The 57,671-nt window shown below is 54.8% G+C and carries 39 protein-coding genes, 4 tRNA genes, 3 rRNA genes, 3 pseudogenes and 1 riboswitch (2 of these 50 cut by a window edge); of the genes and pseudogenes, 15 read left to right on the forward strand and 34 right to left on the reverse strand.

The features are described 5' to 3' along the window. Positions 1–929 carry the 3' portion of a restriction endonuclease gene (locus tag EXW94_RS12535; protein WP_174340249.1) on the forward strand. It extends 253 nt beyond the left edge of the window, so 929 of the gene's 1,182 nt are visible here — the last part of the coding sequence; its start codon lies off the left edge, out of view; it ends in the stop codon at positions 927–929. A 36-nt stretch (positions 930–965) separates the two neighbouring features. Here the strand turns inward: EXW94_RS12535 and EXW94_RS28235 are convergent. The 7 genes and pseudogenes from EXW94_RS28235 to EXW94_RS12570 all read right to left on the reverse strand — a co-directional run. Continuing rightward, positions 966–1,415 (reverse strand): annotated as a pseudogene (locus EXW94_RS28235) (transposase); the annotation flags it as partial. A gap of 81 nt (positions 1,416–1,496) precedes the next feature. After that, positions 1,497–1,808: pseudogene (locus tag EXW94_RS28505) on the reverse strand (transposase); the annotation flags it as partial. 22 nt (positions 1,809–1,830) lie between these two features. Further along, complete coding sequence (locus EXW94_RS12550) at positions 1,831–3,093, reverse strand: GIY-YIG nuclease family protein (protein WP_174340250.1); 1,263 nt, start codon at positions 3,091–3,093, stop codon at positions 1,831–1,833. 3 nt (positions 3,094–3,096) lie between these two features. Next, positions 3,097–5,112 carry a DEAD/DEAH box helicase gene (locus EXW94_RS28510; protein ID WP_309232511.1) on the reverse strand — a complete coding sequence of 672 codons (2,016 nt, stop codon included), beginning with the start codon at positions 5,110–5,112 and terminating at the stop codon, positions 3,097–3,099. 40 nt (positions 5,113–5,152) lie between these two features. Beyond that, the gene (locus EXW94_RS12560) at positions 5,153–7,825 is read right to left on the reverse strand and encodes a DNA methyltransferase (protein ID WP_174340251.1); all 2,673 of its coding nucleotides are present in this window, start codon (positions 7,823–7,825) and stop codon (positions 5,153–5,155) included. 200 nt (positions 7,826–8,025) lie between these two features. Further along, positions 8,026–8,485: pseudogene (locus tag EXW94_RS28060) on the reverse strand (tyrosine-type recombinase/integrase); the annotation flags it as partial. 111 nt (positions 8,486–8,596) lie between these two features. Further along, a complete protein-coding gene (locus EXW94_RS12570; protein WP_174340252.1) occupies positions 8,597–9,787 on the reverse strand; it encodes an integrase arm-type DNA-binding domain-containing protein in 1,191 nt (396 codons plus the stop codon). Between the two features lie 443 nt (positions 9,788–10,230). On the opposite strand from EXW94_RS12570, the gene lldP reads away from it, so the two are divergent. The 4 genes from lldP to trmL all read left to right on the forward strand — a co-directional run bounded on the left by lldP (position 10,231) and on the right by trmL (position 14,392). After that, positions 10,231–11,886 (forward strand): L-lactate permease, encoded by a 1,656-nt coding sequence (lldP, locus tag EXW94_RS12575; RefSeq protein ID WP_174340253.1) that lies wholly within the window; start codon positions 10,231–10,233, stop codon positions 11,884–11,886. Then, positions 11,883–12,656 carry a transcriptional regulator LldR gene (lldR, locus tag EXW94_RS12580; protein WP_174340254.1) on the forward strand — a complete coding sequence of 258 codons (774 nt, stop codon included), beginning with the start codon at positions 11,883–11,885 and terminating at the stop codon, positions 12,654–12,656. The genes lldP and lldR overlap by 4 nt, the downstream gene beginning before the upstream one ends. Beyond that, positions 12,653–13,840: an FMN-dependent L-lactate dehydrogenase LldD gene (lldD, locus tag EXW94_RS12585; protein WP_120159840.1), complete on the forward strand. Its 1,188-nt coding sequence runs from the start codon at positions 12,653–12,655 to the stop codon at positions 13,838–13,840. The genes lldR and lldD overlap by 4 nt, the downstream gene beginning before the upstream one ends. Before the next feature lie 78 nt (positions 13,841–13,918). Next, positions 13,919–14,392, forward strand: a complete 474-nt coding sequence (gene trmL / locus EXW94_RS12590; RefSeq protein WP_120159839.1) for a tRNA (uridine(34)/cytosine(34)/5-carboxymethylaminomethyluridine(34)-2'-O)-methyltransferase TrmL — start codon at positions 13,919–13,921, stop codon at positions 14,390–14,392. Between the two features lie 37 nt (positions 14,393–14,429). Here the strand turns inward: trmL and ilvC are convergent, their stop codons facing one another. Beyond that, positions 14,430–15,905 (reverse strand): ketol-acid reductoisomerase, encoded by a 1,476-nt coding sequence (gene ilvC, locus EXW94_RS12595; protein WP_174340255.1) that lies wholly within the window; start codon positions 15,903–15,905, stop codon positions 14,430–14,432. A gap of 152 nt (positions 15,906–16,057) precedes the next feature. Here ilvC and ilvY point away from each other — a divergent pair, with 152 nt between their 5' ends. After that, positions 16,058–16,948 carry an HTH-type transcriptional activator IlvY gene (gene ilvY, locus EXW94_RS12600; protein WP_010436673.1) on the forward strand — a complete coding sequence of 297 codons (891 nt, stop codon included), beginning with the start codon at positions 16,058–16,060 and terminating at the stop codon, positions 16,946–16,948. A 45-nt stretch (positions 16,949–16,993) separates the two neighbouring features. Here the strand turns inward: ilvY and ilvA are convergent, their stop codons facing one another. The 6 genes from ilvA to ilvL all read right to left on the reverse strand — a co-directional run bounded on the left by ilvA (position 16,994) and on the right by ilvL (position 23,545). Continuing rightward, complete coding sequence (ilvA, locus tag EXW94_RS12605; protein WP_134348982.1) at positions 16,994–18,538, reverse strand: threonine ammonia-lyase, biosynthetic; 1,545 nt, start codon at positions 18,536–18,538, stop codon at positions 16,994–16,996. A 2-nt stretch (positions 18,539–18,540) separates the two neighbouring features. Next, the gene (gene ilvD, locus EXW94_RS12610) at positions 18,541–20,391 is read right to left on the reverse strand and encodes a dihydroxy-acid dehydratase (protein WP_174340256.1); all 1,851 of its coding nucleotides are present in this window, start codon (positions 20,389–20,391) and stop codon (positions 18,541–18,543) included. Between the two features lie 60 nt (positions 20,392–20,451). Beyond that, on the reverse strand, positions 20,452–21,381 hold the full coding sequence (ilvE, locus tag EXW94_RS12615) for a branched-chain-amino-acid transaminase (protein ID WP_014885677.1): 930 nt from the start codon (positions 21,379–21,381) through the stop codon (positions 20,452–20,454). A gap of 19 nt (positions 21,382–21,400) precedes the next feature. Continuing rightward, a complete protein-coding gene (gene ilvM / locus EXW94_RS12620; RefSeq protein ID WP_006179206.1) occupies positions 21,401–21,664 on the reverse strand; it encodes an acetolactate synthase 2 small subunit in 264 nt (87 codons plus the stop codon). Further along, positions 21,661–23,307, reverse strand: a complete 1,647-nt coding sequence (gene ilvG, locus EXW94_RS12625; RefSeq protein WP_174340257.1) for an acetolactate synthase 2 catalytic subunit — start codon at positions 23,305–23,307, stop codon at positions 21,661–21,663. The genes ilvM and ilvG overlap by 4 nt, the downstream gene beginning before the upstream one ends. Before the next feature lie 139 nt (positions 23,308–23,446). Further along, entirely contained in the window at positions 23,447–23,545 is a 99-nt protein-coding gene (gene ilvL, locus EXW94_RS12630; RefSeq protein ID WP_001311244.1) for an ilv operon leader peptide, read from the reverse strand. A gap of 342 nt (positions 23,546–23,887) precedes the next feature. Here ilvL and EXW94_RS12635 point away from each other — a divergent pair, with 342 nt between their 5' ends. After that, positions 23,888–25,408, forward strand: a complete 1,521-nt coding sequence (locus tag EXW94_RS12635; protein ID WP_010436661.1) for a YifB family Mg chelatase-like AAA ATPase — start codon at positions 23,888–23,890, stop codon at positions 25,406–25,408. A 29-nt stretch (positions 25,409–25,437) separates the two neighbouring features. Here EXW94_RS12635 and EXW94_RS12640 read toward each other — a convergent pair whose 3' ends face one another. Then, positions 25,438–25,776, reverse strand: a complete 339-nt coding sequence (locus tag EXW94_RS12640; protein WP_008501577.1) for a DUF413 domain-containing protein — start codon at positions 25,774–25,776, stop codon at positions 25,438–25,440. 118 nt (positions 25,777–25,894) lie between these two features. Here EXW94_RS12640 and hdfR point away from each other — a divergent pair, with 118 nt between their 5' ends. Then, positions 25,895–26,716, forward strand: coding sequence for an HTH-type transcriptional regulator HdfR (hdfR, locus tag EXW94_RS12645; protein ID WP_089599716.1), 822 nt, complete (start codon positions 25,895–25,897; stop codon positions 26,714–26,716). Positions 26,717–26,813: 97 nt separating this feature from the next. Here hdfR and EXW94_RS12650 read toward each other — a convergent pair. The 9 genes from EXW94_RS12650 to btuB form a co-directional block, all read right to left on the reverse strand. Continuing rightward, positions 26,814–26,889: transfer RNA gene (locus EXW94_RS12650), tRNA-Trp, on the reverse strand. Between the two features lie 53 nt (positions 26,890–26,942). Continuing rightward, positions 26,943–27,019: transfer RNA gene (locus EXW94_RS12655), tRNA-Asp, on the reverse strand. A 56-nt stretch (positions 27,020–27,075) separates the two neighbouring features. Further along, positions 27,076–27,191: ribosomal RNA gene (rrf, locus tag EXW94_RS12660) — 5S ribosomal RNA — on the reverse strand. A 73-nt stretch (positions 27,192–27,264) separates the two neighbouring features. Further along, positions 27,265–30,169: ribosomal RNA gene (locus tag EXW94_RS12665) — 23S ribosomal RNA — on the reverse strand. A gap of 181 nt (positions 30,170–30,350) precedes the next feature. Then, positions 30,351–30,426: transfer RNA gene (locus EXW94_RS12670), tRNA-Ala, on the reverse strand. Between the two features lie 42 nt (positions 30,427–30,468). Continuing rightward, positions 30,469–30,545: transfer RNA gene (locus tag EXW94_RS12675), tRNA-Ile, on the reverse strand. A 68-nt stretch (positions 30,546–30,613) separates the two neighbouring features. Further along, a 16S ribosomal RNA gene (locus EXW94_RS12680) occupies positions 30,614–32,153 on the reverse strand. Together the 16S, 23S and 5S rRNA genes with 4 tRNA genes alongside form the textbook arrangement of a ribosomal RNA operon. Before the next feature lie 381 nt (positions 32,154–32,534). Next, complete coding sequence (gene murI / locus EXW94_RS12685) at positions 32,535–33,386, reverse strand: glutamate racemase (RefSeq protein ID WP_089601530.1); 852 nt, start codon at positions 33,384–33,386, stop codon at positions 32,535–32,537. Further along, positions 33,331–35,178 carry a TonB-dependent vitamin B12 receptor BtuB gene (gene btuB / locus EXW94_RS12690; RefSeq protein ID WP_089601528.1) on the reverse strand — a complete coding sequence of 616 codons (1,848 nt, stop codon included), beginning with the start codon at positions 35,176–35,178 and terminating at the stop codon, positions 33,331–33,333. Before btuB ends, murI begins: the two co-directional genes overlap by 56 nt. Before the next feature lie 65 nt (positions 35,179–35,243). After that, positions 35,244–35,420: riboswitch (cobalamin riboswitch) on the reverse strand. Positions 35,421–35,524: 104 nt separating this feature from the next. Between btuB and trmA the strand changes: the two genes are divergently transcribed. Next, positions 35,525–36,625, forward strand: coding sequence for a tRNA (uridine(54)-C5)-methyltransferase TrmA (trmA, locus tag EXW94_RS12695; RefSeq protein ID WP_108417926.1), 1,101 nt, complete (start codon positions 35,525–35,527; stop codon positions 36,623–36,625). A 90-nt stretch (positions 36,626–36,715) separates the two neighbouring features. Here the strand turns inward: trmA and EXW94_RS12700 are convergent, their stop codons facing one another. Further along, positions 36,716–37,075, reverse strand: a complete 360-nt coding sequence (locus EXW94_RS12700) for a YijD family membrane protein (RefSeq protein ID WP_042713638.1) — start codon at positions 37,073–37,075, stop codon at positions 36,716–36,718. A gap of 9 nt (positions 37,076–37,084) precedes the next feature. Further along, positions 37,085–37,723, reverse strand: coding sequence for an HTH-type transcriptional repressor FabR (gene fabR, locus EXW94_RS12705; protein WP_008501784.1), 639 nt, complete (start codon positions 37,721–37,723; stop codon positions 37,085–37,087). Between the two features lie 196 nt (positions 37,724–37,919). Between fabR and sthA the strand changes: the two genes are divergently transcribed. After that, a complete protein-coding gene (sthA, locus tag EXW94_RS12710; protein WP_126817877.1) occupies positions 37,920–39,320 on the forward strand; it encodes a Si-specific NAD(P)(+) transhydrogenase in 1,401 nt (466 codons plus the stop codon). Here the strand turns inward: sthA and oxyR are convergent. From oxyR to argC, 4 genes are all read right to left on the reverse strand, one after another. Then, the gene (gene oxyR, locus EXW94_RS12715; protein WP_014172176.1) at positions 39,303–40,220 is read right to left on the reverse strand and encodes a DNA-binding transcriptional regulator OxyR; all 918 of its coding nucleotides are present in this window, start codon (positions 40,218–40,220) and stop codon (positions 39,303–39,305) included. The two genes, sthA and oxyR, sit on opposite strands and share 18 nt — an antisense overlap. Before the next feature lie 313 nt (positions 40,221–40,533). Next, the gene (argH, locus tag EXW94_RS12720) at positions 40,534–41,907 is read right to left on the reverse strand and encodes an argininosuccinate lyase (protein ID WP_174340258.1); all 1,374 of its coding nucleotides are present in this window, start codon (positions 41,905–41,907) and stop codon (positions 40,534–40,536) included. Between the two features lie 105 nt (positions 41,908–42,012). After that, positions 42,013–42,789, reverse strand: a complete 777-nt coding sequence (argB, locus tag EXW94_RS12725) for an acetylglutamate kinase (RefSeq protein ID WP_174340259.1) — start codon at positions 42,787–42,789, stop codon at positions 42,013–42,015. A 6-nt stretch (positions 42,790–42,795) separates the two neighbouring features. After that, entirely contained in the window at positions 42,796–43,800 is a 1,005-nt protein-coding gene (argC, locus tag EXW94_RS12730; protein WP_174340260.1) for an N-acetyl-gamma-glutamyl-phosphate reductase, read from the reverse strand. A gap of 88 nt (positions 43,801–43,888) precedes the next feature. Between argC and argE the strand changes: the two genes are divergently transcribed. The 5 genes from argE (at position 43,889) to EXW94_RS12755 (ending at position 50,728) form a co-directional block, all read left to right on the forward strand. After that, complete coding sequence (gene argE / locus EXW94_RS12735) at positions 43,889–45,040, forward strand: acetylornithine deacetylase (RefSeq protein ID WP_028014830.1); 1,152 nt, start codon at positions 43,889–43,891, stop codon at positions 45,038–45,040. A gap of 271 nt (positions 45,041–45,311) precedes the next feature. Beyond that, positions 45,312–47,963 (forward strand): phosphoenolpyruvate carboxylase, encoded by a 2,652-nt coding sequence (gene ppc, locus EXW94_RS12740; protein WP_108417931.1) that lies wholly within the window; start codon positions 45,312–45,314, stop codon positions 47,961–47,963. A gap of 93 nt (positions 47,964–48,056) precedes the next feature. Then, a complete protein-coding gene (locus tag EXW94_RS12745; protein ID WP_174340261.1) occupies positions 48,057–48,821 on the forward strand; it encodes a helix-turn-helix transcriptional regulator in 765 nt (254 codons plus the stop codon). Between the two features lie 128 nt (positions 48,822–48,949). After that, a complete protein-coding gene (fsa, locus tag EXW94_RS12750) occupies positions 48,950–49,612 on the forward strand; it encodes a fructose-6-phosphate aldolase (RefSeq protein ID WP_174340262.1) in 663 nt (220 codons plus the stop codon). A gap of 12 nt (positions 49,613–49,624) precedes the next feature. Continuing rightward, on the forward strand, positions 49,625–50,728 hold the full coding sequence (locus tag EXW94_RS12755) for a glycerol dehydrogenase (RefSeq protein WP_174340263.1): 1,104 nt from the start codon (positions 49,625–49,627) through the stop codon (positions 50,726–50,728). Between the two features lie 83 nt (positions 50,729–50,811). On the opposite strand, the gene katG is transcribed toward EXW94_RS12755, so the two are convergent. From katG to metB, 4 genes are all read right to left on the reverse strand, one after another. Next, positions 50,812–52,992, reverse strand: a complete 2,181-nt coding sequence (katG, locus tag EXW94_RS12760; protein ID WP_174340264.1) for a catalase/peroxidase HPI — start codon at positions 52,990–52,992, stop codon at positions 50,812–50,814. 209 nt (positions 52,993–53,201) lie between these two features. Then, a complete protein-coding gene (gene metF, locus EXW94_RS12765) occupies positions 53,202–54,092 on the reverse strand; it encodes a methylenetetrahydrofolate reductase (protein WP_010436968.1) in 891 nt (296 codons plus the stop codon). Positions 54,093–54,318: 226 nt separating this feature from the next. Beyond that, complete coding sequence (locus tag EXW94_RS12770) at positions 54,319–56,751, reverse strand: bifunctional aspartate kinase/homoserine dehydrogenase II (protein WP_174340265.1); 2,433 nt, start codon at positions 56,749–56,751, stop codon at positions 54,319–54,321. Positions 56,752–56,753: 2 nt separating this feature from the next. Then, positions 56,754–57,671, reverse strand: partial view of a cystathionine gamma-synthase gene (metB, locus tag EXW94_RS12775; protein WP_089599282.1) — the 3' portion only. 243 nt of this gene lie beyond the right edge of the window; the window shows 918 of its 1,161 coding nt (coding positions 244–1,161); its start codon lies off the right edge, out of view — the gene reads right to left on this strand; its stop codon occupies positions 56,754–56,756.

Here is a 57,671-nt window from a genome sequence, read left to right on the forward strand (position 1 = left end):
TTCTCGAAAAATACACCAGTTTAAAAGATCCATATTTTACTAACTTCATTCACACTTCCAGATTTTCACATAAAAATAAATCGGAAGCAGATTTCTCAACAGATAATGGTATATACTCCGAATTACAACTTTTCCGTGAGGTATTGGTCAGGAAAGGGTTCAATGAGCTTGAGGAATTACCTGAGCTATTAGATAAATTGCTCCTTACCACGTCATTTAGCGCTCTTTATTATGGTTTCGCTAAGGAAGTTAAACGGCATATTAAATCTACACTTACTGAATCCCTTAAGTCATGGATTGAGGAAGCTGGTACCACTTTTCGGGCAGATCTTTCATTATTTCTATTCTATATATGGAGCAATAAGATAGAGTTCTCATCAGTAGAATTCAATGAAAAATCGGATGCCACACCTGGTATCCCTTTGGTTTTATTTGATGAAGTTAAAAAATACTTGGCTGTGTGCGAACGTATTTATTTTGATATTCTGGTTGATAGATTAGCTACACGGCTTGAGCATTTTAACCCTAATAAATTCGTCACCATGTATTTAGTCGATGCAATGGACGGTTTCCAGTTCGAAGATTTCCTTGTAGAAATATTCCAGATTATGGGTTATGACGTCAAAGAAACCAAGAGAACGCAAGATCAGGGGGCTGATCTTTTCGTCACTCGATTTGGTAAGGATATGGTTATTCAGGCGAAAAATTATTCTGGTTCTGTAGGTAACTCGGCGGTGCAGCAGGTGATCTCTGCTAAAATGTTCTATGGTTGTGATGAAGCGATGGTTGTGACTAATTCCTACTTCACACGTTCTGCCAAACAGTTAGCTGAATCAGCCTTGGTACGTCTGATCGACAGGGATGAACTGCAAAAGTATCTGGATGATTACAATCAGAAGATAATCGAAGATTTCCAGTCAAACTCGTAAATTTGCAGCCCGGCGTTTTTCAAGACAGTTGTCGTTTTTTATGCTGCCCGGCTCCTGTACCGGCACAGGGATATTGTCGGTATGCACTTTCCCCGGCATCAGCACATACTGGCGCAGCAGCTCCCAGAGCGGCTCCAACAGTTCGCTTACCGCACCGCACCAACGCCCCAGCGTTGCACGACTCAGCTCCACACCCTGACGGAGGTATATCTCCGACTGGCGATAGTGAGGCGTATGTTCTGCGAACTTCGCCGTGACGATGCGTGCCAGCAGACTGGGGCCAGCGCAGCTGCGTTCGATGGGTTTTGACGGCATGGAAGCTTGAACGATGTGGTCACACCGGCAGCAGACCAGTTTTGGCCGCTGTGTTTCGATAACCTTAAAAGCGCTGATGATAAGCTCCAACTGTTCGGAGACATCACAGCCGAGCGGACTAAGGTGCGTATTCCGCTCTGATCGATCCCCCAGTGGCAGGAGAGCTGGCAGCACGGGTTGAGAGTATTCGGCGGTCACAACAGGAACAATATCGTCACGGATAATGTTCGGTGCCTGAGGCTCATCAGATGGCGCATCAACCAGATGACGATAGCGCTGACGCCAGGTGAAAAGCAGGTTGTCATAAATCCCGTTCTGGCGGGCAAGTTGTGCCACACAGGCACCGGGTTGAAGTGATCGCTGAACCAGGTCGAGTTTGAACTGTATGGAGTAGGTTGCCCGCTGGCGTGGGGCTGTCGGTTCTGTCATCGCCGTATTAAAGGTTCGTCGACAGACGTCGCTGACGGGGCGCTTACGATCCTGATGAGATTTTTGCAAGTATCCCCCGCGTCTGCGGGAATGAACCGATGTGGCGGATATTCTCGGGTAGAATGCTCGAATCATAGCCAAATGATTTCCACTCGCTTCATGAATGACCAGTACCTTTCTTCTCCACAATCTTCCCTGTCGTATTGTCCATCCGGTATTTCGAAATTGTACCGTCAAGAATGTACTTGATCACACAGAGCACAGTCTCTAAAGGCGCATGAAACCATTCGCGGGGATGATAAGTTTGTCCATCTAAACCCCGTAATGTGATATTGAGCCGTTGCTTACCTAAAAAACCGTGAATAAGCGTTTCAAATTTGTGAGTGTTGATATTGAAACATTGCGTTGTCATGACTATACGAACGGGTGCTTCGAGGAATGTTTTATCTTTTTCAGCGTGTTTGATGCGCTCTTCGATAGTTCCTTCGGTAAAGCCAATTTTATACAAATCAGGTTTAAAACGTTGAAGAGCTGGCTTGTCGCTACGCGTGGCAAGGACATAGATATATCCTGTCGGAACCGGAGCTTCATCAGGACGAATTGCCTGTCCATTTAAAACAACTTTACGACCTTCTGTATCTCGTACCAGACCATGCGTAAGTGAGAGGAAAAGCATATTCATCTCAGTTCCGTTTTCAAACACCAAATGTAAACGTGCATTCCAGGGAGCATATTCCTCCAGTCGCTCACCAACTTTATCTACATAGCCCATAACCCCATTGAGGATAAAAAAATCACCTTCATGAATTTTTAACTCATGGCGGAAGCGAACAAATGAAAACGCTCCCGTTTTCAGACCATTTTGGACTGTCTCAAACAGTGGGGAAAATCGATAAAAATCTGGGCACGGCTGTCGTTTGGCAATTTCGTCAGGTTGTATTTTCTTTTCAACCGGAACATGTTTTAACGTGAAAATATCGGGCTCAGCAAATGAGAGCAATCCATCATCGTCATCAGCAAAGATATCGTCCAGAGAGGTGACCAACTCCGACCTATCAACCTCGACGAGAGGAAGTGAGAATGATACAGATGATTCAAGGGTATTCTCGTTATTTTCACCTGCGAGTAAGCCATGAATATCAAATGGCTGCAGCATCTTGCGATATTGCTTGTTATCCTTGAGAGCCCTCAAACGCTGTGCTAGCAACGTTTCCTTAAATTCCTCCGAATCGGATAGAGGTGGACGCCCATGAACCACATAAAATGCATTAATCTCTTCTAATCTGCTTACAGGCAGATTACCCGTAGGAGAATATATTTTTAGTGGTTCAACTACGAGTAAACCAAGATCGTCCGGTTCAGAAAAAATATCATCTATTGTCACTTTTTGACGAGCTTGAAGAGGTGAAAGTCTGAGCATAAGTTACGGTTCCTGTCGCACAGTACGCTGTTGTTTCATTTTTCGGATGTAAGCTAACGCTTCTGCATAACGAACCTCTATTGCGTCACTGGCATTCAGCGATGGCTCCCTTTTATGCTCACTTGCAAACGCTTTAATTCTTGGCCAGAGCATCACAGCTTCTTCCTCAGATACCTGCGCCTGATTCGCTCTGACTGCTTCCTGAATAGTTTTTAACATCGTCGCGGTGACTGATTTTGATAGAATCTCATAAGCACCGTGGAAAGGATTTACCGCATCAATTAAGTCAATATTCAAGTTTTCAATATTGATGAATTTATCACCCATTTTTATAAACTGATTGTTTACGTTTAATGAATCATTCGAATTGCCGGAACGCTGACCTTGGCCGTTATCAATGATGGCATCCGACGGCAAATCGGCTTCATCAACTAGCCCACCACATTGGCCTACAAAAAGACTCTGCAAAATACCGCTGCGAACCTGTTCTAGTTCGTATTGAGTCAGGTCAGGGTGAAGCGTTTGTATAACCGATGGTAACACTACCTGAGTAATTACCTCAGGCGGTGTTGACTCGGAAATAGCCTCTTTAACCACCTGCTCATTTGCCATTAGCGCAGCCAGGATCTCGTTTTTACCGCCGTTAAGGATTGTTAGAACCTTGTCTGATACTGGTAGTGCATAATCATCAACCAGAACCGTATTGGCAGGTAACGGCTCGCCAGTCCATTGAGATCGTGGTTTAAATTGAATACTTGGAGCCATGATCTGCTCCATCAACAACGAAGTGGTGATGGCTTTAAGCATGTTGTTTACTGATACTTTAACGTCATCATCTTGAGCATCAGGCTGAGCAATAAGGTTAGTAAACTGTGCGTGAGTTTTGCCTTCACAATCCCGTGTTGCACGCCCAATTATTTGCACAATTTCTGTCATTGAGCTGCGATAACCAATGGTCAGCACATGTTCACAGAATGGCCAGTCAAACCCCTCTTTCGCCATACCTAACGCAATAATGATATCCATATCGTCAACAGAGTGGATATTACGCAGATACGCCTGTACTTTCGGTCTTTCCGCCGGGTTATCATCTACCAGATTCGCTACGCGCAACAATTTGCCATCGCTTTTGCGTTTCACTCGATAAATACCGGTATCTGGCTCTTGCAGTTGCACCTCTCCCAACGCATCCAGGATGGCATCAACCTCGGCATGTTTATCTTTCGTTGATTCGCCGGAATTAATATTGGGAATATGGATGATGGTTTTCTTGCTGGCATCCAGCACCGAAGGTAGTGCCTTGATGTACGGCCCCTGATAAAAATGGTAGCCAATGCCCAAAGATTTTAAATACTGATATCCATTGAGCTGTTCGTAGTAGGTATAGGTCACTTTCGTGAACTGAGCCTCATCTTCGGGTTGCAGAATGGGTACGGTATCCCCTCGGAAGTAAGAACCCGTCATTGCAACAATATGTGCGTTGGAACCTTTCATCAGGGCATCAATCAGATTGCCCAAACGGTTATTTTCATCCGCTGAGACATGATGGAACTCATCAATTGCAACCAGACAGTCATTAAACGATTCAACGTTCAGCTTATCGAAAGCAAAACGCAGAGTAGCATGAGTACAGACCAGAATGTCGTCAGGACTCGCCATAAATCGTTTAAAGGCTTCAACCTTCCCAGCCTCTCCACCGCCAATGCACAGATTATTTTCAGGTTTTACTTTCCAGTCAGCAAAGAAACCGTGCTTAGTAAGTTTAGTATCTTTAAACGATCCTCCGATAGACATTTCAGGAACCGCGACAATGGCTTTGCGTAACCTCTGATTAACAAGCTTATCCAGGGCAAGAAACATCAATGCTCTTGATTTACCCGACGCTGGTGGGGCTTTGATAATCAGATAAGGGCTGTTACGCTGCTCAAAGGCTCGTGCCTGCATTTCCCGCATACCAAGCTCATCAATACACGCACTTTGTCCGGTCTGCCCGTACGTAACCTGTAAAATATTTTCCACAATTCAATCCTCTTTAGGCCTTAGCTGGCAGATCGGAACCTTATGCCTTAGTCATAGCTTCGTAGCGTTCCAACAGGAAGCTCAAACGCTCAGTGGCGTCCTTAAATGGCTTGTCACGATAAAGTCGATCAACGGCCCGATCCAGCGTCTGGTGGGCTTCCAAAAGATCCGCAGGCATTTTCAGCGGATCATACAACTCAGCTAGAGTATTTTCTGGGTAATTTTCCCGCATCAGTAATACTGTTTTTGCCAATGCAATAAGCGAATTACGCTGTTCATCAGTCACGCTAGGCCAAGGGAAGGAGTTATAAACGACTGTTGCTGAATAGCGGTAGCGACTTTCAAGACGACCTGCCACTAGCCGCATCCAGTCGTTGTGCATTATGGAGGTCAGGATAGCAAACTCGTACAAAGTGCCATTCGGGAGAATGTAATTCAGATTAGTTGAAATTACACTGGCATCATAAAAGCCAATAGGAACATAGGCTCGTCGCTCTGATGAAACACTAGGTATCAGAATATAATCATTTGGATTATTTAAATCTCTAAATTGATGAGGGCGCTCAGCCATTTTCTGAGCGCCTTTGTCTGGGCTTTTACGCCTTGCTTCTGCTACTTTTTGTACTCGGTCTAAGACGAGCGGCATCGACTGAAGCTCTTTATTGGTAATATCTGCCAACCATAAACACCAGCGCTCTTTACCATTCAGAAATTCATCCGCTCCCATAACTCTTTTAATCCAGGGGGCAGCTTGAGGCTCCAGTCTTAGCAACATATCACGTTCACGACGATCCATTAGCAAATGACCACCATCGGTAGGCTTATTTCCAAACAATAGCTGGGGAACATTCTTTACCATCGGTTTTTTTTTTGCCGACACGGCTATGTTACTGCCTTCAATCAGATAAGGGCTAATGTTGTTCACCAGCTTACTGTGCCAATGCCCGTCTACCTGCTGGTAGAGTTGACGCGTTTTGCTTCGTCCTGATAAACCAACAATAACCACATGCACCGCTGCTTTATCACGAGCATTATTTGCCCATGCAAAGGTAGGGTAAGCGAAATGAATACTCAGTCCCAACTCGAATATAGAAGGCCATAACGTTGCTACCTGCTCTCCCTGACATAAAGAGTTTGTAGCCACCAGTGCCAGCTCAGCACGGCTATTCTGAATATATTGCGCTCCCTTCCAAAACCAGCAGGCAACAAAATCTAGGCCACCTAATGATTTGAAGCCGCTAAATACAGCCTGCATATCAGCACGCTGTTGATCAGACCGACCTAGCGTCCCTAAAAAAGGTGGGTTGCCTATCACATAAACCTCATCATCAACCCCTTTTGGACATACTTCCTGCCAATCTTTTTGCAGGCTGTTACCGCTCCAAATTTTACCGGATGATCGCAACGGCAACGCTGGTGGTGCTGAACCAATATGTTCTTCCCACTGTTTATTTAACTGATGCTCTGCAAGCCATAAGGAAAGACGGGCTATCTCACAGGCAAAGTCATCGATCTCAATACCATAGAACTGGTCGAGATGAATCCTGCTCATAAGAAACGATTGCGGATCACTCTGCAATAGAGCCCTAATAACATCCATTTCCAATAGACGCAGTTCTTTATAAGCAACAATCAGAAAATTACCGGAACCACATGCTGGATCGAAAACCTTAATTTCGCCCAAGCGAACCAGTAATCGTTTAAGACCATTAGTATTTGTACGCTGCTTTTCCAATTCGTTACGCAGTGGTTCAAGAAACAGAGGTTGTATAACCTTCATTATGTTGCTGTAGGAGGTGTAATGCTGGCCTAATCGGCTACGCTGCTCTACATCAATCACAGCCTGAAACATGCTGCCGAAAATGTCGGGGTTAATCTCACTCCAGTCCATTGCACTGCATTCAAGTAAGATACGTCTGCCCTTCAACCCCAGCTCAGGAACAGGTTCATCGCTGGCAAATAAACCACCATTAACATAGGGGAACGTAGTGAAATGAATAGGAAGTGACTGCCGTAATGGACTATCCAGCTTGCTATTCATCACAGTAAATAGGCCCATTAGGAACTGATCTAAATCGCTTCCATCCTCAGCTGTGTAACTCTTAACTGCGGAAGTAAACTGACCTTTTTCAAAGATGCCAGTGTCTTCGGCAAAAAAGCAAAACAACAAACGAGTGAGGAAAACATTAAGCGCGTGGATGTCTTCTGCTTTGCTTAAATCATTACGCTCCTTGATAAGATCAAACAGCTTGCCCATTTTTTCAGCGGCTTTCACATCAGCCGGATTTTCACTATTGAGAATAGCCTTCTCCAGCCCGACCAGCGGTAAGAAAAAACCATAGTTACGTGGTAACTCTTCAAACTCAATATCGAGACGTTCCTGTGTCAGAGTGTCCCAGGCTAAAAAGCGAACAAAATTTGTTATTAGAACAAAGCGGATCTTATTTTTTGCAACCGCCGCATCGGCAATACGTTGGTCAAAAGCAGATTCAAGATCATCATTATCCGCTACTGGCTGGTAGTAGAGTTTATTTTTTAATGCAACGTGTCCTGGCTCTTTCGCAACATTACGCGCCCCGCCTTGCCGAATGAGACTTAGGGTAGCTTTAGGGAACTCAAAAGCAGTTAAAAAGCCGTAGATAAATTCGTCTTGCTCAGGATTTTCAACCAGTAGTTCGAGATGTTCAAAAATTTTCGCCTGATTAACAGCCATTATTTTTCCTAAAAAATACAATACCCGTAGAGGATGATGCACTCATTCTAACCGAAGAAAATTTTATCAAGTAGTTCCAATGCGTTACCTCGATTGTATCAAAAAAAAAAAACTTAAGCCCTATGCCTGCCACCGTAGGGTGGCAGGCTTTGCTCATAGTACTTAACCCTCAGCGGAAATTAATCCCAAGACAGCCAGTACTACCGCTTAGCCTCTAGTTTGCCAAAATCAAACGGGCTTACCCCCTTTCCCCGATTAGCATCAAGAAAATCAGCCCACCATTGCAGCATCAGCCTGCGTTCATCCAGAAATTCCGCTTTATGGATATAAGCCGCTCGTACGCCGTTGCGTTCCTGATGGCTCATCTGGCGTTCTACAGCATCCTTCGACATAGCCCTGACTCAATTAACGAACTACAAGCCATTCTACGGAAGCCGTGGCCGCAAACCTCAACCTTAGTATCATACCCCACAACCCGTAGCGCACTGTTTACGGTGTTCTCGCTCATGGGTTTGAAGGGTAAATGATCGCCAGTAAATATCAGTTTATGCCCTCCGTTGATCACCTGTATTTCTTTGAGAAGTTCGACAGGCTATCGGTAAGAGGGATAATATACGGTGTGTGAATTTTTGAGCTCTTCAGTGAAATGTTTCCCCCTGGATCGCTTCACGCTAAAGTCCATGCAGCGCGGTAAATATGCCAGAAGGCTATAGAACAAACAAAAAATTAAAGAATGGCGTTCTCCACACCTTCAGGTGCGGAGAACAACCACTAACTGTTTGTCGATGAACTGAGGAGCTTGTCAATATAATCAGCGTACCACTGCATCATTTCCCGTCTGCCCTCAAGGTACTGCGCATGGTTGTAGGTACCCCGCACCGCGTTCTTGTCCACATGTGCGAGCTGAAGCTCAATCCATGCCGAACTGAAATCATGGTCGTGGGTGAGGGTGCTGAACGCATGGCGAAATCCGTGGGCGGTAGTGAAGGTATGCCAGCCAGCCTGCTGAAGAAACTCGTTGATGCACTTCCGGCTGCGCGGCTGGTCACTGCGGCGCGCGCCCGGCAGAACGAAGTGGGACTGACGTGCAGCGGTACGTAATTTTATCTCTGCCAGCAATGCCAGCGCCTGGCGTGAAAGGGGCACGATATGCGGCCGGCGCATTTTCATTCTCTCCTTCGGAATTTCCCACAGGGCACGGGTGAAATCAAATTCATCCCAGGTGGCCAGGCGAAGCTCCCCGGTGCGCACGGCCGTCAGTGCCAGAAGCCGCGTTGCCAGCGCCATCAGGTTTTCTGAGGCTTCCATCTCGCGCATGCATTCTCCCAGCTGTTCCCCGGTCAGCGTCCGGTGGTGCTGGCGTTCAGGCGGAAGCAGCACGCTGCTGAGTGCCGAGGCCGGATTGACGGTGGCCCGGCCTGTTGCGATGGCGTAATCAAATACCTGAACACAGGTCTGACGGGTTTTGCGCAGTGCTTCCAGCTTGCCCTGCGTTTCAATAACCCGCAGGGCATTCAGTATCTCCAGGGGACGGATGTCCGTCACCGGGCGCTCACCTATTGCAGGAAAAAGGTGATTTTCGACTCTTGCCCGCTGGTCTTCCAGATAGCGTGGCGTCCATCGGCGTGCCATATGCGTGAACCATTCTTCAGCAAGCGTGCGAAAGGTGCTGGCGATGCTTTCCCGGAACGCCTGCTTACGGGCCTGTTTTTCATATGAAGGGTCTTTCCCTCCGGCCAGGAGTCTGCGGGCCTCATCTCGCTGCTGACGGGCCTGAGCCAGGGTAACGGTCGGGTAGACGCCAATCGTCAGTTTCTTTTCCTTGCCCGCAAAGCGATACTTCAGATTCCAGTAACGGGCCCCGGATGTTTTGACAAGCAGGTAGAGTCCCTGACCGTCGGTAAGCTTGTAGTCCCTGTCGGCAGGTCTGGCCGACTCAATTTGTCGTACGGTAAGTGGCATGAAGATAACCTGAAAATAGCCCCTGAAATGGCCCCCAAACGCAGCATGATGCCGGTAGAGCCCGGTTGACGTTCAGGGAAGGTAAACGGGTGATGAGGCCTTATAATAAGGCGATACTGAAAAGAAAGAGAGAGGTCTGTTGATTTGTGTTGAATTCAACAGACCGGATTGGATCCTCCCTGTGGGAGAGGGCCGGGGTGAGGGCATCAGACCCCACCCCGCTTCAAATTGGCCCAACCAATTCCCCTTTTCTTCCTCCCTTGGTTCACAATTCCATTATTTTCGCTCACAAACTCATTGCCTGACCATAACATTTGGTTAACCATTTGTTGTCATTAACCCTACAACACAACATTGGCAGGACCACTTTTACACAGACTGTGACGCAGAGATGAGCGGAGACTCACCCGCAACGCTAACTGTGTGGTCCCCAGGAGACCTGCATGAGCCTCTGGCAACAAAACTACGATCCGGCCGGGAATATCTGGCTGTCGAGCCTGATCGCATCGCTTCCGATCCTGTTCTTCTTCTTTGCGCTGATTAAGCTCAAGCTGAAGGGCTACCTCGCCGCGACCTATACCGTTGCCATCGCCCTGATGGTGGCGTTGTTCTTCTACAAAATGCCGGTCGATCGCGCGCTGGCCTCCGTCGTCTATGGCTTCTTCTACGGACTGTGGCCGATTGCGTGGATCATCATCGCCGCCGTCTTTGTCTACAAAATCTCGGTAAAAACCGGGCAGTTCGACATCATTCGCTCGTCGATTCTCTCCATCACGCCGGACCAGCGTTTGCAGATGCTGATCGTCGGCTTCTCCTTCGGAGCATTTCTGGAAGGGGCGGCAGGATTTGGCGCACCGGTGGCGATCACCGCGGCGCTGCTGGTGGGTCTGGGCTTTAACCCGCTGTATGCCGCGGGCCTGTGCCTGATTGTGAATACCGCGCCGGTGGCCTTCGGCGCGATGGGGATCCCCATTCTGGTAGCCGGACAGGTGACCGGGCTGGACAGCTTTGAGATCGGCCAGATGGTGGGCCGCCAGTTACCGTTCCTGACCATTATCGTCCTGTTCTGGATCATGGCGATTATGGACGGCTGGCGCGGCGTGAAGGAGACCTGGCCCGCGGTGATGGTGGCGGGCGGTTCGTTCGCCATTGCCCAGTACCTCAGCTCCAACTTCCTCGGGCCGGAACTGCCGGACATTATCTCGTCGCTGGTGTCGCTGGTCTGTCTGACCCTGTTCCTGAAACGCTGGCAGCCGGTGCGCATCTTCCGCTTTGCCGATATGGGCGCGTCGCACGTGGATCAGACTCTGGCCCGCACGGGCTATACGGCCGGGCAGATCGTCCGCGCCTGGTCACCGTTCCTGTTCCTGACCGCCACCGTGACGCTGTGGAGCATTCCGCCGTTTAAAGTGCTGTTCGCTCCGGGCGGCGCGCTTTACAACATGGTGGTTAACATCTCCGTGCCGTTCCTCGACAAGATGGTCGCGCGTATGCCGCCGGTGGTGCACGACGCCACGCCGTACGCGGCGGTATTCAAATTTGACTGGTTCTCCGCTACCGGCACGGCCATTCTGTTTGCCGCACTCCTTTCCGTGGTGTGGCTGCGCATGAAGCCTGCCGCCGCAGTGCAGACCTTTGCGGCGACGATTAAAGAGCTGATGCTGCCGATCTACTCCATCGGCATGGTGCTGGCGTTCGCGTTTATCTCGAACTACTCCGGCCTGTCGTCGACGCTGGCGTTGGCGCTGGCGCATACCGGCCACGCGTTTACCTTCTTCTCGCCGTTCCTCGGCTGGCTGGGGGTGTTCCTGACCGGTTCCGATACCTCGTCAAACGCCCTGTTTGCCGCCCTGCAGGCGACGGCTGCGCAGCAGATTGGCGTGTCGGACGTGCTGTTGGTCGCCGCTAACACCACCGGCGGCGTGACCGGGAAGATGATTTCCCCGCAGTCCATTGCCATTGCCTGTGCCGCGGTGGGACTGGTGGGTAAAGAGTCGGATCTGTTCCGCTTTACCGTTAAACACAGCCTGATATTTACCTGTATGGTGGGCGTTATTACCACGCTGCAGGCCTATGTCTTAACCTGGATGATTCCATGATAGTGATGCCCAGACGCCTCTCCGACGAGATTGCCACTCGCGTGAGGGCGCTGATTGAAGAACAACATCTGGAAGCGGGCATGAAATTGCCCGCCGAACGCCAGCTTGCCGCCCAGCTTGGCGTGTCGCGCAATTCACTGCGCGAGGCGCTGGCGACGCTGGTTAACGAAGGGGTGCTGCTGAGCCGTCGCGGCGGCGGCACGTTCGTGCGCTGGCAGCATGATGACTGGTCCGAGCAAAACATCGTCCAGCCGCTGAAAACGCTGATGGAAAACGACCCGGACTACAGCTTTGACATCCTCGAAGCGCGTCACGCCATCGAAACCAGCACCGCGTGGCACGCGGCCATGCGGGCAACCGAGGCCGACAAAGAGAAACTCATCGCCTGCTTTGAGGCCACGCAAAGCAGCGACCCGGATATCGCCTCCCAGGCGGACGTGCGTTTTCACCTGGCGATTGCCGAGGCGTCGCACAACGTGGTGCTGCTCCAGACCATGCGCGGGTTCTTCGACCTGCTGCAGTCCTCCGTTAAACAGAGCCGCCAGCGGATGTATCTGGTTCCGCCGGTATTTGCCCAGCTGACCGAACAGCACGAGGCGGTGCTCAAGGCCATTCTGGCCGGTGATGCCGAGGCCGCACGCAAAGCGATGATGGCGCATCTCGGCTTCGTGCACACCACCATTAAACGATTCGATGAAGACCAGGCCCGACAGGCGCGTATTACCCGTCTGCCTGGCGACAGTGATATTTCCAGGGAGAACAAAGCATGATTATTTCAGCAGCCAGTGACTATCGCGCCGCGGCGCAGCGCATTTTGCCCCCGTTCCTGTTCCACTACATCGACGGCGGGGCGTATGCCGAATACACCCTGCGCCGCAACGTGGAAGATCTGTCTGAGGTGGCCCTGCGCCAGCGCGTGCTGAAGAATATGTCTGACCTGAGCCTTGAGACGAAACTGTTCAACGAAACGCTCTCCATGCCCGTGGCGCTCGCGCCTGTAGGCTTATGCGGGATGTATGCCCGCCGTGGCGAAGTGCAGGCCGCGGCGGCGGCGGATGCCAAAGGCATTCCGTTTACCCTTTCCACCGTGTCCGTCTGTCCGATTGAAGAGGTCGCCCCGACCATCAAGCGCCCGATGTGGTTCCAGCTGTACGTCCTGCGCGATCGCGGCTTTATGCGTAACGCCCTTGAGCGCGCCAAAGCGGCAGGCTGCTCCACGCTGGTCTTTACCGTCGATATGCCGACCCCCGGCGCGCGCTATCGTGATGCCCACTCCGGCATGAGCGGCCCTAACGCCGCCCTGCGCCGCTACTGGCAGGCCGTCACCCACCCGCAGTGGGCGTGGGATGTGGGTCTGAACGGACGTCCACACGATCTGGGAAATATTTCGACCTATCTCGGCAAACCAACCGGGCTGGAAGATTACATCGGCTGGCTGGCGAATAACTTCGATCCGTCCATCTCGTGGAAAGACCTGGAGTGGATCCGCGAATTCTGGGACGGCCCGATGGTGATCAAAGGGATCCTCGACCCGGAAGATGCCCGCGATGCGGTGCGCTTCGGCGCGGACGGGATCGTGGTCTCTAACCACGGCGGACGCCAGCTCGACGGCGTGCTCTCTTCTGCCCGCGCGCTGCCCGCCATCGCCGATGCGGTGAAAGGGGACATCGCGATTCTGGCCGACAGCGGCATTCGTAACGGGCTGGACGTGGTGCGCATGATTGCCCTGGGGGCAGACAGCGTGCTGCTGGGTCGTGCGTACCTGTACGCGCTGGCCACCAGCGGTCAGGCGGGCGTGGCGAACCTGCTGAACCTGATCGAGAAAGAGATGAAGGTGGCGATGACGCTGACCGGTGCGAAGACGATTAGCGAAATTAGCAAGGATTCGCTGGTGCAGGAGTTGAGTAAACTGCCTGCGGCGCTGGCCCCGCTGTCGCATGGCGACGCTGCTTAAGGTCTGATCCCCTCACCCTGGCCCTCTCCCCAAAGGGGTGAGGGGATGCTATTCTGCCCCCGCAATTAAGGGGGCAGCATGCTTAACATCGTTTTATTCGAACCAGAAATACCACCCAATACCGGCAACATCATCCGACTGTGTGCCAACACCGGCTTTCGCCTGCATATTATTGAGCCGATGGGCTTTGCGTGGGACGACAAGCGCCTGCGTCGCGCGGGGCTGGATTACCATGAATTTACTGCCGTGGTTCGTCATCACGATTACGCCACGTTTCTGGAAGCCGAAAAACCGCAGCGCATGTTCGCCCTGACCACCAAAGGCACCCCAGCGCACAGCGCGGTGAGCTATCAGGACGGGGATTATCTGATGTTTGGCCCGGAAACGCGTGGCCTGCCGGCCACCATTCTTGATGCCTTGCCTGCCGAGCAAAAAATTCGTATTCCGATGATGCCGGACAGCCGCAGCATGAATCTGTCGAATGCGGTGTCGGTGGTGGTGTATGAGGCGTGGCGCCAGCTGGGATACCCTGGCGCAGTACTGCGTAGCTGAAACATGTCGGGTGGCTTTCGCCACCCGATTCGTCGATTTAGCCTGCTACCGCGATACGCTTCATATCGGTCATGTAGCCGCGCAGTTTCTGGCCCACTTTCTCGATTTCGTGGCTGCGGATCGCGTCGTTTACGTCACGCAGCTGCGCGTTGTCAACCGCACCTTCTGCAATCGCTTTGCCCAGATCGCCTGGCTGCAGAGTGGTCATAAACTCTTTCAGCAGCGGTACGCAGGCGTAAGAGAACAGGTAGTTACCGTATTCTGCGGTATCAGAGATAACCACGTTCATTTCATACAGACGCTTACGGGCAATGGTGTTCGCGATCAGCGGCAGCTCGTGCAGTGATTCATAGTACGCGGACTCTTCGATGATGCCGGAATCCACCATGGTTTCGAATGCCAGCTCAACGCCTGCTTTCACCATCGCGATCATCAGTACGCCTTTATCGAAGTACTCCTGCTCGCTGATTTTGCCGTCGAACTGTGCAGCGTTTTCAAACGCGGTTTTACCGGTCTCTTCGCGCCAGGTCAGCAGGTTTTTATCGTCGTTCGCCCAGTCCGCCATCATGCCGGAAGAGAATTCGCCGGAGATGATGTCATCCATGTGTTTCTGGAACAGCGGTGCCATGATGGTTTTCAGCTGTTCAGACAGCGCGTAAGCACGCAGTTTTGCCGGGTTGGACAGACGGTCCATCATCAGCGTAATGCCGCCCTGCTTCAGCGCTTCGGTGATGGTTTCCCAGCCGAACTGAATCAGTTTTTCCGCGTAGGACGGGTCGGTGCCTTCTTCCACCAGCTTGTCGAAGCACAGCAGAGAACCGGCCTGCAGCATGCCGCACAGAATGGTCTGCTCGCCCATCAGGTCAGATTTCACTTCAGCAACGAAGGACGATTCCAGAACGCCCGCACGGTGGCCGCCAGTCGCCGCTGCCCATGCCTTGGCAATCGCCATGCCTTCGCCTTTCGGATCGTTTTCCGGGTGAACCGCGATCAAGGTCGGCACGCCGAAACCACGTTTGTACTCTTCACGGACTTCGGTACCCGGGCACTTCGGTGCCACCATCACTACGGTGATGTCTTTACGGATCTGCTCGCCCACTTCCACGATGTTGAAGCCGTGGGAGTAACCCAGCGCCGCGCCGTCTTTCATCAGCGGCTGTACGGAACGCACAACGTCTGAGTGCTGCTTGTCTGGCGTCAGGTTAACCACCAGATCCGCCTGCGGGATCAGCTCTTCGTAGGTACCCACTTTGAAGCCGTTTTCGGTCGCTTTACGCCAGGAAGCACGCTTTTCGGCAATCGCTTCTTTACGCAGGGCGTAAGAGATATCCAGCCCGGAGTCACGCATGTTCAGGCCCTGGTTCAGACCCTGCGCGCCACAGCCGACGATGACCACTTTTTTACCCTGAAGGTAGCTCGCGCCATCGGCAAATTCGTCGCGCGCCATGAAGCGGCATTTGCCCAGCTGCGCCAGCTGCTGGCGCAAGTTCAGTGTATTAAAGTAGTTAGCCATGGGTGATACCTCGTGATGTTGTGTGTCTTATTGTTCGGTTCGCGTTTCAGCGAGAATGTACCCACATTACAACAGGAAATTTATTGCGGAAATTGATATATTCACAACATCACGTTGCAGTTTTTGCAATGTAAAAAGAGGGAGTGGAATCGGTGGATTTACGCGATCTGAAAATGTTCCTGCACCTGGCGGAAAGCCGTCACTTTGGCCGCAGCGCCCGGGCGATGCACGTCAGCCCCTCCACGCTTTCGCGCCAGATCCAGCGCCTTGAGGAAGACCTCGGCCAGCCGCTGTTCGTGCGCGATAACCGCACCGTCACGCTGACGGAGGCCGGTGAAGAACTGCGCGTCTTTGCCCAGCAGACCTTGTTGCAGTACCAGCAGCTGCGACACACCATCGACCAGCAAGGGCCGTCGCTTTCCGGCGAGCTGCATATTTTCTGCTCCGTGACCGCCGCCTATAGCCATCTGCCGCCCATTCTCGACCGCTTCCGCGCGGCGCATCCGTCGGTCGAAATTAAGCTCACCACCGGCGATGCCGCCGACGCAATGGAAAAAGTGGTGACGGGCGAAGCGGATCTCGCCATTGCCGGGAAACCCGAAACCCTGCCGGGCGCGGTGGCGTTCTCCATGCTGGAAAATCTGGCGGTGGTGTTGATTGCCCCGGCGCTGCCCTGCCCGGTGCGTAATCAGGTGTCGGTGGAAAAACCGGACTGGTCCACGGTGCCGTTTATCATGGCCGATCAGGGGCCGGTGCGCCGCCGCATTGAGCTGTGGTTCCGCCGCCAGAAGATCAGCAACCCGTCGATTTACGCCACGGTCGGCGGCCATGAGGCGATGGTGTCGATGGTGGCGCTCGGCTGCGGCGTGGCGCTGCTACCGGAAGTGGTGCTGGACAACAGCCCGGAGCCGGTGCGCAATCGCGTGATGATTTTAGAGCGCAGCGACGAGAAGACGCCGTTTGAGCTTGGCGTGTGCGCACAAAAAAAGCGGCTGCATGAGCCGCTTATTGATGCATTCTGGAAGATATTGCCGAACCACTAAAGCCGGGTGGCGCTGCGCTTACCCGGCCTACACGCAGCTCAGCCCTTAGCCCGCGAGGAAGAAACGGAAGGCCGGGTTATGGGTTTCGTCGTGACACTCATAGCCTAGCTCGTTCAGCCGCGTTTCGAAATCCGGCTCGTGTTCGCCCAGTTCGAACGCCGCCAGCACGCGGCCGTAGTCGGTGCCGTGGCTGCGGTAGTGGAACAAAGAGATGTTCCAGTGTGTTCCAAGAGTATGCAGGAACTTGAGCAGCGCGCCCGGCGATTCCGGGAACTCAAAGCTGAACAGGCGTTCCCTGAGCGGCTTCGATGGACGCCCGCCGACCATGTAGCGCACGTGCAGCTTTGCCATCTCGTCGTCAGAGAGATCGACCACGCTATAGCCTCCCTCATGCAGCAGGTTGAGGATCTCTTTGCGCTCCTCTACGCCGCGGCTCAGACGCACGCCGACAAAAATGCAAGCATCTTTGGCATCGGCAAAACGGTAGTTAAACTCCGTCACCGAACGGCCGCCCAGCAGCTGGCAGAACTTCAGGAAGCTGCCCTTCTCTTCCGGAATGGTCACCGCCAGCAGCGCTTCACGCTGTTCGCCCAGCTCGCAGCGCTCGGAAACGTAGCGCAGACCGTGGAAGTTCACGTTTGCACCAGACAGCACGTGCGCCAGCCGCTCGCCGCGAATATTGTGCTGCGCGATGTATTTTTTCATGCCCGCCAGCGCCAGCGCGCCGGAAGGTTCCGCCACCGCACGCACATCCTCGAACAGATCTTTCATCGCCGCGCAGATGGCGTCGCTATCAACGGTGATGATGTCGTCGAGATATTCCTGGCACAGGCGGAAGGTTTCATCCCCAATGCGCTTCACCGCCACGCCCTCGGCAAACAGCCCGACGCGCGGCAGATCTACCGGATGACCCGCATCCAGCGCCGCCTTAAGGCAGGCAGAGTCTTCCGCTTCAACGGCGATGACTTTGATCTGCGGCATCAGCTGTTTGATCAGCACCGCGACGCCCGCAGCCAGGCCACCGCCGCCGACCGGCACAAACACGCGGTCGAGATGGGCATCCTGCTGCAGCAGCTCAAGCGCCAGCGTGCCCTGCCCGGCAATCACCATCGGATGATCAAACGGCGGCACCCAGGTGAAACCCTGCTGCTGCGCCAGCTCGATCGCTTTGGCTTTGGCTTCGTCGAAGTTAGCCCCGTGGAGCAGCACTTCGCCGCCGAAACCGCGCACCGCGTCGACTTTGATGTCTGCGGTAGCGACCGGCATCACGATCAGTGCCTTCAGTCCCAGACGGGCAGACGAGAACGCCACGCCCTGGGCGTGGTTGCCCGCCGAGGCGGTAATCACGCCGCGCGCTTTCTGCTCGTCGGTCAGCCCGGCCATCATCGCGTAGGCGCCGCGCAGCTTGAAGCTGTGCACCGGCTGACGGTCTTCGCGCTTCACCAGAATGACGTTGTCGAGGCGCGAAGAGAGTTTTTCCATTTTCTGCAGGGGCGTGACCTGCACGGCTTCATAGACCGGCGCGCGTAGCACCGCTCTCAGATACTCCGCCCCCTCGGGGGCGGCGGATAAGGGTTGTGACTCGGCCATCATTAGCCCCCAAGTTTAGATTTATCGCGCACCGCGCCTTTATCTGCACTGGTGGCAAGGCTCGCGTAGGCGCGCAGGGCGAAGGAGACTTGGCGCTGGCGGTCTTTCGGCGTCCAGGCTTTATCGCCGCGGGCTTCCTGCGCTTCACGACGGGCCGCAATTTCCTGGTCACTCAGCTTGAGCTGAATGCCGCGATTCGGAATGTCGATTTCGATAAGATCGCCGTCTTCGATGATCGCAATGTTGCCGCCGCTTGCCGCTTCCGGCGAAACGTGGCCGATGGAGAGGCCGGAGGTGCCGCCGGAGAAACGCCCGTCGGTGATCAGCGCACACGCCTTACCGAGTCCCATGGATTTCAGGAAGGTGGTTGGGTAGAGCATCTCCTGCATGCCCGGACCGCCTTTCGGCCCTTCGTAGCGAATGACAACCACGTCGCCTTCCACCACTTTGCCGCCGAGAATCGCGTCTACCGCTTCATCCTGGCTTTCGTACACTTTCGCTGGACCGGTGAATTTCAGGATGCTGTCATCCACGCCTGCGGTTTTCACGATGCAGCCGTTTTCCGCAAAGTTACCGTACAGCACGGCCAGACCGCCGTCTTTGCTGTAGGCGTGCTCCAGCGAGCGGATACAGCCTTCGGCGCGGTCATCGTCCAGGGTGTCCCAACGACAGTCCTGGGAGAATGCCTGAGTGGTACGGATGCCGGCAGGGCCCGCGCGGAACATCTTTTTCACCGCGTCGTCTTTGGTCAGCATCACGTCGTACTGGTCCAGCGACTCCGGCAGCGTCAGGCCGAGCACGTTTTTCACTTCACGGTTCATCAGGCCCGCACGATCCAGCTCGCCCAGAATGCCCAGCACGCCGCCCGCGCGGTGTACGTCCTCCATATGATATTTCTGGGTACTCGGCGCGACTTTACACAGCTGCGGCACTTTACGGGACAGCTTGTCGATGTCGCTCATAGTGAAGTCGATTTCGGCTTCCTGCGCGGCGGCCAGCAGATGCAGAACGGTGTTGGTGGAACCGCCCATGGCGATATCCAGCGTCATGGCGTTCTCAAACGCGGCTTTGCTGGCAATGTTGCGCGGCAGCGCGCTGGCATCGTCCTGCTCGTAGTAGCGTTTAGTCAATTCAACGATGCGCTTACCGGCGTTAAGGAACAGCTGTTTGCGGTCGGCGTGGGTCGCCAGCAGCGAGCCGTTACCCGGCTGAGAAAGACCCAGCGCTTCGGTCAGGCAGTTCATGGAGTTGGCGGTAAACATACCGGAACAGGAGCCGCAGGTCGGACACGCGGAGCGCTCAACCTGGTCGCTCTGCTCGTCAGAGACTTTCGGGTCAGCGCCCTGGATCATCGCATCGACCAGGTCGAGCTTGATGATTTTGTCGGAGAGTTTTGTTTTCCCCGCTTCCATTGGACCGCCGGAGACGAAGATCACCGGAATATTCAGGCGCAGGGAGGCCATCAGCATCCCCGGGGTAATTTTGTCGCAGTTGGAGATGCAGACCATCGCATCGGCGCAGTGGGCGTTAACCATGTACTCAACCGAGTCGGCGATCAGCTCGCGCGATGGCAGTGAATAGAGCATGCCCCCGTGCCCCATCGCGATACCGTCATCCACCGCAATGGTGTTGAACTCTTTCGCCACGCCGCCGGAGGCTTCGATTTGCTCGGCAACCAGCTTGCCGAGATCGCGCAGGTGCACGTGGCCCGGTACGAACTGGGTGAAGGAGTTCACTACGGCGATAATCGGCTTGCCGAAATCGGCGTCGGTCATTCCGGTGGCGCGCCACAGTGCGCGGGCACCCGCCATATTACGGCCGTGGGTGGTGGTGGCTGAACGATACTTAGGCATGCTTTATTTACTCCCGTCTGACTATTTAATGGGACGGTGCGTGCCGTCCCAAATTTATACTTAGTGATTAACCTGATCCAACCAGCCGTATTTATCTTCTGTTTCGCCGGTGAAGAGGCCAAAGAACGCTTGCTGAATACGTTTGGTGACCGGGCCACAGCGGCCTTCGCCCACCTGGATACCGTCTACGCTGCGCACCGGCGTGATTTCAGCCGCGGTACCGGACATGAACACTTCATCAGCCAGATACAGGGATTCGCGGGACAGCACCTGCTCGCGCACTTCGATACCCAGATCTTTCGCCAGCTTGATGATGGCGTCACGGGTGATGCCCGGCAGCGCGGACGAGGTGAACGGCGGCGTGAAGAGGATGCCGTCTTTCACTTCAAACAGGTTTTCGCCCGCACCTTCAGAGATGTAGCCATTCACGTCCAGGGCGATACCTTCCTGATAGCCGTGGCGGCGCGCTTCGCTACCGACCAGCAGGGAAGAAAGGTAGTTGCCGCCCGCTTTCGCGGCTGTCGGGATGGTGTTTGGCGCCACGCGGTTCCAGGAAGAGACCATTGCGTCGATCCCCTGCTCCAGGGCTTCAGCACCCAGGTAGGCACCCCATGGGAACGCGGCAATGATCACATCGGTGTTGTAACCGGCTGGCGGGTTCACGCCCATGCCGACGTCGCCCACGAAGACCAGCGGACGAATATAGGCGCTGGTCAGGTTGTTTTTACGGATCACTTCGCGACAGGCTTCCATCAGCTCATCAACGCTTTGAGAAACCGGGAAACGATAAATTTTGGCTGAGTCATGCAGACGCTGCATGTGTTCGCGATGGCGGAACACCACTGGTCCTTTGTGAGAGTCGTAGCAACGGATGCCTTCAAACACGGAGGTACCGTAGTGCAGCGCGTGGGACATCACGTGGACCTTCGCGTCCTCCCAGCGAACCATCTCACCGTTGAACCAAATGTAATCAGCTTTTTTTGTCGTCATTTTTTTCGTCCTGTCACGCTTAAGCGCGGATTTGTTGTGATGTGGTTGTGCTCTGGCAGATGGCAACATGGGCAACGTCTACCAGTTTTGATAATTGGCTAAACAGTAAGTCGACCGACCGCGGGCTGGCAACGGTTAATTCGATACTGATGTTCTGGGCGTCTGTGGCCGTTTCCATATTCATAGAGCAAATCTGAAAACCACGATGACGCACCACGCGCAAAACGCGCTCTAAGGTTTCCGGGTTGAAGCGAGCCTGTACGGCGACCTGATGCTGCATCATGATAATTTCTCCATCATTTGTGAGTTACTGGCACCAGGCGGTACCAACGGCCAGACGTTCTCGAGTTCGTCGATTGAGACATGAAGCAGGTAAGGCCCATCGCTGTTCAGCATGGTGTCGAGCGCCGCTTCAACCTGATCTTTACGGGTGATGTGCTGGCCAGGGATGCCAAAGGCGCTGGCCAGGGTGAGGAAATCGGGGTTATCGGTGAGCGTCGTTTCGCTGTAACGCTCCTGGAAGAACAGCTGCTGCCACTGGCGAACCATCCCTAAACGCTGGTTGTCGAGCAAGACGATTTTCAGCGGCAACTGCTTACGCTTAACGGTGCCGAGCTCCTGAACGTTCATCATGAAGGAGCCGTCACCGGAGATACAGATAACGGTATCGTTCGGGCGGGCAACCTGCGCGCCAACGGCTGCTGGCAGACCGAAGCCCATCGTCCCTAACCCGCTGGAGGTGATGAAGTTTTCCGGGCGGGTGTAGGTCATGTGCTGCGCGGACCACATCTGGTGCTGGCCTACGTCGGTTGTGACGACGCTGTCAGCCGGTTTACGGTCGGACAGCTGCTTCAACAGCAGCGGTGCGTAGATGGCCTCGCCGGGATGGTCGTAACGCCAGGCGTGCTCGGCGCGCATGTCTGCGGTGTGCTGACGCCACGCGTTGATATCCAGCGGCTGCTGCAGTGCCGGTAACAGCGCGTTGAGATCGCCCTGCAGCGCGACGTGCGCCTGACGCAGCTTGTTCATCTCCGCCGGGTCGATATCCATATGGATGACTTTGGCGTTCGGCGCAAAGGTATTCAGCTTGCCGGTGACGCGGTCGTCAAAACGGGCGCCTACGGCGATGAGCAGATCGCACTCCTGCACCGCCAGGTTTGCCGCTTTGGTGCCGTGCATCCCCAGCATGCCCAGATAGTATGGGTAGTTCGCGTCAACGGCACCCAGACCTTTCAACGTGCAGGTCGCTGGCATCTGCGTTGTTGCGATAAATTCGCGCAGGGCTGGAACGGCCTGCGCCATGCCGACGCCACCGCCGACGTACAGCATCGGCTTTTTCGCCTGCGCCAGCATCTGACGGGCCTCTTCAACTGCCGCATCCGGAAACGCATCGTCGCTTTCAACGGTGGAGAAGTGCGGTTCCAGATCGCCGAGTGCCACCTGGATATCTTTCGGGATATCGACCAGAACCGGACCAGGACGACCGGAGCTTGCCACTTCGAACGCTTCTGCCATTACGCGCGGCAGCTCTTCCAGAGACTGGACGAGGAAGCTGTGTTTGGTGCAGGCCAACGATAAACCAAGGACGTCGACTTCCTGGAAAGCATCGGTACCGATGAACGGAGACGCCACCTGGCCGGTGATGGCGACAACGGGAACGGAATCCAGCAGGGCATCCGCCAGACCGGTGATTAAGTTAGTTGCGCCTGGGCCTGAAGTGGCCATGCAGACACCGGTTTTGCCCGTGGCACGAGCGTAACCAATGGCCGCCATCGCTGCACCCTGCTCGTGTCGGCACAACAGGTGTTCCACGCCGCCGTCATACAGTGCATCGTAAATCGGCATAATTGCGCCACCCGGATAACCGAATACGGTTTCCACTCCCTGCGCGCGCAACGCATGTACAACCCATTGTGCCCCATTCATAGTTAGTTCCCCGTCATAAAACTGGAGAAACAGAATTTTGTGCTAGTCGTCATGCTCTGCTCCTCGTTTACGTTTTTTAGTCATAAAAAAACCCCCGGACCTTTCGGTGCGGGGGTCTTAGTTCGTTAAGGCTTGATTTCTAAGCCTTTCCTCGTCCAAGTGCAGCCCCGCACGGTGGGATAATAATCACCACCACGCTAATCACGACCAGGCTAATCACTCGTAGAAGGGCTGTCATTTTCAGTTCTTTCTGCATCTTGTTCGAAGGAATACCTAAAGAGTTATCACAGAATTCAAAACAAACACAAGATTTATTTATGGCTCACTTGATTAGCCAGCAAATCATATTTCTTAAAATCGTTGTTTTATATGAGGAAAATAGAAAATGAATATTTTTCATTTTTTTCACGGCGGACTACAGCGTCAAAACGCGGTTTTTTACGTTCTGCGAGAAGGCTTCCATGATTATGCAATGGTATGAATGCGGCATGAAAATACCTGAACAGGTGCCGTAAATTCACAAAATGACGCTAAAAAGTCCATGCAGGCGCTGGCATAGTCACACCAGGAGGTAGTGCAAATGTCACTGTCAGTTGTTTATACGCGTGCGGCTCTCGGGGTGAAGGCACCGCTGATTTCCGTAGAGGTTCATTTGAGTAATGGGCTGCCGGGACTCACGCTTGTCGGGCTACCGGAAACGACGGTTAAAGAGGCGAGGGATCGCGTTCGCAGCGCAATAATAAATAGCGGTTATACCTTCCCCGCGAAGAAGATCACCATCAACCTTGCCCCCGCCGATCTACCCAAAGAGGGGGGACGATACGATTTACCTATCGCGATTGCGCTTCTCGCGGCTTCTGAGCAGCTTAATACAACCAGGCTAGGCTCGTACGAGTTCGTGGGCGAACTCGCGCTCACAGGCGCGTTAAGAGGCGTTCCCGGTGCAATATCCGGAGCGCTGGAGGCAATCCGTGCTGGGCGGCAAATCATTGTCGCCAATGAAAACGCATCAGAGGTGAGTCTTATTGCAGAAAAGGGATGCCTTATAGCGGGGCATCTTCAGGAAGTGTGTGCCTGGCTGGAAGGGCGACATGAGCTGTCCGAACCGGAGGAGTGTGACGATGAGGTAACGGATGTACCAGAGGATCTCAGCGAGATTATGGGACAGGAGCAAGGGAAACGGGCGCTGGAGATCACGGCGGCGGGTGGACACAATCTTCTGCTGATTGGCCCACCGGGTACGGGTAAAACCATGCTGGCGAGCAGGTTGAGTGGGTTGCTCCCACCGCTTAATAATCATGAAGCGCTGGAAAGCGCCGCGATATATAGCCTGATCGGTTCTACGTCGCTGCAAAAACAGTGGCGTCGACGTCCTTTTCGTTCCCCGCATCATAGCGCTTCACTGACGGCAATGGTCGGCGGTGGGTCTATTCCGGGGCCGGGTGAGATCTCACTGGCGCACAATGGCATTCTGTTTCTCGATGAGCTGCCTGAATTTGAGCGCCGCGTGCTGGATGCACTGAGGGAACCCATTGAATCCGGCGAGATACATATCTCACGCACGCGTGCCAAAATAAGCTATCCCGCCAGGTTTCAGCTCGTCGCGGCGATGAACCCCAGCCCCACGGGACACTATCAGGGGAATCATAACCGCTGTACGCCAGAGCAGACGCTGCGCTATCTGGGAAAGCTGTCCGGCCCGTTCCTCGATCGTTTCGATTTATCACTGGAAATCCCGCTTCCACCGCCTGGCATACTCAGGCAGACGGGTATACAGAGTGAGTGCTCTGCGAATGTTCGCGAGCGGGTTATCGCGGCGCAGGCGCGACAGTATGCTCGTCAGAACAGACTGAATGCGCGGCTGGATAATGCCGGGATCCGACAGTTTTGTTCACTTAACGGTGAGGATGCGGGGTGGCTGGAAGAGACGTTGACGCGGTTTGGGCTGTCCATACGTGCGTGGCAGCGTCTGTTGAAAGTGGCCAGAACCATTGCTGACGTGGAGGGCTGTACTGACATTGAAAGGAAACATTTGCAGGAAGCGCTGAGCTATCGCGCTATTGACCGTTTGCTGCTGCATCTGCAGAAGTTGCTGGCATAAAAAAGGGGCCGTAGCCCCTTCTCACCATCTTAGTCGTCAGACTCGGTGTAGTCTTCTGCACCTTCCATCTGCGGCTTACCGCCAGACAGCGTATGGAAGCGCTTTGGACGCTTAATGCGTGCCATATACTTGATCCATACACGTTCTGCTTCAGACTGCGGCTCACGCTCACCACGGCACACAGAAACAAACTGTTTTTCGTCTTCGGTAGCAGGTTCACGCTTACCCAGATCCAGCTCGTTAAAGGCATAACCATGGCGCTCAAGCAGTTGAGCTTCTTTGATGGTGAAATCGCCGTGACGAGAGAACCCGCGCGGATAATGTTTATTGTCGAAAAAACGATTAGTCGTCGTAAAGCTTTCCGCCATCCTACACGCTCCTAATTCTTTGGCCGAGCTATTTATGGCGCGGAGTATTAGTTACGCTTGACAGAGTGTAAAACAAAACATTTAAATCATAACGACAAATAATTTTGTGGAGAAAGATGTGGATACGGAATTGCTAAAAACTTTCCTTGAAGTGAGCAGAACGCGTCACTTCGGGCGAGCCGCTGAAGCCCTTTACCTGACGCAGTCAGCAGTCAGTTTTCGTATTCGACAGCTGGAAAATCAACTGGGTGTGAATCTTTTTACCCGCCATCGCAACAATATCCGCCTCACGCCTGCCGGTGAAAAACTGCTTCCGTATGCGGAGACATTGATGAACACCTGGCAAGCGGCACGTAAAGAGGTTGCGCATACCTCAAGACACAATGAATTCTCGATTGGGGCCAGCGCATCCCTGTGGGAATGCATGCTCAGTCAATGGTTGAGCCGGTTGTATCATTCACACGGGCATCTGCAATTTGAGGCCAGAATTGCGCAACGTCAGTCGCTCGTTAAGCAACTCCATGAGCGCCAACTTGATCTTCTGATCACGACTGAAGCCCCCAAGATGGACGAATTTAGCAGCCAGATCGTAGGGCAGTTTGGTCTTGCGCTTTATGCGTCTGAGCCGTCAATGATGAAAGCCGATCTGAGTTATCTGCGTCTGGAATGGGGCCCGGATTTCCAGCAACATGAGTCTGGGTTGATTGCCAGCGATGATGTTCCCCAGTTAACAACAAGCTCTGCGGAGATTGCCTGCCAGCAGTTGCCTTTATTAAAGGGCTGCACCTGGCTACCTACTCGCTGGGCAGACAGCAGACCGGGTCTGCATACCGTCGCAGATTCCACGACGCTCTCCAGACCGTTATATGCTATTTGGCTGCAGAACAGCGATAAGCAGTCGCAGATTAAAGATCTTCTAAAAATCAATATCATGGACTAACGCAAAAAGCCTGCAGAGATGCAGGCTTCTTATTAGAAGAGGTGTTTGTCGTATTACAGGCAAAAAAAAATCCTTTGCCGAAGCAAAGGATTCTATATGGCAGGGGCGGAGAGACTCGAACTCGCGACACCCGGTTTTGGAGACCGGTGCTCTACCAACTGAGCTACGCCCCTAAAGTTTCTTACCATCAAGCCTGCCTAAAAGGCAGGCTTGATGTCTTAATAAGTGGCGGAACGGACGGGACTCGAACCCGCGACCCCCTGCGTGACAGGCAGGTATTCTAACCGACTGAACTACCGCTCCACCGAAGACTGCTTGTAACCACCGGATTAATGCACCGGCTTACTACTTAATTTGATGCCTGGCAGTTCCCTACTCTCACATGGGGAGACCCCACACTACCATCGGCGCTACGGCGTTTCACTTCTGAGTTCGGCATGGGGTCAGGTGGGACCACCGCGCTAAAGCCGCCAGGCAAATTCTGTTAAATCTGTATCAAAGCTGAAAATATCGTGTCTGTCTCTTCGCCAAAACACCTTCGGCGTTGTAAGGTTAAGCCTCACGGTTCATTAGTATCGGTTAGCTCAACGCATCGCTGCGCTTACACACCCGACCTATCAACGTCGTAGTCTTCAACGTTCCTTCAGGACCCTTAAAGGGTCAGGGAGAACTCATCTCGGGGCAAGTTTCGTGCTTAGATGCTTTCAGCACTTATCTCTTCCGCATTTAGCTACCGGGCAATGCCATTGGCATGACAACCCGAACACCAGTGATGCGTCCACTCCGGTCCTCTCGTACTAGGAGCAGCCCCCCTCAATTCTCCAGCGCCCACGGCAGATAGGGACCGAACTGTCTCACGACGTTCTAAACCCAGCTCGCGTACCACTTTAAATGGCGAACAGCCATACCCTTGGGACCTACTTCAGCCCCAGGATGTGATGAGCCGACATCGAGGTGCCAAACACCGCCGTCGATATGAACTCTTGGGCGGTATCAGCCTGTTATCCCCGGAGTACCTTTTATCCGTTGAGCGATGGCCCTTCCATTCAGAACCACCGGATCACTATGACCTGCTTTCGCACCTGCTCGAGCCGTCACTCTCGCAGTCAAGCTAGCTTATGCCATTGCACTAACCTCCTGATGTCCGACCAGGATTAGCTAACCTTCGTGCTCCTCCGTTACTCTTTGGGAGGAGACCGCCCCAGTCAAACTACCCACCAGACACTGTCCGCAACCCGGATTACGGGTCTACGTTAGAACACCAGCCATTAAAGGGTGGTATTTCAAGGGCGGCTCCACGCAGACTGGCGTCCACGCTTCAAAGCCTCCCACCTATCCTACACATCAAGGACCAGTGTTCAGTGTCAAGCTATAGTAAAGGTTCACGGGGTCTTTCCGTCTTGCCGCGGGTACACTGCATCTTCACAGCGAGTTCAATTTCACTGAGTCTCGGGTGGAGACAGCCTGGCCATCATTACGCCATTCGTGCAGGTCGGAACTTACCCGACAAGGAATTTCGCTACCTTAGGACCGTTATAGTTACGGCCGCCGTTTACCGGGGCTTCGATCAAGAGCTTCGCGTTGCCGCTAACCCCATCAATTAACCTTCCGGCACCGGGCAGGCGTCACACCGTATACGTCCACTTTCGTGTTTGCACAGTGCTGTGTTTTTAATAAACAGTTGCAGCCAGCTGGTATCTTCGACTGATTTCAGCTCCACCCGCAGGGGCTTCACCTACATATCAGCGTGCCTTCTCCCGAAGTTACGGCACCATTTTGCCTAGTTCCTTCACCCGAGTTCTCTCAAGCGCCTTGGTATTCTCTACCTGACCACCTGTGTCGGTTTGGGGTACGATTTGATGTTACCTGATGCTTAGAGGCTTTTCCTGGAAGCAGGGCATTTGTTACTTCAGCACCGTAGTGCCTCGTCATCACACCTCAGCGTTAATAAGGTACCGGATTTACCTGGAACCTCCGCCTACATGCTTAAACCGGGACAACCGTCGCCCGGCTAACATAGCCTTCTCCGTCCCCCCTTCGCAGTAACACCAAGTACAGGAATATTAACCTGTTTCCCATCGACTACGCCTTTCGGCCTCGCCTTAGGGGTCGACTCACCCTGCCCCGATTAACGTTGGACAGGAACCCTTGGTCTTCCGGCGTGCGGGCTTTTCACCCGCATTATCGTTACTTATGTCAGCATTCGCACTTCTGATACCTCCAGCAACCCTCACAGGCCACCTTCAACGGCTTACAGAACGCTCCCCTACCCAACAACACATAGTGTCGCTGCCGCAGCTTCGGTGCATGGTTTAGCCCCGTTACATCTTCCGCGCAGGCCGACTCGACCAGTGAGCTATTACGCTTTCTTTAAATGATGGCTGCTTCTAAGCCAACATCCTGGCTGTCTGTGCCTTCCCACATCGTTTCCCACTTAACCATGACTTTGGGACCTTAGCTGGCGGTCTGGGTTGTTTCCCTCTTCACGACGGACGTTAGCACCCGCCGTGTGTCTCCCGTGATAACATTCTTCGGTATTCGTAGTTTGCATCGGGTTGGTAAGCCGGGATGGCCCCCTAGCCGAAACAGTGCTCTACCCCCGAAGATGAGTTCACGAGGCGCTACCTAAATAGCTTTCGGGGAGAACCAGCTATCTCCCGGTTTGATTGGCCTTTCACCCCCAGCCACAAGTCATCCGCTAATTTTTCAACATTAGTCGGTTCGGTCCTCCAGTTAGTGTTACCCAACCTTCAACCTGCCCATGGCTAGATCACCGGGTTTCGGGTCTATACCCTGCAACTTAACGCCCAGTTAAGACTCGGTTTCCCTTCGGCTCCCCTATACGGTTAACCTTGCTACAGAATATAAGTCGCTGACCCATTATACAAAAGGTACGCAGTCACCTAACAAGTAGGCTCCCACTGCTTGTACGTACACGGTTTCAGGTTCTTTTTCACTCCCCTCGCCGGGGTTCTTTTCGCCTTTCCCTCACGGTACTGGTTCACTATCGGTCAGTCAGGAGTATTTAGCCTTGGAGGATGGTCCCCCCATATTCAGACAGGATACCACGTGTCCCGCCCTACTCTTCGAGTTCACAGCAAGTGTGCTTTCGTGTACGGGAGTATCACCCTGTACCCTGCGACTTTCCAGACGCTTCCACTAACACACAAGCTGATTCAGACTCTGGGCTGCTCCCCGTTCGCTCGCCGCTACTGGGGGAATCTCGGTTGATTTCTTTTCCTCGGGGTACTTAGATGTTTCAGTTCCCCCGGTTCGCCTCGTTAACCTATGTATTCAGTTAACGATAGTGTGTCGGAACACACTGGGTTTCCCCATTCGGACATCGCCGGGTCAAAGGTTCATATCACCTCGCCGGCGCTTTTCGCAGATTAGCACGTCCTTCATCGCCTCTGACTGCCAGGGCATCCACCGTGTACGCTTAGTCGCTTAACCTCACAACCCGAAGATGTTTCTTTCGATTCATCATCAAATTGCGAAAATTTGAGAGACTCGAACACACATAACATGTGTGTCGTTTCAATTTTCAGCTTGATCCAGATTTTTAAAGAGCAAAACTTCGCAGTGCACCTTTTCAGGTTCACTCTGAAGTTTTCTTGTGTTCGCAGTAAAAGGATGGTGGAGCTATGCGGGATCGAACCGCAGACCTCCTGCGTGCAAGGCAGGCGCTCTCCCAGCTGAGCTATAGCCCCATCGTTTGCAATCTCTGTACCGCTCATCCTTTAAAAGGAGTTTGGTAGGCCTGAGTGGACTTGAACCACCGACCTCACCCTTATCAGGGGTGCGCTCTAACCACCTGAGCTACAAGCCTGCAGAGATTTTTACTGCTATTTTCATCAGACAATCTGTGTGAGCACTACAAAGGCAGGTTCTTTAAGGTAAGGAGGTGATCCAACCGCAGGTTCCCCTACGGTTACCTTGTTACGACTTCACCCCAGTCATGAATCACAAAGTGGTAAGCGCCCTCCCGAAGGTTAAGCTACCTACTTCTTTTGCAACCCACTCCCATGGTGTGACGGGCGGTGTGTACAAGGCCCGGGAACGTATTCACCGTAGCATTCTGATCTACGATTACTAGCGATTCCGACTTCATGGAGTCGAGTTGCAGACTCCAATCCGGACTACGACGCACTTTATGAGGTCCGCTTGCTCTCGCGAGGTCGCTTCTCTTTGTATGCGCCATTGTAGCACGTGTGTAGCCCTACTCGTAAGGGCCATGATGACTTGACGTCATCCCCACCTTCCTCCAGTTTATCACTGGCAGTCTCCTTTGAGTTCCCGGCCTAACCGCTGGCAACAAAGGATAAGGGTTGCGCTCGTTGCGGGACTTAACCCAACATTTCACAACACGAGCTGACGACAGCCATGCAGCACCTGTCTCAGAGTTCCCGAAGGCACCAATCCATCTCTGGAAAGTTCTCTGGATGTCAAGAGTAGGTAAGGTTCTTCGCGTTGCATCGAATTAAACCACATGCTCCACCGCTTGTGCGGGCCCCCGTCAATTCATTTGAGTTTTAACCTTGCGGCCGTACTCCCCAGGCGGTCGACTTAACGCGTTAGCTCCGGAAGCCACGCCTCAAGGGCACAACCTCCAAGTCGACATCGTTTACGGCGTGGACTACCAGGGTATCTAATCCTGTTTGCTCCCCACGCTTTCGCACCTGAGCGTCAGTCTTTGTCCAGGGGGCCGCCTTCGCCACCGGTATTCCTCCAGATCTCTACGCATTTCACCGCTACACCTGGAATTCTACCCCCCTCTACAAGACTCTAGCCTGCCAGTTTCGAATGCAGTTCCCAGGTTGAGCCCGGGGATTTCACATCCGACTTGACAGACCGCCTGCGTGCGCTTTACGCCCAGTAATTCCGATTAACGCTTGCACCCTCCGTATTACCGCGGCTGCTGGCACGGAGTTAGCCGGTGCTTCTTCTGCGGGTAACGTCAATTGCTGAGGTTATTAACCTCAACACCTTCCTCCCCGCTGAAAGTACTTTACAACCCGAAGGCCTTCTTCATACACGCGGCATGGCTGCATCAGGCTTGCGCCCATTGTGCAATATTCCCCACTGCTGCCTCCCGTAGGAGTCTGGACCGTGTCTCAGTTCCAGTGTGGCTGGTCATCCTCTCAGACCAGCTAGGGATCGTCGCCTAGGTGAGCCGTTACCCCACCTACTAGCTAATCCCATCTGGGCACATCTGATGGCAAGAGGCCCGAAGGTCCCCCTCTTTGGTCTTGCGACATTATGCGGTATTAGCTACCGTTTCCAGTAGTTATCCCCCTCCATCAGGCAGTTTCCCAGACATTACTCACCCGTCCGCCGCTCGTCACCCAGGAGCAAGCTCCCTGTGTTACCGCTCGACTTGCATGTGTTAGGCCTGCCGCCAGCGTTCAATCTGAGCCATGATCAAACTCTTCAATTTAAGTTTGATGCTCGTGAATTAAACTTCGTAATGAATTACGTATGTTCACTCAGAGACTTGGTATTCATTTATTGTCCGAAGACATTAAGAATCCATGTCACTTTGAGTGCCCACACAGATTGTCTGATAAATTGTTAAAGAGCAGTGCAACGCGGCTTTCGCTCACCGTTGCGAGGTCCCGTATATTACGTTTTCCTCATTCAGAGTCAAGCAATTATTTTTACTTTTCTCTGTTGGCGTCCATCTCTGAACCCCGCTAACCCGGCGGCCTGCAAGCCGTTGTTCCGTGTCAGTGGAGGCGCATTATAGGGAGTTCTCAGACGTTGACAACCCCTCTTTTAAAAAAAACGTTTAACCGTCTCTTTTTTGCGCAAAACTGTGTCAGAGCGCCAGTTTTTCGAGCGTTTCAAACCCATAACGGTGTAAAACGGGTAAAAGTTGCTCAGTTTCTTTTGTTATCGCCATACAAAAAGCGATATTCGCGTCAGACGATTTTGCATCCGGCGCTTCATGTTCCAGCAGCCAGGCCGTGCGTCGAGCAATGGCAGCACCAGAATCCACCAGCCGAGTTCCTTCCGGGAGAACCTCTAACAGTTCTTCCTGTAATAGAGGGAAGTGAGTGCAGCCCAGCACAACCGTATCCGGTGGCTCCGGCATCCGCAGCCACGGGCGAAGAATGCGACGCAACTCGTCGAGTGATACCGCCTCTCCGTGCAACTTGGCTTCCGCCATCTCCACCAGTTCTGCCGAACCCAGCATGGCGATCTGGCACTCATTGGCGAAACGGTCAATGAGCTCGCGCGTATAAGGACGTTTTACCGTGCCACGCGTGGCCAGCAAACCGACGATACCATTCGCCGTCAGACGTGCAGCGGGTTTAATTGCAGGCACAACACCCACAACCGGGAACGGGAATTTTTCACGCAGGGCAGGAAGGGAGACCGTGCTCGCCGTATTGCAGGCAATAACCGCCAGCGCCAGGGGATAGCGCTGTTGAACCGCAGTGACGATTTCAACCACACGCTCCACAATAAAGTCTTCACTCTTTTCCCCATACGGGAACGCGACGTTATCGAAGGCGTAGATATAATGGAGATCCGGCAGCAGATGCCGAATCTCATCATAGACCGAAAGCCCACCGACGCCGGAATCAAACACCAGCACGGTGGGACGCGGATTAGAAGGTGTAGCTGCCAGACAAGGTGTATTCCCGTCCTGCAGTTTGATAGCCATAAACTGTCTCGTAATCTTTATCGAACAGGTTGGCTATTTTACCACGAACTGTGAGGTGAGAGGTGACAGGATATGAAACTGCGGCATCCCACAGGCTTACACCGCCCATTTTAACCTTTTGATACGGATAGGTTCCGAAGTTGGTGTCGTAACGCGTCCCCAGGTAATGGTAAGTCAGGCTCCAGTCGAGATCATAGATCTGGGTATCGAGCTGGTACTTCACCTGCTGCTTAGCACGACGATCAAGAAGTTCGTTGGTCGTCGCATTACGCGCATCAACATAGTCATATCCGACGGTATGCATCACCGGGCCAGTGTCAAATGACGCCGTGGCTTCTACACCTTTAATGCGTGCTTTGCCGACGTTGTAATATTCCTGGAGGTTGTTATTGAAGTCGATAAGATTATCAACATCGTTACGGTAAGCGGAAACACGCCAGCTCACACCTGCCGTAAGCCCCTCGAATGCACCTTCCCACTGCTTGCTTTCTTCTGGATCAAGATGGTCGTTGCCATAATAGCCGTAAAGCTGCCCTAAATTAGGCGCTTTATATGCCGTGCCGTAAGAGGCGATAAACCGATAACCCTCAATGAATTCCCAGGCGGCACTGCTCTGCCAGGTACCATGGCGACCAAACTGAGAGTTATCGTCGCTACGGGCTGCTCCTTCGAGGGTAAAGTCGCCTAATTTTTGCAACCCGGTCAGATAGACGCCCGTATTACGCAAGTCGTAGCCATTCGTGACATAGTTTGTGTTGGGTTCAGTGCTCTGTTTCTGCCAGTCGACACCCGCGCCAATGTTGCCGTGTCCGACGTCAACGGAGTTGGTCCACTGAACGTTGTACTGTTTGATTTCATCCAGCGTCGCCGTGGAGTCATAACGCCCCAGATGCGGATCGTAGTTAAAGTCTTTGCTGTGGCTGTAGCTGGAGAGCAACTGTGAATGGAAGATATCCTCGTTAAAGCGCAACCCGGCATCCCATGTCTGACTATACAACTGGCGGGTATCAACCAACACATCAGGTGTAAATGCGCTGTAATAGCCGTCATAAGCGGTACGGTTACTGTAGCCATAACCTCGCACAAAGCCACTCCACTGCTCAGAGAATGTATGTTCCAGCGCGCCGTATAGCGTTTTATTCATATACCCGTCTCGATCGGTCTGAGCAAGACCACCGTTGTTGCCGTCCGCGACCACATCAAAACCTTTGGTATAGGTGTAATCACCCGCCAGCGTCACGCGCGTGCTGTCGCCTAATGTTTGCTGCGTGCTGCCACCATAATTTTGGTAACCGTGCGAACCTACTCCCGCGTTCAGCGTTGTACCGTCTTTTGCTCGCGTGGTGATAATGTTCACCACGCCGCCAATCGCGTCTGAGCCATACACAGCGGAACGTGGTCCACGAATGTATTCAATTCGCTGTACCAGGGCGATCGGGAACTGGCTGAGATCTGACGATCCCGTGACACCCGCCTGGTTAAGGCGAATACCATCGACGAGAATCAGGACGTGACTGGAGTTGGTGCCACGTATAAAGAGAGAAGAGAGTTGCCCCATCCCGCCATTTTGCGCCGTATCCACGCCGGGCAAGCGGCGCATGACATCGATAACGGTCGTGGATTGCCAGCGATCAATATCTTCACGCGTTACAACCGAGGTTGCAGCCAGAACAGATTTTTCAGGTTGTTCAAAACGATTTGCCGTCACCACCAACGAGTCGGCACTGTCCTGCGCCCAGCCCGAAAATGCCGTGACGGACAACGCCGTCAACAGCGATACTTTTTTAATCATTGTTAAAGCATCCACAATATAAGAAGGATGCCGCAGGCCTCATCTATAGCACGCGATGATGAAACCAAATGCGACGTGATCCCGGCAGGTCTTCGGGCTAGGTGGCGTTATACGGATGAAGACTTCCCATTTTCACAGTGTCTACAACTCTCATCCCGCCAGTCTTTACCGCTGCGCGTCAGCTCCAGATTTACACTGGATTCCCTTTTCACTCTCAGGAGACCGGAAACAGAATGCTACAATTAGACACGTATAGATGTCCAGATAGCTATTGGCCATTAAATCTGGACATCCCCTGAACAATGCCTACAATCCCCGCGTAATTCTTTATCACTCAGGACGCATCATGACCCCAGAACACCTCCCGACAGAACAGTACGACGCGCAGCTGGCAGAGAAAGTCGTCCGCCTGCAAAGTATGATGACGCCTTTCAACGCGCCCGTTCCCGAGGTGTTCCGCTCTCCTGTCAGCCACTACCGCATGCGTGCCGAGTTCCGCATCTGGCACGACGGTGACGATCTGTACCACATCATTTTCGATCAGCAGACGAAGTCCCGTATTCGCGTGGACAGCTTTCCGGCGGCGAGCGAGCTCATTAACCAGTTAATGAAGCTGATAATGGACGGCGTGCGCAACAACCCTGTGCTGCGCAACAAGCTGTTCCAGATTGACTACCTGACCACGCAAAGCAATCAGGCGATTGTCTCTCTGCTGTATCACAAAGCCTTGAACGACGAGTGGCGCGAGCAGGCAGAAGCCCTGCGCGATGCGCTGCGCGCGCAGAACATCAACGTTCACCTGATTGGCCGCGCGACTAAAACTAAAATCATGCTCGACCAGGACTACATCGACGAGCGCCTGCCGGTAGCGGGTAAAGAGATGGTGTATCGTCAGGTCGAGAACAGCTTCACCCAGCCGAACGCCGCAATGAACGTGCAGATGCTGGAATGGGCGCTGAAAGCGACGGAAGGGTCTAAGGGCGATCTGCTGGAACTGTACTGCGGTAACGGTAACTTCTCGCTGGCGCTGGCGCGTAACTTCGATCGCGTGCTGGCAACGGAAATCGCCAAGCCGTCGGTTGCCGCCGCGCAGTACAACATTGCTGCTAACCATATCGACAACGTGCAGATCATTCGTATGGCGGCAGAAGAGTTCACGCAGGCGATGAACGGCGTACGCCAGTTTAACCGCCTGGAAGGGATCGATCTGAAGAGCTACCAGTGTGAGACGATTTTTGTCGACCCGCCGCGCAGTGGCCTGGACAGCGAAACCGAAAAGATGGTGCAGGCGTACCCGCGCATTTTGTACATCTCCTGTAACCCGGAGACGCTGTGCAAGAACCTCGAAACATTGAGCCAGACGCACAAGGTTGAACGTCTGGCGCTGTTCGATCAGTTCCCGTATACGCACCATATGGAGTGCGGCGTACTGCTCACGGCGAAGTAATGTGGGCCTTGTAGGGCAGGTAAGCGAAGCGCCACCTGCCAAAAAAGCCGGATGGCGCTTCGCTTATCCGGCCTACAATGACAAAACCCTTTACTCTGGTAACTGGCTCTTGCGGCTACGCATGCGCGAACCAATCCAGAACACCAGCGCCACAGACAGTACCGCCGGCAGGAAGTTAGAGCCGATATCCGGATACTCCGCACGCACCACGGTGCTATACAGCAAGACGCCCAGAATAAAGCAGGCAGCGGCCAGCCCCGGTAACCCCACCGGCATGGTGCGGTTCAGGTAACGTTGATGCAGGCAGTAAACCGTCAGCACCAGCGCAATAAGCGGGAAAATCGAAAACGGCACGATTGAGCTAAAAATAGCGGCAAACGTACCATTAATGGATAAGCCAGCGATCAATGCCAGCAACAGCGTCCCTTTATCCTGACCTGACTGTTTCATTACTCACCTTCACTCTTCGGTTTGATGTGCCAACTTCTCTTGTTCACGGCGATACCAGTAGTACGCACCTTTCGAAATCATGCGCAGCTGCAATACCAGTCGCTCTTCGAGCTGCTTGCGTTGTTCAATGCTGACATCCAGCGCTTCGGCACCTGCGCTGAAAACAATCGTCACCATGGCTTCGGCCTGTGCTTCAGTAAACGCACGCGGCATATGGTTTTCGAGTTCCAGATAGTCGGCAAGTTCCGCGATGAAGTGCTGAATTTCACGCGCGACGGCGGCACGAAACGCCGCCGATGTGCCCGAACGCTCGCGCAGAAGCAGACGAAACGCGTTGGGGTTATTGCCGATAAATTCCATAAAGGTCGACACGGAGGTGCGGATCACGCTGCCCCCTTTAGCGATACGCTGACGCGCCTGGCGCATCAGCTGTCGCAGCATCAGCCCGCTCTCATCGACCATGGTAAGGCCCAGTTCATCCACATCACGGAAGTGACGATAGAAGGACGTTGGCGCAATCCCGGCCTCGCGTGCGACTTCGCGCAGGCTCAAACTGGCAAAACTCCGCTCAGCACTCAGTTGACTGAATGCGGCTTCCACCAGCGAACGCCGGGTTTTCTCTTTTTGTTGTGCTCTTACGCCCATCACGATAGTTGAATCCTTCCAAAGGCCTGATGGCACTATACCAGAGAATAAAATTAATCTGTTTGCCTGGCTTTGTGAATGATTGTTTACGTGCGGTTTGTGCTCCACTGCCGGAAAAAAGCACAACGATAATTGGGTTACTCTGGCAATGATGTTATGATTCTGTTGCTTTTATGTATAAGAACAGGTAAGCCTTGCCATGCCACATTCCTACGATTACGACGCAATAGTTATTGGTTCCGGCCCCGGCGGCGAAGGCGCTGCTATGGGTCTGGTGAAACAGGGAGCCAGAGTAGCGGTCATTGAGCGCTACCATAATGTCGGCGGCGGTTGCACCCACTGGGGCACCATCCCTTCGAAAGCCCTCCGCCACGCCGTTAGCCGCATTATTGAATTTAACCAGAACCCTCTCTACAGCGACCACTCCCGACTTCTTCGTTCCTCCTTTGCCGACATCCTGAATCACGCGGATACCGTCATTAACCAGCAGACGCGCATGCGTCAGGGGTTTTATGAGCGTAACCACTGTGAGATTTTGCAGGGCAACGCGCATTTTGTGGATGAACATACCCTGGCGCTCGAATGCCACGACGGTTCGGTTGAAACCCTCACCGCCGAAAAATTTGTTATCGCCTGCGGTTCACGTCCATACCATCCGGCAGACGTGGACTTCTCGCACCCGCGCGTTTACGACAGCGACTCCATTCTCAGCCTGCAGCACGAACCACGCCATGTGATCATCTATGGCGCGGGCGTGATTGGCTGTGAATATGCGTCGATATTCCGCGGAATGGAGGTCAAAGTTGATCTAATCAACACCCGCGACCGCCTGCTGGCATTCCTCGACCAGGAGATGTCAGACTCCCTCTCCTACCACTTCTGGAACAGCGGCGTGGTGATACGCCACAACGAAGAGTACGAGAAGATTGAAGGCTGCGACGACGGCGTGATCATGCACCTGAAGTCCGGTAAGAAGCTGAAAGCCGACTGCCTGCTGTATGCCAACGGCCGTACCGGCAACACCGATTCGCTGCAGCTGGAAAATATCGGGCTTGAAACCGACAGCCGCGGTCAGCTGAAGGTCAACAGCATGTACCAGACCGCGCTACCGCACGTTTACGCGGTCGGCGACGTGATTGGTTACCCGAGCCTGGCCTCCGCCGCTTACGACCAGGGGCGCATTGCGGCTCAGGCGCTGGTAAAAGGCGAAGCGACGGCGCACCTGATCGAAGATATCCCAACGGGGATCTACACTATTCCTGAAATCAGTTCTGTCGGTAAAACCGAGCAGCAGCTGACGGCAATGAAGGTGCCTTACGAGGTGGGACGTGCCCAGTTTAAACATCTGGCGCGGGCGCAAATCGTGGGGATGAGCGTAGGTACGCTGAAGATCCTGTTCCATCGCGAGACGAAAGAGATCCTCGGTATTCACTGCTTCGGTGAACGCGCGGCGGAAATCATTCATATCGGCCAGGCAATAATGGAGCAGAAAGGTGGTGGTAACACCATCGAGTACTTCGTTAACACCACCTTTAACTACCCGACAATGGCGGAAGCCTACCGGGTAGCTGCGCTGAACGGCTTAAACCGCCTGTTTTAACGCGTTGTCAAAATGGCCATCCATCGAACCACGGATGGCCTCTGCCAGCTGCTCATAGCGGCTGCGCAGCGGTGAACCCGGACGATAAACGAGGCCAATGGTGCGACGCGGCTCCGGCTTGATGCACGGCAGATAGACTACGCCATCACGCTTACGCTCGCGCGGCACGGCCAGCGCAGGCAGCAGCGTAATTCCGCTTCCCGCCGCGACCATATTACGCAGCGTTTCCAGGCTGGTTGCGCGGAAATGGGTATCCTCATCCGCACCCGCTTCGAAGCAGAAGCCCATCGCCTGATCGCGCAGGCAGTGGCCATCTTCCAGCATCAGCAGCTTTTCACCGGCCAGATCGGCCATCGGCACGCGATCGCGGTTCGCCCACGGATGATCTTCATAGATCGCCAGCATCATCGGCTCATCGAACAGCGGCACTTCAATAAAGGCTTCGCTCTCTTTCACCAGCGCCAGAATGGCGCAGTCGAGCTTGCCGCTATCTAACTGCGCCAGCAGCTGATGCGTTTGCGCTTCATGCAGGTACATTTCGAGTTTCGGGAACGTCTGGTGCAGCATCGGGATGATGTGCGGCAACAGGTACGGGCCAACGGTTGGGATCAGGCCGATATGCAGCGGGCCGGACATCGCCTCCCCCTGCTGGCTTGCCATTTCCTTGAGCACTTTGACCTCGCGCAGCACGGTGCGCGCCTGATCCACCAGCAGCAGACCTGCCTGTGTGAACAGAACCTTACGACTGGTGCGCTCCAGCAGCATCACGCCCAGCTCGTCTTCCAGCTTGCGGATCTGACCGCTCAGCGTGGGCTGGCTGACGTGGCAGGAATCTGCCGCGCGGCGAAAGTGACGATGCTCGGCTAACGCTACCAGGTATTCAAGATCACGAATATTCATTATTCATCCTCCGTCGCCACGATAGTTCATGGCGATAGATAGCATAGCAACGAACGATTATCCCTATCAAGCATTCTGTTGAATAATACACCACATAGACGAGGCGGCACGTGTTTGACCCTTGACGTCCCCGCACCGTCAGCGAGTTTCTCTCAAAACTCGAACAACTAAAGCCAACGTGAACTTTTGCGGACCCCGTGGTCCGCTTTTTTTTGCGTAAAAAAGCCTGACACTAAGCCAGGCTCCGTTTTTCTCCCTCTCCCCGTGGGAGAGGGCAGGGGTGAGGGCACCAGCCCGCACTGTTCAAACCAAATCAAACCAACCGGCTCTTCGCATCCGCAATCGCCTGCGCCACCTGCTTCGGCGACACGCCGCCTTTCGCCGCACGCTTATCCAGACAAGACTGCAGGGCCAGAATCGGATACACATCGTCTCTAATCACCGCGCTGAATTTCTGCAGGTCGGCAAGCGCCAAATCCTCCAGCGGTTTACCCTGACGAATGGCTTCTACCACCGCTTCACCGACAATATGGTGCGCCTCGCGGAACGGTACGCCTTTCGCCACCAGGTAGTCCGCCAGCTCGGTGGAGTTTGCATAGCCCTGCTGCGCCGCTTCCTGGCAGCGCGGACGTTTCACCTGAATGCCGTCCAGCACCAGCGCGCCCATATGCAGGCAGTCCAGCCAGGTGTCGAGCGCGTCGAACAGCCCTTCTTTGTCTTCCTGCATATCTTTGTTGTACGCCAGCGGCAGCCCTTTCAGGGTCATCATCATGCCGGTCAGCGCACCCTGCACGCGGCCACACTTGCCGCGGATCAGCTCCAGCGCGTCCGGGTTTTTCTTCTGCGGCATCAGGGATGAGCCTGAGGTCACGCGGTCGGACAACTCGACGAAGCCCGCTTCGCCAGAGTTAAAGAAGATCAGGTCTTCGGCAAAGCGCGACAGGTGCACCATCCCGATAGACGCGTTTGAGAGCAGCTCCAGCACGTGGTCGCGGTCAGAGACGCTGTCCAGGCTGTTACGGGTGGCGGAGGCAAAGCCCAGCCAGCCTGCCAGCTGTTCGCGGTCGATTTCATACGCCGTACCGGCCAGCGCACCGCTGCCCAGCGGGCTGACATCCAGGCGCTTCAGGGTGTCCTGCAGACGGCTTTCATCACGCGCCAGCATCTCAACGTAGGCCAGACACCAGTGCGCAAAGGTCACCGGCTGGGCGCGCTGCAGGTGGGTATAACCCGGCATCACCGCGTCCTGGTTGTTCTGCGCGGTCTCCACCAGCGCACTCTGCAGCTGACGGTTGGCCGCCAGCAGCTCGCCAATGGTATCTTTACACCACAGCTTCAGGTCGGTGGCGACCTGATCGTTACGGCTGCGCCCGGTGTGCAGCTTTTTACCCAGTTGGCCGACTTTATCGATCAGTTTGCCTTCCACCCAGCTGTGAATATCTTCAGCATCGCTTTCGAGGATCTGCTGCGGGTTAAGACGCACCTCTTCCAGCAGATTGTTCAGCGCGTCTTCCAGCTGTAATTGTTCGTCTGCGGTCAGTACGCCCACCGTCACCAGCGCTTTGGACCAGGCCACAGAGCCGACAATATCCTGTTCGGCCAGGCGGTAGTCGAAGCGCAAAGAGTCGTTGAACTGTTTGAACCGCTGATCCGCTGCCTGTGTAAAACGCCCACCCCAAAGTGCCATAACGAATTTCCTTAATGATGATATTTTTGCCCGGTGGCGCTACGCTTACCGGGCCTACAAAATTCACGTAGGCCGGATAAGCGAAGCGTCATCCGGCACAGAATCTTAAGCCATAATACGCGTGCCAATCGGCGTGCCGTTAAACAGCGCCGGGAGCTGCTCCGCGTGACGCCATGAGGCGATATCCACAGGGCGGCCCAGCGTGCGCGCCGCATCCAGCGCGGCGTTCACTTTAACGATCATGCCGTCGGTAATAATGCCCTGTTCGATCAGCTGCTCGGCTTTGGCGGCGGTCATTTCCGCAATGCGCTGGCCTTTACCGTCCAGAATGCCGCTCACGTCGGAGAGCAGGATCAGGTCCGCACCTAGCGTTGCCGCCAGTGCCGTCGCCGCCTGGTCCGCGTTGACGTTCATCAGCTCGCCCTCTTCGGTCACACCGATAGAGCTCACCACCGGCAGGAATCCGCCTTCCAGCAGAGTGTTAATCAGCTTAGGCGAACCTGGCTGCGCCAGTCCAACGTGGCCGAGCTCTTCGTCGAGCTGGGTCACTTTTACGCTGTCGCCATCGCCCAGATAGAGGCCAACGGAGGCAATGTGGTGTTTCTTCGCCCACGCCAGCAGCGTTTTGTTCGCCGTACCCGCCAGCGCACCGGTAATGATGTCGATCTGGTCAGCAGGCGTAACGCGCAGGCCGTTCTTCTTTTTCACCGGCAGGTTGAGCCCTTTCATCAGCTCGTCCACCACGCAGCCGCCGCCGTGCACAATCACCAGCGGACGTTGGTGTGATTCACGATAGTTCACCAGCGCGGTAAACAGACGCTCCAGCGCTTCTTCGCTGTCCAGCAGTACACCACCGAGTTTGATAATTAATGGGTTCATCATCACACCTTAAATAAGAGCCTGCGTTTCCGGGAAACCGAAACGAATATTTGCACACTGCATTGCCTGTGCGGCAGCGCCTTTGAGTAAGTTATCTTCTGCGGCCACCACAATCAGGTGCTCGCCCTGCACGGCAAAGCCGATATCGCAGAATGGCAGGCCGACCACGTTTTTCAGCGCCGGCACGCCTTTGTCGTACAGACGTACCAGCGGTTTATCCGCGTACGCCTGCGTGAAGACCTCGCTCACCTGCTCTTTGGTCACGCCCGGCTTCAGGCGGCAGGTAATGGTTTCGAGGATCCCACGCGGGAAGCTGCCCAGGTGCGGGGTGAAAATCACGTCCGCGCCCAGATGGGTCGTGATTTCAGGGTGATGACGGTGATTAAACACGCCATACGGCTGAAGGCTCACTTCGCAGAAGCTGTTGGAGATAGCGGCCTTGCGCCCTGCTCCGCTCACGCCGCTGGTAGCGTTGATCACCGGCCACTGGTTCAGATCCAGCAGGCCCGCGTCGATCAGCGGCTTCAGGGAAAGCTGCGCCGCCGTCGGGTAGCAGCCCGGCACGGCAATCAGGTTCGCTTCTTTCAGCTTGTCTGCGCTCCACTCCGCCAGGCCGTACACCGCTTTTTCAAGCAGATCAGGGTGCTGATGGGTGAAACCGTAATATTTTTCGTAAAACGCGCCGTCGTTAACGCGGAACGCGCCGGAGAGGTCGAAGACTACGCAGCCAGCCGCCAGAAACTGCGGCGCCAGGTCGTGGCTGACCTCGTGCGCAGTGGCTAAAAACACTACGTCGACGCCGTCGGTAAACTCGCTGATGTCAGACATTGGCTGCAGCGGCAGATCGACAATGCCCCTAAGCTGCGGATGCAAATCGGAAATTAACTTTCCTGCATCATTGCTTTGCGCTGACACGGTCAAAGCGGTTATGGTCATATGTGGATGGCGATTCACGTAGCTTACAAGCTCTGCGCCCGCATAACCGCTAGCGCCTACAATCAGCGTATTCAACATCGGGTTCCTTTATGCTCAACGTTAATGTATTTTTATTCACATTTATTGCATGAATATTGATACTATCACGACCTAAGGTGTGTCAACAATGAAAATGAACTTACCGCCATTTATCGAGATCTACCGCGCCCTGATTGCCACTCCGTCCATCAGCGCAACGGAAGAAGCGCTGGATCAGAGCAATGAGTCTTTAATCAATCTGCTGGCGGGTTGGTTTAGCGATCTTGGGTTTAACGTTGAGGTTCAGCCCGTCCCCGGAACACGCCACAAATTTAACCTGCTTGCCAGCACCGGAACCGGTGCGGGCGGCCTGCTGCTGGCCGGTCATACTGACACCGTGCCGTTTGACGATGGCCGCTGGACGCGCGATCCGTTCACCCTGACCGAGCACGACAACAAGCTCTACGGCCTGGGCACCGCCGACATGAAAGGCTTCTTCGCCTTTATCCTCGACGCGCTGCGTGACGTGGACGTGACGAAGCTGAAAAAGCCGCTCTATATCCTCGCGACCGCCGATGAAGAGACCAGCATGGCGGGCGCGCGCTACTTCTCTGAAAACACGTCGATTCGCCCGGATTGCGCGATCATCGGCGAGCCGACGTCTCTGCAGCCGATTCGCGCGCATAAAGGCCATATCTCTACCGCCGTGCGCGTGCTGGGCCAGTCCGGCCACTCCAGCGATCCGGCGCGCGGCGTGAACGCCATCGAACTGATGCATGACGCCATCGGCCGCATCATGACCCTGCGCGACGACCTGAAAGAGCGCTATCACTACGAGGCGTTCACCGTGCCGTATCCGACGCTAAACCTCGGCAGCCTGCACGGCGGTGATGCTTCGAACCGCATCTGCGCCTGCTGTGAACTGCACATGGACATCCGCCCGCTGCCGGGCATGACCCTGAGCGATCTCGACGGCCTGCTGAATGAAGCGCTGGCCCCGGTGAGCGAACGCTGGCCGGGCCGCCTGACGGTCTCGGAACTGCACCCGCCGATCCCGGGCTATGAGTGCCCGCCGGATCACCAGCTGGTCCAGGTGGTGGAAAAACTGCTCGGCGAAAAAACCGACGTGGTGAACTACTGCACCGAAGCGCCGTTTATTCAGACCCTGTGCCCGACGCTAGTGCTTGGCCCGGGTTCCATCAACCAGGCCCACCAGCCGGATGAATATCTGGAAACCCGCTTCATCAAGCCCACCCGCGAACTGATTACCCAGGTTGTGCATCACTTCTGCTGGCATTAAAACGGCCCCGAAGAGTCCCCTCTCCCTGTGGGAGAGGGTTAGGGTGAGGGCCACAAATCGCATGATCTTCGTCACATTCCCATAAGCATCTCTTATCTGACGCAAAGCGAATTAAATTTCGTAAATTGCCCACATTTATTCGTTTGCTGAACCGTTTTCGCAGCAATTGACGACGGGGGTTTTACGTGGCTTTATAAAGGGAGATGACAAAATAGTGTCCAAAAGATTTTCGATTGGGCATAAACAAAAATGATGGGGTGACTGGGTTTTTATGAACGAACAATATTCCGCGTTGCGTAGTAATGTCAGTATGCTCGGCAAAGTGCTTGGAGATACCATCAAAGATGCGTTGGGGGAAAACATCCTCGACCGTGTTGAAACCATCCGCAAGCTGTCTAAATCTTCCCGTGCCGGTAACGAAGCCAATCGTCAGGAGCTGCTCACCACCTTGCAGAACCTGTCAAATGATGAGCTGCTGCCCGTTGCACGCGCATTCAGCCAGTTCCTGAATCTGGCCAACACCGCTGAGCAATACCACAGCATTTCGCCAAATGGCGAAGCTGCCAGCAACCCGGAAGTCATTGCCCGTACGCTTCGTAAACTCAAAGACCAGCCCAATCTCAACGAAGCCACCATCAAAAAAGCGGTGGAATCTCTTTCGCTGGAGCTGGTGCTGACCGCTCACCCAACCGAGATCACTCGTCGTACGCTGATCCACAAAATGGTGGAAGTGAACAACTGTCTGAAGCAGTTGGATAACAAAGACATTGCCGACTACGAGCGCAACCAGCTGATGCGACGCCTGCGCCAGCTGATTGCCCAGTCCTGGCATACCGATGAAATTCGTAAACATCGCCCAAGCCCGGTCGACGAGGCCAAATGGGGCTTTGCGGTGGTGGAAAACAGCCTGTGGGAAGGGATACCAAACTATCTGCGCGAGCTGAACGAACAGCTGGAAGAGAACCTGGGCTACCGCCTGCCGGTTGATTTTGTTCCGGTGCGCTTCACCTCCTGGATGGGCGGCGACCGCGACGGTAACCCGAACGTGACCGCAGAAATCACCCGTCACGTCCTGCTGCTGAGCCGCTGGAAAGCGACCGATCTGTTCCTGAAGGACATTCAGGTGCTGATCTCCGAGCTGTCGATGGTTGAAGCAACGCCGGAACTGCGCGCGCTGGCCGGAGAAGAAGGCGCCAGCGAGCCGTACCGTTTCCTGATGAAAAAACTGCGTGGTCAGCTGATGGCGACTCAGGCCTGGCTGGAAGCACGCCTTAAAGGTCAGCGCCTGCCGAAACCCGAAGGTCTGCTCAGCCAGAACGAGCAGCTCTGGGAGCCGCTGTACGCCTGTTACCAGTCGCTTCAGGCCTGTGGCATGGGCATCATCGCCAACGGCGAACTGCTCGACACCCTGCGCCGCGTGAAGTGTTTCGGCGTGCCGCTGGTGCGTATCGATGTGCGTCAGGAAAGTACCCGTCATACTGAAGCGCTGGGTGAACTGACCCGCTACCTCGGCATCGGCGATTATGAAAGTTGGTCCGAAGCCGACAAGCAGGCCTTCCTGATCCGCGAACTGAATTCCAAGCGCCCTCTCCTGCCGCGCAACTGGGAGCCAAGCAACGACACCCGCGAAGTGCTCAATACCTGTAAGGCGATCGTGGATGCGCCGAAAGGATCGGTGGCCGCCTATGTGATCTCCATGGCGAAAACCCCGTCTGACGTGCTGGGCGTTCACCTCCTGCTGAAAGAAGCCGGTATCGACTACGCTCTGCCGGTCGCGCCACTCTTTGAAACCCTCGATGACCTGAACAACGCCAACGACGTGATGACGCAGTTGCTGAACATCGACTGGTACCGCGGCTTTATTCAGGGCAAGCAGATGGTGATGATCGGCTATTCAGACTCCGCAAAAGACGCGGGCGTGATGGCGGCATCCTGGGCGCAGTATCAGGCGCAGGACGCGCTGATCAAAACCTGCGAGAAAGCCGGTATTGAACTGACCCTGTTCCACGGACGCGGTGGCTCAATCGGCCGTGGCGGCGCACCTGCTCACGCAGCGCTGCTGTCACAACCACCGGGAAGCCTGAAAGGCGGCCTGCGCGTCACCGAGCAGGGCGAGATGATCCGCTTTAAATACGGTCTGCCGGAAGTGACGATCAGCAGCCTGTCGCTCTACACCAGCGCCATTCTGGAAGCGAACCTGCTGCCGCCGCCGGAGCCGAAAGAATCCTGGTGTCGCATCATGGACGAGCTGTCAGATATCTCCTGCGATCTGTACCGCGGCTACGTGCGTGAAAACAAAGATTTCGTGCCTTACTTCCGCTCGGCTACGCCTGAGCAGGAGTTGGGTAAATTGCCGCTGGGCTCTCGCCCGGCTAAGCGTCGCCCAACCGGTGGCGTCGAGTCTCTGCGTGCAATTCCGTGGATCTTCGCCTGGACGCAAAACCGTCTGATGCTGCCCGCCTGGCTGGGTGCCGGTGCCGCACTGCAGAAAGTGGTGGAAGACGGCAAGCAAAATGAACTGGAAACCATGTGCCGCGACTGGCCGTTCTTCTCTACCCGCCTGGGCATGCTTGAGATGGTCTTCTCAAAAGCTGACCTGTGGCTGGCGGAATACTACGATCAGCGTCTGGTGAAACCTGAGCTGTGGACGCTGGGTAAAGAGCTGCGCGAACTGCTGGAAGGCGACATCAAAGTGGTGCTGGATATCGCCAACGACTCACACCTGATGGAGGACCTGCCGTGGATTGCCGAATCTATCCAGCTGCGTAATATCTACACCGACCCGCTTAACGTCCTGCAGGCCGAGCTGCTGCACCGTTCGCGTCTGGCAGAAGAGGAAGGTAAAGAGCCGGATCCACGCGTCGAACAGGCGTTAATGGTGACAATTGCAGGCGTTGCGGCGGGTATGCGTAACACTGGCTAATGCTTTACGCCCGGCGGCGCTGCGCTTGCACGGGCCTACGATAAGTAGGCCGGGTAAGCGTTAGCGCCACCCGGCAAATTTCGGTAGTCCCTTATGCATTTCGATATCACCCAGATTTTGACTGACCTGGTGAACCGCTCGTTACCGCTGGGTCAGATTCATTTCTCAGCGCTGACTGAACAGCATCCCCGAACCTCTCCCTGCCTCGGCATTACGCTTGATACCCCCTGCGAGGCCTTTTTTTCTTTTTTTGGACAAATCACACCTCCCGCGCCTCACGTCCTGAGCATACATTTCGGTAAGCAGCAGCTTACAATCGAGTTACAGCGTGACAATGTACTCTTACAACAATTACAGATTGCCCGACGTGGCCCGCGAACGGGGGCTTTTCTTCTGCAAACGCTCACCGAATTACAGATGCAGCCTGAGGAGCAAGACACAGCAAGGCTGGTGATTTTAAGTCTGCTCAGCCACTGCCGGGATCTGCTTGGCAGCGAAATTCACACAGACAGCCGCGGCCGGGCACTGTTCGAAGCCGTTCGGAGCTATATCGAAGAAAATTATGCCTCTTTGTTAACTCGCGAATCCGTAGCAGAGGCGTTCTACATCTCACCAAACTACCTTTCCCATCTATTCCAGAAAGTCGGCAGCGTCGGATTCAATGAATATTTAACAAAAACGCGCCTGGAACATGCGCGTCAGCTGCTGAAAGGCTACGATCTCAAAATTAAAGATATCGCCACTCGCTGCGGATTTACGGACAGCAACTACTTTTGCCGTCTCTTTCGCAAGCACACCGAACGTTCCCCTTCCGAATATCGACGCCAGTATCACAGCCAGCTCATCGCCAAAAAGTAGCATTGTGATCGCTCTCTCACTTCGCTAAGGACATTACATTTGTCCAGTATTTAGCAAAATTGACCTGTATTCGCCGCGCCTGGGTGCGCCGTATCCTTTATTCAACCTTTCTGACTTAAGGAAAAATAATGGAACTGTACCTGGATACCGCCAACGTGGCGGAAGTAGAACGCCTGGCGCGCATTTTTCCCATAGCGGGCGTCACCACAAATCCGAGCATCATTGCTGCCAGCCGCGAATCCATCTGGGAGGTGCTCCCGCGCCTGCAAAAAGCCATTGGACCAGAAGGCACGCTGTTTGCCCAAACCATGAGCCGAAACGCAGAAGGCATGGTGGCGGAAGCTAAACGCCTGAGTAACGCCATCCCGGACATCGTGGTGAAAATCCCGGTCACGGCGGAGGGGCTTACCGCGATCAAGGCGCTGAAAAAAGAGGGCATTACCACGCTGGGTACTGCCGTTTATAGCGCCGCACAGGGTTTGCTCGCCGCGCTGGCGGGCGCGAAATATGTCGCGCCCTATGTAAACCGCGTTGATGCTCAGGGTGGTGACGGCATTCGCATGGTCCAGGAGCTGCAATCCCTGCTGGAACTGCACGCGCCGGAAAGCAGGGTGCTGGCCGCCAGCTTCAAAACGCCGCGCCAGGCGCTGGACTGCCTTCTCGCCGGATGTGAAGCAATCACGCTTCCTTTAGATGTAGCGCAACAAATGCTCGGCACCCCAGCGGTAGAGTCAGCCATAGAGAAGTTCGAGCAGGACTGGAAAAACGCGTTTGGTAACCTCAACCTCTAAGGGAGAACTGTTATGGACCGTATCATTCAATCACCTGGGAAATACATCCAGGGTGCTGATGTGCTTACCCGTCTCGGCGACTATCTGAAACCGCTGGCACAGCGTTGGCTGGTTGTTGGCGATAAATTTGTGCTGGGTTTTGCCGAAGAAACCCTGCATCAGAGTTTTAAAAAAGCCGAACTGCATGCCGAAATTGCGCCGTTTGGTGGCGAATGTTCACAAAATGAAATCGATCGCCTGAAAAAGCTGGCCGACAGCGCCGACTGCATGGCGGTGCTGGGCATTGGCGGCGGTAAAACGCTGGATACCGCCAAAGCGCTTGCCCACTTTATGGACGTGCCGGTCGCCATTGCGCCAACCATCGCCTCCACCGATGCGCCGTGCAGCGCCCTCTCCGTGATTTATACCGACAGCGGTGAGTTCGACCACTACCTGATGCTGCCGCACAACCCGAACATGGTCATTGTCGACACCAAAGTGGTGGCGGGCGCACCGGCGCGGCTGCTGGCCGCCGGGATTGGCGATGCGCTGGCAACCTGGTTTGAAGCACGCGCCTGCTCGCGCAGCGGGGCAACCACTATGGCGGGCGGAAAGTGCACACAGGCGGCGTTAGCGCTGGCCGAGCTGTGCTACAACACGCTGGTTGAAGAGGGTGAGAAGGCGATGCTGGCAGCGGAACAGCACGTGGTGACGCCTGCTCTTGAACGCATTATCGAAGCCAACACCTATCTCAGCGGCGTAGGCTTTGAAAGCGGTGGTCTGGCAGCGGCACACGCTATTCATAACGGTATGACGGCGGTACCGGATGCGCATCACTTCTACCACGGCGAAAAAGTGGCGTTTGGCACGCTGACTCAACTGGTGCTGGAAAACGCGCCGGTAGAAGAGATCGAAACCGTCGCGGCACTTTGTCACAGCGTGGGGCTGCCGATCACGTTGGCGCAGTTGAATATCAAAGAAGATATTCCGGCGAAAATGCGTCTGATTGCGGAGGCATCTTGCGCAGAAGGTGAAACCATTCACAACATGCCGGGCGGCGTGTCACCGGATCAGGTTTACGCGGCGCTGCTGGTTGCCGACCAGTATGGGCAGCGTTTCCTGCAGGAGTGGGAGTAAATAGCGTGAATAAAAATCCCCGCTGATGCGGGGATTTTTTTGCCCGTAGGCCGGGTAAGCGTTAGCGCCACCCGGCGCAAGGGTTACTGCAGGTCAAACCGATCCAGATCCATCACCTTCGCCCATGCCGCTACGAAGTCACGAACGAACTTCTCGCTGGCATCGCTGCTGGCGTAAACCTCAGCCAGCGCGCGCAGGACAGCGTTGGAACCGAAGACAAGGTCGGCACGGGTAGCGGTGTATTTCACTTCACCGCTGGTGCGGTCGCTACCGGCAAACAGTTCGTTTGATTCATCGGTCGCTTTCCACTGGGTGTTCATATCCAGCAGGTTCACGAAGAAATCGTTGCTCAGCACGCCTTCACGGTTGGTGAATACGCCATTCTTGCTGCCATCGAAGTTGGCACCCAGAACGCGCAGGCCACCGATCAGCACCGTCAGCTCTGGCGCGGTCAGCGTCAGCTGCTGGGCTTTGTCGATCAGCAGTGACTCGGTGGTGGACACATCCACCTGCGCACGGTAGTTGCGGAAGCCGTCGGCAATCGGTTCGAGCAGAGTAAACATCTCGATATCCGTTTGGTCCTGACGCGCATCGACGCGGCCCGGCGTGAACGGCATGTTGACGTAAACACCTGCGGCTTTCGCAGCCTGCTCAACGCCTACGACGCCCGCCAGCACGATGATATCGGCCAGTGAGGCTTTGTTGGTGGTGCGCTGGATAGCTTCCAGAGCCGGTAACGCACGAACCGCCGCGGCGTTCACATCCCAATCGCGCTGAGGTGCCAGTGCCAGACGCGCGCCGTTGGCACCGCCGCGCTTATCGCCACCGCGGAAGGTTGACGCTGACGCCCAGGCAACCGAAACCAGTTCACTCACGGACAGACCGGATGCCACAATTTCCGCTTTCAGGCTTTCAATGTCTTCTTTCGAAGGATTGAACACCGCCTGCGGCAGCGGATCCTGCCAAATCAGATCTTCTTTCGGCACTTCCGGGCCGATGTAACGCGCTTTTGGCCCCATATCGCGGTGGGTCAGCTTGAACCAGGCACGCGCGAAGGCTTCGTTGAAGGCCTGCGGATCGTTCAGGAAGCGGCGGGAAATTTTCTCGAATTCCGGGTCAAAACGCAGCGTCAGGTCGGTGACCAGCATGGTAGGTTTACGTTTTTTCGACGGGTCAAACGGATCGGGCATGATTTCCGGTGCATCCACGGCTTCAAACTGAATCGCACCTGCCGGGCTGCGGGTCTGCACCCATTCGTATTTGAACAGGTTCTCGAAGAAGTAGTTGCTCCACTGGGTAGGGGTTTGCGACCAGATGACTTCCAGACCGGAGGTAATGGCATCTGCGCCAATCCCCGTGCCGTGCGTGCTCGCCCAGCCCAGGCCCTGCGCTTCAATCGGCGAGGCTTCCGGGTCGGTGCCCACGTGCGTGGCTTCACCCGCGCCGTGGGTTTTGCCGAGAGTGTGGCCGCCTGCGATCAGCGCAACGGTCTCTTCGTCGTTCATGCCCATGTTGCCGAAGGTCGCACGAATGGCCGCCGCAGCAGACAGGGGTTCACCGCTGGCGTTTGGCCCTTCCGGGTTGACGTAAATCAGGCCCATTTCGGTGGCGGCGAGAGGACGCTTCGCCAGCGCTTCCGGGTCACGGTGGGTCAGCCAGGCCTTTTCATCGCCCCAGTTCACGTCCAGATCCGGCTCCCAGACGTCTTCACGCCCGGCGCCAAAACCAAAGGTGCGGAAGCCGGAGTTCTCCAGCGCCACGTTACCCGCGAGGATAAACAGGTCAGCCCAGGAAATTTTTTGTCCGTATTTTTGTTTGATAGGCCACAGCAGGCGGCGCGCCTTATCCAGGCTCACGTTATCAGGCCAGGAGTTCAGCGGGGCAAAACGTTGTTGACCGCGTCCGGCACCGCCGCGTCCGTCAACGGAGCGATAGGTACCTGCCCCGTGCCAGGCCATACGGATAAACAGGCCCGCATAGCTGCCCCAGTCGGCAGGCCACCACGGTTGAGAATCGGTTAAAAGTGTTTTGAGATCGCCTTTAAGGGCGGAGTAATCGAGCTTGCTAAATTCTTTGCGGTAGTCGAAGTCTTCACCCAGTGGGTTCGAACGATTGGAATGTTGGTTAAGAAGATCGATGCGGAGTTGTTTTGGCCACCAGTCGCGGCTGCCTGTACCTGCGCCCGCGCTGTGATCGACGCCGCCCTGATGGAACGGGCATTTGCCGACTGATGCCGCTTTATTGGTCTCGTCTGACGTGCTCATCGCTTTGCTCCCTTTTACAGTGTTACCGTTACGATATACGCCCTTGTTGATAAGGTATAGTTGAGATAACCCACAGATTCGATAGTTAAATCCGTTTAATTTCCCATGGAAAATACATGAGTTTTGTACGTCAAAGGCAGCATTGCTGATATGGCAGGAAAATAAAACCCTTATAAATCAAAAAACCCTCCGAAGAGGGCTCTTTTTTGTTACACGCCTGGTCTAACGCCGAGCGTGTGGCATATGGCGTAACTCATCTCTGCACGGTTCAGCGTGTAGAAGTGGAAATCCTTCACCCCTTCACGACTCAAGATCTTCACCATGTCCATCGCGATATTTGCGCCCACCAGCTTGCGTGTTTCCGGGTCATCGTCCAGCCCCTCGTACATTTTAGACATCCAAAGCGGAATGCGCACATTGGTCATATCGGCAAATTTCTTCGCCTGTTTGAAGTTAGAGACCGGCAGAATGCCCGGGATAATTTCGACGTCGATACCCGCAGAAACACAGCGGTCACGGAAGCGCAGGTAGCTTTCAACATCGAAGAAAAATTGCGTTATCGCGCGGTTCGCGCCAGCGTCGACTTTGCGTTTCAGGTTGAGCAGGTCCGCCTGGGCGCTTTTCGCTTCCGGATGCACTTCAGGATAAGCAGCAACGGAGATATCAAAGTCAGCCACGTCTTTCAGCAGCGCAACCAGATCGGCGGCATACATGTCCGGCTTGCCGCTCCCCGGCGGCAGGTCACCGCGCAGGGCAACGATATGACGAATGCCGTTATTCCAGTAATCCTGGGCGATAGCCCGCAGCTCGTCGCGGGTGGCGTCGATACAGGTAAGGTGCGGTGCCGCTTCCAGACCGGTACGATCTTTGATGCCTTTAATGATGCTGTGCGTACGGTCACGCTCGCCGGAGTTAGCACCATAAGTCACGGAAACAAACTTCGGTTTCAGGCTGCTCAGGCGATCGATAGAGCTCCACAGGGTTTGCTCCATTTCACTGGTGCGCGGGGGGAAAAATTCAAAAGAGACGTTAATCTGGCCGTTTACTTCGGCCAGGCTCTGATTCAGGGCTTCCCGCTGGTTGGCGTGAAAAAAGCTCATACCTTACCTCTATCTATCGCGTGTCGTTGTCTGTGGTGTTGTGAACTTCTATACGTTTAGACGTCCAGATGTAAAAATGACGGAAAAGCGGAGTGACGTCAACATAAATAATCAACAATAACGGTGAGGTTTGTTCAGGGAAGATGAAGGGGATTCATGATGGGGGTGAGTGCGGTCTGATGCCCTCACCCTAACCCTCTCCCACAGGGAGAGGGAAATACAGGGGTTACAGTAGCTTAGCCAGACGGTTAATGTCGGACTGGATCGCCCCGGCGGTGACATCGCGCCCCGCGCCCGGACCGCGGATCACCAGCGGGTTATCGCGGTACCAGCGGCTTTCGATAGCGAAGACGTTATCGCACGGCAGCAGCGCCGCCAGCGGATGTTCAGGACGCACCGCCTCCACGCCGACTCGCGCTTTTCCGTTCGCCTCGAAACGCGCCACGTAGCGCAGAACCAGGCCCATCTCGTTGGCGGCTTCCAGACGCTGTACCATCTGCTCGTTCAGCTCGTCACCGTTTTCGAAGAAGTGATCTACAGACCCTTCCTCACATCCCGCAGGCACCAGCGATTCAACACGCACCTGACCCGGTTCGATGTCGTAGCCCGCTTCACGCGCCAGGATCACCAGCTTACGCATCACGTCTTTTCCGGCAAGGTCCACGCGCGGATCGGGCTCGGTTAAACCCTGCTGCCACGCCTGATCCACCAGGTCGGTGAAGGGTACGGTGCCGTCGAACTGCAGGAACAGCCAGGAGAGCGTACCGGAGAAGATACCGCTCAGCGCCAGAATACTGTCGCCGCTTTCAATCAGGTCGCGCACGGTATGGTTAACCGGCAGCCCCGCGCCAACGGTAGCGTTGTAGAGCCAGTGACGACCGGTTTTTTCAAACGCGTCGTGGATCTGACGGTATTTATCGGTGCTGCTCGCCCCCGCCAGCTTGTTGGCGCTGATGACGTGGAAGCCGTGGCTGGCGAAATCCAGATACTGATCCGCAAGCTGCTCGCTGGCGGTCACGTCCAGCACGACCAGGTCATCGTAAGGGTGCGCGCGCATCCACAGGAACAGGGACTCTTCATCCTGCTCAATGGCTTCATCATTAAAGAAGGCAAGCGCGCGGCTGGCGTCCAGCCCTTCGTAATTCAACAGGCTACGGCGGCTGTCCACCACGCCCGCAAGAATAAATTCAAATCCGGTACGCGCGGAGAGCGTTTCCTGCTCACGGGCGAACAGTTCCAGCCAGCGGGAACCGATGTTCCCTTTCCCGAACAGCACCAGGCCGATGCGTTTTTCCGCGCGGAACAGGGAGGTATGCAGACCCTGAATCAGGCTTTCGGTTGGCCCTTTACGCAGCACGGCCACCAGGCTAATTCCCTCTTCCGACTGCCAGGTGAACTCCACCGGCTGGCCTTTCAGTTGCTGCCAGAAGCGGTGGCAGTGCAGCGGGTTACGGGTGACGCCCGCGCCCACCATCGCCACCAGCGCCAGACCCTGACGCAGGCGAAGCTCGCCCGGCAGCCCCGCTTCATCGAGGATTTTCAGCGCGCTGTCCGCCACTTCTGCGGTATAGCAGAACTGCAGCAGCTGGCGGTCGTTGTGAACGCCGACGGCCAGCGGGCGCACCTGAGCACGTTTGAGGATCAGGTCGATATCTTTATGCGCCAGCTTGAAGTCCTGGCCCGCAGGCACCTGGAACTCAATCAGGCAGATGTCGTCGTGGCTGGTGACAATACGCGCGCCCGTACCGGAGGCCAGTACGCGTTCGATACGGGTAGAGCCTTGATCCGGGGTATAGCTGCAGCGCAGCTGCAGGTCGATATCGCTACCGGAAACCGGCTGCAGCGTACGGGCGTGCAGTACCGGCGCGGCCAGACGCGCCAGCTCGCTGGCTTCGTCGAGACGCAGCAGCGGCAGCAGGCAGGCATCTTTCACCTTACGCGGGTCCGCGCTGTAGACACCGGCCACGTCGCTCCAGATGGTGACGCGGGACACGCCCGCCAGGGCACCAATTTGCGTTGCCGAGTAGTCCGAGCCGTTACGGCCCAGCAGCACGGTTTCGCCCGCGTTGCTGCGGCTGATAAAGCCGGTCACGACGATACGTTTGCCCGGATGCTGCACCAGCAGCTGTTGCAGCAGCGGGTAGGACAAACCTTCATCCACCTGAGGCTGCGCGGCGCGTTCGGCACGCAGGAAATCACGCGCGTCGAGCCAGGCCGCCTCCACGCCCAGGTGTTGCAGAACGGCGGCCATCAGACGTGCGGACCACACTTCACCGTGGCCCACCACTTCGGCATAGACCGCGTCGGTAATACCGCTGTCCAGCAGGGCAGCCAGACGCTCAAGGTCATGGGTAAAGGCGCTGATCAGTCCATCCGCCACGTCCGCAGGCAGCAGGCCGGCAATCAGCTCGCTCTGGTAACGGCGTAAAGACTGTTGTACCTGATGCGCAGAAAGGCGATCGGTCTGGCTCAGTTTCAGCCAGCTAATCAACTGGTTGGTGGTGCTGCCCGCCGCCGAGACAACCATCATGTCACCCGGCTGTGAATACTCGGTCATGATCCCTGCAACGCGCAGGTAACACTTCACATCAGCAAGACTACTACCACCAAACTTGTGCAGTTGACGACCCTTCGCCCCTGCCTGCGCTATCACACTCATGATTACCCCTTGGCTGCGACCTGGAAGCCATTTTCCAGATCGGCAATTAAATCTTCAGAATCTTCAATGCCGGTTGAGATACGCAGCAGCGTCTCAGAGATCCCGGCGGCGGCACGTGCTTCCGGTGCCATACCTGCGTGCGTCATGGTCGCGGCGTGGGAGATTAAGCTTTCAACCCCACCTAATGATTCCGCCAGCGTAAACAATGACAGCCCGCTCAGGAAGCGACGCAGCGTTTGCTCGTCACCGTCCAGTTCAAAACTCAACATCGCGCCAAATCCTTTCTGCTGGCGCGCGGCAATCTCATGCCCCTGATTTTCCGGCAGCGACGGGTGATAGAGTTTCTTCACCAGCGGCTGGGTTTTCAGGAAATCGACGATCGCCTGGGCATTGCGCTGCGCCACTTCCATGCGTGGCGACAGGGTGCGAATGCCGCGTAACAGCAGGTAGCTGTCGAAGGCGCTCGCGGTGACGCCAATGTTATTGGCCCACCATGCCAGTTCGGTGACAACGTCGGGATCTTTTGCAATCACCACGCCTGCCACCACATCAGAATGACCGTTCAGGTATTTAGTGCATGAATGCAACACCAGATCGGCACCCAGTGCTAACGGGTTCTGAAGGGCCGGACTGAGGAACGTATTATCCACTACACTTATCGCTCCCGCATCCCTTGCGAGCTGACAAATTTTCGCAATATCGACAACGCGCAACAATGGATTGCTTGGACTTTCCACCAGAACCAGCTTCGGCTGCTCTGCCAGCGCCTGTTTCAGCGCCTGTTCGTCGTTTTGATCGACAAACAGCACGCGATAGCAGCCGCGTTTTGCCAGGCTATCAAACAGGCGATAGCTGCCGCCGTAGCAGTCGTGCGGAGCAACCAGCAGGTCGCCAGGCTTCAGGAACACTGTCGTCACCAG

Source organism: Enterobacter sp. JMULE2 (assembly GCF_013337145.1).
In the GTDB taxonomy this organism is placed as follows: Bacteria; Pseudomonadota; Gammaproteobacteria; order Enterobacterales; family Enterobacteriaceae; genus Enterobacter; species Enterobacter mori.

Bases quoted from the DNA above. Each gene is read 5' to 3' on its own strand.
- argC (WP_174340260.1), bottom strand. From the start codon at position 43,800: ATGTTGAATACGCTGATTGTAGGCGCTAGCGGTTATGCGGGCGCAGAG.
- EXW94_RS12560 (WP_174340251.1), bottom strand. From the start codon at position 7,825: ATGGCTGTTAATCAGGCGAAAATTTTTGAACATCTCGAACTACTGGTT.
- metF (WP_010436968.1), bottom strand. From the start codon at position 54,092: ATGAGCTTTTTTCACGCCAACCAGCGGGAAGCCCTGAATCAGAGCCTG.
- oxyR (WP_014172176.1), bottom strand. From the start codon at position 40,220: ATGAATATTCGTGATCTTGAATACCTGGTAGCGTTAGCCGAGCATCGT.
- trmL (WP_120159839.1), top strand. From the start codon at position 13,919: ATGCTTAACATCGTTTTATTCGAACCAGAAATACCACCCAATACCGGC.
- ilvM (WP_006179206.1), bottom strand. From the start codon at position 21,664: ATGATGCAGCATCAGGTCGCCGTACAGGCTCGCTTCAACCCGGAAACC.
- fsa (WP_174340262.1), top strand. From the start codon at position 48,950: ATGGAACTGTACCTGGATACCGCCAACGTGGCGGAAGTAGAACGCCTG.
- ilvC (WP_174340255.1), bottom strand. From the start codon at position 15,905: ATGGCTAACTACTTTAATACACTGAACTTGCGCCAGCAGCTGGCGCAG.
- EXW94_RS12570 (WP_174340252.1), bottom strand. From the start codon at position 9,787: ATGCCACTTACCGTACGACAAATTGAGTCGGCCAGACCTGCCGACAGG.
- btuB (WP_089601528.1), bottom strand. From the start codon at position 35,178: ATGATTAAAAAAGTATCGCTGTTGACGGCGTTGTCCGTCACGGCATTT.
- lldP (WP_174340253.1), top strand. From the start codon at position 10,231: ATGAGCCTCTGGCAACAAAACTACGATCCGGCCGGGAATATCTGGCTG.
- trmA (WP_108417926.1), top strand. From the start codon at position 35,525: ATGACCCCAGAACACCTCCCGACAGAACAGTACGACGCGCAGCTGGCA.
- ilvE (WP_014885677.1), bottom strand. From the start codon at position 21,381: ATGACGACAAAAAAAGCTGATTACATTTGGTTCAACGGTGAGATGGTT.
- argE (WP_028014830.1), top strand. From the start codon at position 43,889: ATGAAAATGAACTTACCGCCATTTATCGAGATCTACCGCGCCCTGATT.
- argH (WP_174340258.1), bottom strand. From the start codon at position 41,907: ATGGCACTTTGGGGTGGGCGTTTTACACAGGCAGCGGATCAGCGGTTC.
- ppc (WP_108417931.1), top strand. From the start codon at position 45,312: ATGAACGAACAATATTCCGCGTTGCGTAGTAATGTCAGTATGCTCGGC.
- ilvD (WP_174340256.1), bottom strand. From the start codon at position 20,391: ATGCCTAAGTATCGTTCAGCCACCACCACCCACGGCCGTAATATGGCG.
- EXW94_RS12745 (WP_174340261.1), top strand. From the start codon at position 48,057: ATGCATTTCGATATCACCCAGATTTTGACTGACCTGGTGAACCGCTCG.
- EXW94_RS12770 (WP_174340265.1), bottom strand. From the start codon at position 56,751: ATGAGTGTGATAGCGCAGGCAGGGGCGAAGGGTCGTCAACTGCACAAG.
- EXW94_RS12550 (WP_174340250.1), bottom strand. From the start codon at position 3,093: ATGCTCAGACTTTCACCTCTTCAAGCTCGTCAAAAAGTGACAATAGAT.
- lldD (WP_120159840.1), top strand. From the start codon at position 12,653: ATGATTATTTCAGCAGCCAGTGACTATCGCGCCGCGGCGCAGCGCATT.
- sthA (WP_126817877.1), top strand. From the start codon at position 37,920: ATGCCACATTCCTACGATTACGACGCAATAGTTATTGGTTCCGGCCCC.
- lldR (WP_174340254.1), top strand. From the start codon at position 11,883: ATGATAGTGATGCCCAGACGCCTCTCCGACGAGATTGCCACTCGCGTG.
- EXW94_RS12755 (WP_174340263.1), top strand. From the start codon at position 49,625: ATGGACCGTATCATTCAATCACCTGGGAAATACATCCAGGGTGCTGAT.
- EXW94_RS12640 (WP_008501577.1), bottom strand. From the start codon at position 25,776: ATGGCGGAAAGCTTTACGACGACTAATCGTTTTTTCGACAATAAACAT.
- katG (WP_174340264.1), bottom strand. From the start codon at position 52,992: ATGAGCACGTCAGACGAGACCAATAAAGCGGCATCAGTCGGCAAATGC.
- EXW94_RS12635 (WP_010436661.1), top strand. From the start codon at position 23,888: ATGTCACTGTCAGTTGTTTATACGCGTGCGGCTCTCGGGGTGAAGGCA.
- ilvA (WP_134348982.1), bottom strand. From the start codon at position 18,538: ATGGCCGAGTCACAACCCTTATCCGCCGCCCCCGAGGGGGCGGAGTAT.
- argB (WP_174340259.1), bottom strand. From the start codon at position 42,789: ATGATGAACCCATTAATTATCAAACTCGGTGGTGTACTGCTGGACAGC.
- ilvG (WP_174340257.1), bottom strand. From the start codon at position 23,307: ATGAATGGGGCACAATGGGTTGTACATGCGTTGCGCGCGCAGGGAGTG.
- EXW94_RS12700 (WP_042713638.1), bottom strand. From the start codon at position 37,075: ATGAAACAGTCAGGTCAGGATAAAGGGACGCTGTTGCTGGCATTGATC.
- ilvL (WP_001311244.1), bottom strand. From the start codon at position 23,545: ATGACAGCCCTTCTACGAGTGATTAGCCTGGTCGTGATTAGCGTGGTG.
- murI (WP_089601530.1), bottom strand. From the start codon at position 33,386: ATGGCTATCAAACTGCAGGACGGGAATACACCTTGTCTGGCAGCTACA.